Genomic DNA, 56,017 nt, shown 5'->3' on the forward strand with positions numbered 1-56,017 from the left:
ACCTCAGGATGAGGACGAGGGAGGGATCGGCGTCGCAATCATTCCCGCAGGGCGGGGAGCGCGGATGCAAGCCGGGGCGAGCCCGCACTAAACCCGTTCGATCCCCGTTGGGTCGAGCTTGGCGAGGGCGTCCCTCACCCGTTCGCCGCCGATGACGAGGTCAGGGGCGATCTCGGCCAGGGGCACCAGCACGAAGGCCCTCTCCCGGACATAGCGGTGCGGCAGGACGAGACGTTCGTCGTCCACGGCGGCGCCTTCGTAGGCCAGAACGTCGATGTCGATGATCCGGGGGCCCCAGCGCTCCTCTCGCACCCGGCCGAGCCCGTGCTCGATGGCTTGGCAGGCATCGAGCAGGGCGTGCGGGGTGAGGTCGGTCTCGATGCCGACCGCGCCGTTGAGGAACCACGGCTGATCGGTCTTGCCCCAGGGCGGCGTGCGGTAATCCGACGACCGGGCGACGACCCGGATGCCGGGCACGGCGGCGAGCGCCCCCACCGCCCGGTCGAGGGTGGCGGCCATGTCGCCGATGTTGCTGCCGATTCCGAGCCACGCCTTCACTGGGCGGCCTCCCGCCTGCGGGTAATCGTGACGCCCACGCGCTCAAGGATTGCCGGAACCGGCGCACTCGGCTTATCGACTCGCACGGTGATCGCCGCGATGGCGGGGAAGCCCGCGAGGATCTCCTGGGCGATGGTCTCGGCCAGGGCTTCGATCAGTTTGAAACGCCGCTCCGTGGCGATGGCCACCGCGATGGCGGTGAGGTCGGCGTAGCTGACTGTGAGCGCCACGTCGTCCGCCCGGCCGGCGGCGGCGAGGGCGAGTTCGGCATCGAGCCCGAGGTAGAAGCGCTGGCCGAGGGTTTCCTCCTCGGGCAGCACCCCGTGTCGTCCGTAGACGGCGATGCCCTCGACGCGGATATGGTCGCTCACGTCCGCGTCTCCGGGCGCATCACCGCATCGACGACGCGCATGGCGTCTACATGGGCCGCCACGTCATGCACGCGCACGATGTCGGCCCCGAGGGTGCCCGCCAGGGCATGGGCGGCGAGCGACCCGTAGAGGCGGTCGGCGGGCTTGGTTTCCCGGTCGTGCAGCCGCCCGAGGAGCGATTTTCGCGAGACACCGACGAGGAGCGGGAAGCCCAGCGCGCGGATCCGGGGCAGGCACCGCAGGGCCTCCAGGTGTTGCTCCCAGCTCTTGCCGAAGCCCACGCCGGGATCGAGCACGATGTCCGCATCCGGGATGCCGGCCCGGCGGGCGATGGCTAGGGACCGATCGAAGAAGGAGAGCATGTCGGCGACGATGTCGATGCCGGGATCGATCGTCTCGCGGTTGTGCATGACGATGACCGGCGCCCCATGCGCCGCCGCCGCCGGCGCGATGTCCGGGTCCCTCTGCAGACCCCAGACGTCGTTGACGATCCGCGCCCCGGCCTTCAGCGCCGCCTCGGCCGTCGAGGCCTTGTAGGTGTCGATGGAGATCGGCACCGTCAGCCGCCCGGCCAGCGCCCGGATCACCGGGAGCACCCTGGCCTGCTCCTCCGCGGCCGGAACGGGGGTATGGCCCGGCCTCGTCGATTCCCCGCCGATGTCGAGGATCGCCGCGCCTTCGGCCGCCAGCCGCTCGGCCTGGGCGAGGGCCTCGGCTTCGCCGACGAAGAGCCCGCCGTCAGAGAAGGAGTCCGGGGTGACGTTCAGGATGCCCATGACGAGCGTCCGCTTTCCAAGGTCTGGAAGCAGTGTGGACAGGGCAGGGGAGGGGGATATCTCGGTCACGGGACCGGTGTGAGGGAAACCGGGATGGGGCGCAACGGGGAGGCGCCACGCGGACGAGACTTCAGAGCCTCACTCGTCCTTGCGAGCCTCGGCGAAGCAATCCAGGACAACGGGACGCCACGGGACGTCGGCGGATCCCTGGATGGCGTCGCTCCGCTCGCAAGGAAGGACAGTGCTTTGCATTACCCGCGATAGCAGCGGATCTCCGCCTCGGCCTGGGCCCGGCGCAGGTCGGCGACCTTGTCGTCGAAGATCTTGGTCGACTTGAACTCGTTTGCCCGCTGCCCGATGCCCTGACGCATCGACAGGATCGTGCTCGCCTGCACGTACTTGTCGTAGGGCAGGATCGCCGCGAGCTGATCGACGGAGCAGGAGCACTTCTCCAGGCTCTCGCGGGTCTGCCCGTTGGCGGCCATGCAGCCGAACACGTAATCGACCCGCGCATCGGTCGGGTAATCGTTCTCGTCGGCGGCCCAGCCGGGGGCGGCGGCGAGCCCGACAACGAGGGCAAGGGCGGCCATGCCGCCGAGGTTAGCCAGCCTTCTGCTCATAGCCGAGCTTCTCCTCCAACAACTCGCCGCCGTCCTTGGTCTTGGACACGGCTTCCATGGAAACGATCTCACCCGGCACCGCGGGAGAGGTCACGAACGTGTAGGTCAGGGTGTCCAGGCCGCGCATCCGCTCGCCCATCGCATCGCCCTCGAAGGGCTTCATCTCGATGCGCCAGCCATCGACCTCCTTGCCGTCGAACGGTACCTTGACCGGCGTGACGGTGGCCTTCTCCCGAAGGCCCTTGCGGATCGCGAGCTTCAGGTAGCGCGGGTTCGCCTCCAGAACCTTCGAGAGCGCCATGACATGGTTCTCGAGGAACAGGGGAACGACCGGGTTGCCGGTCATGTCCTCGAAGGGACCCGCCGGACGGCGGTTCAGGCCGGAGAACATCTCCACCTGCATGTCCCTGGCATCGGCCTGCTTGCCCGGCTCGACCTTGATGGTGATCTGGTCCTGGAGGGGCGCGCCGAAGGGCCCCTTCGCGATGCCGGAGCGGCGGATGTAATCGTAGGTGATCGTGCTGCCGGGTGCCGCATTCTTCATCTGCGGCTGCTCGAACAGCAGGTCGCCCGCGGCCGGGGTGGACGCCGGGGCTTTGGCGGCCGGGGCGTTGGCTTGCGTCGGCGCGGGGGATTCCGTGGCCGTGGCCAAGGCCGGTACGGACAGGGTGAGGGCGAAGGCAGCCGCGACGGGGGTCAGTCTCACGAAGGGGCACCTTCTTTCAGCGGCGAGCGGATGTTGCTGCCGATCGTGCGGTAGACATAGTCGGGGGGCGTTTCAGCCGCCTCCTCGACGGCGAGGGCACGCACCTTGGCGTGCAGCGGAGACAGGGAGCAGGCCGGGTCCGTCGCTGCGGCGTCGCCCGCCAGCGCGAGCGCCTGGCAGCGGCATCCGCCCCAATCCTTCTCCCGGCGGTCGCAGGACCGGCAGGGCTCCTGCATCCAGTCCGTCCCGCGATAGGCGGTGAAGGCGGGGGAGTCGCGCCAGATCTCCCCGAGTGAGTGGTCCGTGACATGCCAGAACTCGAGGCCGGGGATCGTCTCCGCCGCGTGGCAGGGCAGGACCTTACCCTGGGGGGTGACGTTCATCAGCTTGCGGCCCCAGCCGCCGGCACAGGCTTTCGGGTACTTGGCGTAGTAATCCGGCACCACGAGATCGATGACGAGCTGACCCTTCAGCCGCTCGCGGGCGGCCTCCACGATGCGGATCGACTCGTCCACCTGGGCCTTGTTGGGCATCAGCGCCGCGCGATTGACGTAGGCCCAACCGTAATACTGCGTATGCGCCACCTCGAGGCGCTTGGCCCCGAGCGTCACCGCCAAGTCGATGAAGCCCGCCACCTCGTGGATGTTGCCCCGGTGGATGACCGAGTTGAGGGTCAGCGGCAGGCCGAGTTCCACCACCTTCTGCGCGAAGACCATCTTCTGCGGCTGCGCGTTCTTCAGGCCGCCGATCTTCTCGGCATTCTGCGCATCGACGCCCTGGACGGAGAGCTGCACGTGGTCGAGCCCGGCGTCGTACAGCGCCTGGAGCTTGTCGAGGGCGCCGCCGACGCCGGAGGTGATGAGGTTCGAGTACAGGCCAAGGTCGGCGCAGGTCTTGGTGATCTCGACGATGTCGTTGCGGGCGGTCGGCTCGCCGCCCGACAGGTGGACATGCAACACGCCGAGGCCGGCCGCCTCCGTCAGCACCCGCTGCCATGTGGCCGTGTCGAGTTCCCCCGAGCGACGGTCCAGTTCCAGCGGGTTCGAGCAATAGGGGCAGCGCAGGGGACAGCGGTGGGTCAGCTCCGCCAGGAGCCCCACCGGTGCCGGCGCTTCGGGACGGATCGGCGCCTGTGCGTTCATCGCTCCAAGACCCGCTTCTCCGCCAAACCGTCGAGCATCACGCAGATGTCGGCCTCAATCGCCCGCGGGTCGGCCGCGTAGACCTTGCCAAGTTCGTCGGCGATCTGGGACACGGTCCGCGAGCCGTCCACCTGCTTGAGGACGGCGACGGCGTTGTCGTCGAGGTCGAAGGTCCGCTCCGGGGCGAGCAGGACATGCTTTGACCGCGTCTCGTCGTAGCGCAGGCGCACGCCGCGGGGCAGGCGAGGGGTGTCGCCCGGGGCGGTCTTGCGCGGCCCGGTGGCCGGCGCCGGTCCGTCGGCGACAAGACCCTCGCCCGGCTTCCATGCATCCGGCGGGATCATCCCCGGGGCGACATAGGCGAAGTACAGGGCGTCGAGCTGCACCCACAGGACGTTGCACTTGAAGGTCAGCGCGGCCATCGCTTGGCGCTGCAGCTCCGGCGTCGTGGCGTGCTTCTTGACGTAGTCGAGGGCGAAATCCGCATCGCGGGGCGCCTGGGTGAGGCGCTTGTCGAAGTAGGCGAGCGTCTCCTTGGTGATGAAGTCGTAGTTCTTCAGCATCCCGGCGACGCGCTCGGAGATGATGGTCGGCGAGAACATCTCAGTCAGCGACGAGGCGATGGCTTCGAGCAGGGACTTCTCGGCGACGAAATGCACGTAGGCCTCCACGGCGAACTTCGTCGCCGACAGGATGCCGTCGGTGGAGAGCACGTAGTCGCGCCGGAAGCCGACACCCTCGGCGAGCTTCAGCCAGCGCTCGATGCCGCCGTCGCCGGGGCCGTCGCCGTCATGGTCCACGATGCGCTGCCGCCAGATCCGGCGCAGCTCGGCATCGTGCATCCGGGCGAGGACGGCGGAATCCTTCACCGGGATCATCGCCTGGTAATAGTAGCGGTTGAGCGCCCAGGCCCGGACCTGATCCTTCGACAGCTTGCCGTCGTGCAGCAGCCGGTGGAACGGATGCAGGATGTGGTAGCGCCGGGCGCCGATGTCGCGCAGGGCGGCTTCCAGTTCGTCCGGGCTCAGGAGGCGGTCGCTCCCGGTGGCATCCGGGGTCGGGAAGATGGCGTTCATGGCGTTTCCGGCGTCCGTTCTCGGCTGTTGCCCATGGGGATTCTTGTGTCCCGGCCCCTTTCGGGTTCCGGCGAGCCTTGCCCTTCATGTAGGGGCGCAGGCGGCAGACTCAAACCGGTGCGGCCCCGATGCCGCCGTCACCGTCATCCGCAGCGATGACGGCGGTCCTTCACAGGGTCAGGCTGAGCCCGTCATGGGCGACTGTCCAGCCCGCGGCCTCCACGCCGGCCCGCTCCGCCGAACCCTCCACGAGGACCGGGTTGGTGTTGTTGATGTGGACGAAGACCCGGCGGCCGATGGCGATCCCCGACAGGGCCTCGATCGAGCCGTTCGCGCCGCGCATGGGCACATGTCCCATCCGCCAGCCGGTCTTGGTGCCGACGCCGGCCCGGATCATGTCGTCGTCGTGCAGCACGGTGCCGTCGAAGAGCAGGGCGTCCGCCCCGTCGAGGCGCCGCCGGACCTCGTCGTTCACGAGGGCGCAGCCGGGGACATAGGCAAGACGCTTTCCCCCCGCCTCGATCATCGCGCCCACCGTGGTCTCGGTGGCGGCGCCGATCTCGACCTCCGCCCCTTCGAGCCAGAGGGGCACCTTGCCCGGCACGGCGAAGAGGGTGACCCTCAGGCCGGGCAGGGGTTCGAAGGGCGTTTCCAAAGCCACGTTCTGCCGGGCGACGACGCCCTCGGCCATCACGTCGAACACCCGGTTGGCGTTGACGGAGTCGAGGATGCCCGGCGTCGCGTAGAGGGTGTAGGGCTGGCCCTCACGCAGCGTCAGCAGCCCGGCCACGTGATCGACGTCGCCGTTGGTGAGCAGAACGGCGCGGATCGGGGAATGACGCAATCCCTCCTGGGGATGCATCACCGGGTTGTCGAACAATTGCTGGCGGATATCGGGCGAGGCGTTGATCAGCAGCCACTCGGCGCCGTCGGCGGACACCGCGATGCTCGACTGCGTCCGGGGGTGAACGCGAGACGGTTCGCTCCGGGCGAGGGAGCAAATCGGGCAGCGGCAATTCCATTGAGGAAGCCCGCCGCCCGCAGCGGAGCCGAGAACCACGACGCGCATGCTCTGCGTCCCCCGCGATCCCCGGCCCGCGTAAACTCAGTTGAACGTGTCGATTTCGGCGGACTCGTAGCTCGTCACTTCCATGCCGACGCAGATCTCGGACACGACGGGGGCAGCCCAGGCCATGGTGTTTCTCCTTAGTATTTCGTTCACCGAGCGTCCTCAGATCGATCCTAAGAGGACCCTAAGACACTGATGGCGCTCTCGTTTCTGGCGCGGGACCGATATTGTCCATTTGCGCCCCGCATTCAAGCGGCAAATTGCCGGATCCTCCCAAATTTTTCGTGAGAGGCCGGCGGAAGAGATTGATCCGACGAAATAATTCTGCGTGGCGTCGCACCCCTCCCCCCCACGAAGGTCGAAGACGGCGTTCCAGACCGTGCTCGGCTGCCAACCCCGTCCGTGCGAGCGCAGCGAAGCAATCCAGGGACGCGCCACGAACTGGCAATGTCCCGCTACCTTGGATTGCTTCGCTGCGCTCGCAAGGACGGAAAGGGTTTTTGGACTTCTTCGGACGTCCACAACGGTTTCTTCCGATGTCAGGACACGCGGCGGCGGCGTGGAAGCACCGCGCGTCACTGGCGGAAATCCGGTCCCTTCGGTTCCAGCATGAAGCCCTTGCCGCGGACCGTCGTGAGCACCGGCCCGCCATAGCGCACGAAGTCGGCCATCTTCGAACGGAGATAGCCGATATAGACATCGACCACGTTGAGGGAGAGACCGCCCTGGCTGGCCCAGAGCCGGTCGAAGATCTCGGCGCGGGAAACCGGCTTGCCGAGACTGTCCATGAGCATGGCGAGCAATTCCGCCTCCCGCGGGGTCAGGCGGGCGCTGGCCTCCCCGCAACTCACCTGCCGGGTGTCGAGGTCGAAATGCAGCCGCCCCGCGACGAGGCGGGAGCGTGGCGCCTCGGCCTGCTCCCGGCGCATCAAGTGGGTCCGCAGCCGTGCGACCAGTTCGTCGAACTCGAACGGCTTGACGATGTAGTCGTCCGCGCCGATCGCGAGGCCCTCGGCCCGGTCGCGGATCTCGTCCCGGGCCGACAGGAACAGGATCGGGCCGGAGAAGCCGCCTTCCCGCAGGGACCGGCAGACTTCGTGACCCGAACCGTCGGGCAGGCCGACATCGAGGAGCACGGCACCGGGGGCGGGATCCCGGGCGGCCTTGAGGGCGTCGCCGACGCTGTCGGCGGTGCCGACTTCGAACCCTTCCGCTTCGAGGCCCCGGGCGAGCAGGCCCCGGATGTCGATGTCATCCTCGACGATCAGGATCCGCGTCATGCGGCCGGCTCCCTCAGCTTCCCGGCGGCAGCGATGGCGCCAGACCCGTGTGATTCTCTAACGTGGTCGATGGCGGGGATATCCAAGCAGACGCGGGCACCCCGTCCGGCCTCAGCTTGCCCAAGTTGGATCGCGCCCCCGTGCTGCTCGACGATCCAGCGGGCCAGGGCGAGGCCGATCCCGAAGCCGGTCTCGTCCGGGGCCGGTGCCCCCGCCGCCCGGGTCCCGCGCCGGAACCGCTCGGTCAACTCGGCCTCCGACGCCCCGAAACCGGGGCCGTCGTCGCTCACCATGATGCGGGCGGCCGGCCCCTCGATCCGCACGACGGCGACCTCCACCCGGGTCAGCCCGGTGGCATGGCGCAGGGCGTTGTCGATGAGGCTCTCGACGGTCTGGCGCAGCCATTCCCGGTCGGCCACGCTTTCCACATCTTCCGCGCCGGGGACGAGGTCGAGGGCCACACGGCGGCGGGCGGCTTCGGACGCCATGGTGTCCACCGCCTCGGCCAGGACGGCGGCGATGCTCAGCGGCCGGCGGTCGAGCTCGATCTCCCCCGTTTCGGAGCGGGCGACCCGGAGCAGGTCCTCGACGCGACGCTTCAGGCGCTGGGCGCGCTTGCGGATGGTGGTGAAGGCGGGGACCGGGTCGGCCGTCCGGGCGGCGGAGCGCAGGGCGATGTCGCACTCGCCGAGGATGACGGTGAGGGGCGTGCGCAATTCGTGGCTGACATCCGCGAAGAAACGGCGGCGGGAGACGTCGACGGCTTCCAACCGGGCATTGGCGGCGCGCAGGTCGGCGGTGCGGGCGGCGACGGTGGATTCGAGGGCGGCCCGGTCGGCGGCGACGTGCTCCTCCCGCCGGGCGAGGCGGGCGGCCATCCGGTTCACGTTGGCCATGAGGAGGCCGAGTTCGTCCCGGGACTGGACCGGCAGTCTTGTGTCGAGGGCGCCCCGGCCGATGGCGCTGGCCGCCAGCCGCACCTCGTCGATCCGTGCCAGGATCGGCCGGGTGAGGAGCCGGTAGAGGATCACGAGCAGCGCCAGCGCCGCCGCGACGGCGACCACCGCCGCCACCCGCAGGCGGCTCGACAATTCGCGCGCCTCCTCCGAGCCGCGGGTCATGCTCCGCCGTTCCGCCTCGATCAGGAAGGAGAGGGGCTGGCCCGTCATCGCCCCGAAGCCGTTGAGGGCGCCCTTGATCGAATCCTGTCGCTTCTCCGGATCCATCTGCCGGCTGATCAGGGCGACCTGCCGGTCGAGGATCACCCGTGCGCCCCGCAGCTGCGACATCGGACGGGAGCGCATGGCGTACTGCATCCGGTCCGTCGGGTCGGTGCTCGGGGGGAAGCTGCGCGCCATCGCCTCGTCCACGGCCCTCAAGGCCGTGTCGACGTTGGCGCGGGCGATGGCCATCGCCTCGGGCTGACCGTCGGGGTTGCCGACGGTCTCCACGGCGGCGAGGCCGAACTGGGTCAGCCGGCCGGACAGCTCCGCCAGGAGTTCGAGGCGGCTCTGCGCCCCCAGGGTGCGGTCCACCGTCCGTTCCGCCACGCCGATCGCCGCCAGCACGCCGGCCGCCGCCAGGAGCACGACGATGGCGCCTCCGGCGAACAGGATCGCGAAGCGGGCTTTCAGGGAGCGCATGCCGCGCGGCCCCCCACCACGGCCGTCATTGCTTCGCTGCGCTCACAATGACGGTCCAGGCACATCACCGGCTTCACGGCTTCTGCGGCGGCGCCTTCGCGGCGCAGCGCCATTTCTCCACGTGCCATTCGGGGTTCTCGTCCTGCCACTGGGCCAGGACGCTCTGGGAATTGCGCAGGCAGATGAAGGCGTTGGCGGCGCCGCCGCCCACCGGGATCTGCTCGTCGCGGCAGGTGGCGGGCTGGGCGATGAGGCAGGCGGACAACAAGAGCAGCAACGCAGGACCTCCCGAATGCCAGCCATCATGTCGGGCCGGCTTGAGACCAGCATAATCCGGTCCAGCGTCCCGTGGACAGGCCCGGCGCCCGCGCCCCGGAGGCGCAGGCGCATGCGGTCAGGCGGAGACCCAGATCTCGCCCTTGGCCAGCGTCGCAAGGTCACCGGAGTAGCGCCGCAGGGGCTTGGCGAGGAGATCCGCATGGGCCTCGCTCAGGGAACGCAGCTGCTTGGCGAGGAGGCGCATGAACACGAGGTCGTGGCTTCCCGTCTCCACGAAAGTGGGCGAGAGCGCCCCGTGCTTGCCCGTGACGAGGGTACCCCGGCGCATGCCGAAGCCCGGCAGGTCGCCGACCTCAAGGGCGGCGATGGTGCCCGCGATCATCCGTGATCCGGCATGGGCGCCGGCCCGGCCGACGAGGATCAGGCCCCGGCGCATCCGGTCGCCGCAATGGTCGCCGGCATTGCCGTGGACGATCAGCGTAGCCCCGTCGAGCCCGGCCTTGGCCGCATAGACCGCCCCGCCGGCGAAATCGCCCGCATCGCCCTCGATGGTGATCGTACCGCCGGTGGCCCCGGATCCCGCGTAGGGCCCGGCATTCCCGGTGACGGTGACCGTCCCGGCCGCCATGCCGGCGCCGCAGCGCTGGCCGACATCGCCGACGACGCGGATCGCCCCGTCGGAGAGCGATGCGCCCACATGGTCGAGGCGCTCGTGCCCGCCCTCGATGGTGAGGGTGTCGGAGCCGTCGAGGGAGACGGCGAAGCAATCGCCCAGCCGCACGCCCCGGCGGCTGGTGCCGACCTCGAGCCGTTCCGCCTCGCCCTGGGACAGGCCCTTCAAGGAGAGCGGGCTGATGGAGAGGAAGTCGAGGCGCTCGGGGGGCGCCTCCCGCAAGGTGAGGGTGCTCAAGGCTCAGCCCTCCTGGCCGTTGGCGGGCGCGAGCAGGTCGCGCAGATGGTAATGGTGGCGGCCGAGGTTGCCGCCGTAATTGCCCGCCGTGACGGCGATCAGCCCGTGCCGCTCGCCGATCTCGGTGGCCGCGTGGAGCCCCGCCCGCATCGATTCGGCCACGGCCTGCGATGTCAGGGCGTCGATCACGATTTCCAGCACCACGCCGCATTCGGGCGGAAGGGCCGAGCCGGCCCGGCCCTTGAGGGTCGGGCAGTAGGCGTCGTTGGTGGAGGCCATCATGCCCTTGGTCCGCCCGCCGACCTTCGAGCCGGAACGGACGATGCCGCCGGGGAAGGGCAGGATCGCGCCGGGCACGGCAGCGGCCGCCTCCACCGCGATCTCGGCGACCTTCAGTGTTTCAGCATGGGTGCGTCCGAGGAACAGCAGGTTGCCGCCCCCCACCGCGCCCTCGACGGCCCGGACAGAATCCTCGCAGAGGAATTCGCCGTCCATCACCGGGATGCGCCAGTAACGGCGCTCCTTGCCGGTGGCGTCGGGCACGCGCTTGGCGATGGCGAACCCGTCGCCGAAATAGCGGATCGCCCCGCCGAGCTTGATCTTTTTCGGCCCTTCGACGCCCGCGTAGCAGGCGGTGCCGGGGCAGGTGAGGATGCACTGACCGACCCGCTTGATCAGCTGCTCCTTGAGGCCGTTCGGCTCGAAGCCGAACAGCAGGATGCGCGCGCCTGGCCGCCCGTCCGGCGTCTCGTCGGGGGACAGAATGGCGTCGATCCCGGCCTCGGCGCCGCAGCCGATCACGGAGGTGGCGAAGCCTGTCATGGTCGTGGCGGCGATCATCGCCCACTTGGCCGTGTCGTTGGTGACGACGATGGCGGTGCCGGCCACGTCGAACGCCTCGGCGAAGGTGTCGACGACGCGGATGCCGTTGAGGGTGAGGTCACTGGACATCAGACTTCGGTTCCCCGTGGGGCAGTGTCGCCTCTCCGCTTACTCACTGTCATTGCGAGCGCCAGCGAAGCAATCCAGGGATGCGCTAAGGTTTCAGAACGTTCCGCTGCCCTGGATTGCTTCGCTGCGCTCGCAATGACGGGGAGGGGATAAGCCGTAAGCATCATGCCCGGCATGGCACGGCCTCGAAGGTCGGGCGGTCGAACGCTTCGTCCGGCACGGTGAAGCTGTCGAGCCCCGTGCCGAACCGATCGGTGAGGTAGGCGTCGGCGTGCTTCTCCATCGCCTTGTCCGACTCGACGGTGAGGGACAGGGTGCGACCGGCGCGCCATTCCACCACCTCGCCGTCCTCGACGATCGGCACCCCGTCCTTCAATACGAGCTTGGCGGCGGTGAACATCGCCGTGCGGTTCGGGTCGTCGCGATAGACCGCCACGTCCGCCCGTGCCCCGGCGCGCAGGTGCCCCCGGTCGGTCAGGCCCAAAAGCTTCGCCGGACCGGAGCGCGTCAGCTGCGCGATCTCGGACAGGCTGTATTCCCGCTCGATCCCCGGCAGGCCGCTTCGCTCACCGACGATGCCCGGCAGGGTGGCGATCTCGCGCTCGCGCTCGCCCCGGTCCATGAGCAGATGGATGATGCGCGGATACTGGGTGAACGGGCCACCGTTCGGGTGGTCCGTGGTGAGGATCGTCCGCTCCGGGTCGGGCGACAGGAGCATGATCTCCAGGCCGATGGCCCATTGCAGGGACGAGGTCGGCCCCTTCGGCCGGTAGAGGAACGGCACCACGCCGCCGCCCTCGGCATCGCCCGCGTTCAGCACCCACTTCTTTGGGTTGGCGCCCTTGCGGCCGGCGAACTGGCGCAGGATGTCGAGGGAGACCGTCACAGTCTGGCCGAACACCACCTGCCCGATGTCGAGGGTGGCCTGCGGATTGTCGGCGATGGCGCGGGTGATCCGCTCGGCGGCCGAGCGGAATCCCTTGCCGTCTTCGGCCTCGCCATAGGCATAGAACTGGGCGTGGGCGAAGTGGATGCGCCGACCCTCCGCCGCGTCCAGGGTGGCGACGAAGGAATCGTCGGCGCCCGGCAGGCCGAGGTTGTTGCAATGGACGTGCAGCGGATGCGGCACGCCGATCTCCTCCACCGCATTGAGGAGCGAGCCCATGATCTTCCGCGTCGAGAGCCCGTAGCAGGGGATCTCGTCGTCCAGGGAGAGCTTCAGGGCGCCGTCCTTGAAGGCCGAGGCGCCGCCCGCATTGATGCATTTCACCCCGAGCCCGCGGGAGGTCGCGACGTTGAGGGCGACGAGGTCCCGCACCGCTGCCTTGCCCGCGCCGTCGCGGAGCAGTTGCAGCAGCTGGTCGTCGTTGCCCATCACCGTCAGGGCGCCCCGGTCGAGGAGCGGGATGTCGGCGAGCTCGAGCTGTGTCGCCAGCGCATGGGTCGGCGGCATCGCCGGCTCGACGGCGGTGGTGTAACCCATCCGCGCATAGGTCGAGCCGATCCACGCGGCGGCCCCGCCGGCATGGGCGAAGGGGTGCCCCTCGGGCGCCGCCTCGCTCACGTAGAGCTCCGGCAGGAGCAGCCGGGAGGTGATCACGTTCCCACCCGCGATGTGCGAGTGCACCTCGACGCCGCCGGCCATCACGACGCAGCCGGCCGCGTCGATGATTCTGTCGGGCTCGCGCCCCGGCGCATCCACCACCCGGCCGTCCTCGATCCAGACGTCGCCGACGGCGTCGCGGGACGCGGTCGGATCGACGACGCGCCCGCCCCGGATCACGCTCAGCATACGGTCCCACTCCTCGCCGCGAGGCTCTTCGTCAGCCGCTCCAGCACGGAAGCCGCCGTAGGCAGGTCCGCCGGGGCGGATCCCCCCGAACGGGGCGGCCAGTACGTCAGGGCGCCCCGGGTCTCGTTCCACAACACGCCGCCGACATCCCGTCCGGGGACGCCGACCGCGATCACCACCTGCGCCGCATCGGCGCTCGCCTCGCCGACCAGGGCGATGGAGGGCACCTTCGTCAGCCAATCGGGCCGGGGGGCGGGGACGGAGGCGAGCCACAGGGCGGCGTCGGCCTCGCCGGCCGCCACCTGCCTCGCCGCGTCGAAGCGCCAGGGGTCGTGTTCCGGCACCCGCCGGCCGAGGCCGACCCGGGGGGCCTGCCCCGTGGTCCAGGCCGAGACCGGGACGACGGCCCGGTCCTGGTTCACGGTCTGGCCCGGGACCGCCAGGGAGAAGACGCGGGTCGTGTCGTTCAGGTCGACGACGAGGCCCTGGATCGTCTCGACGCCCATCTCGCCGATCTCGGCGGGGTCGTAGAGGACGGCCGCGTAGAGGGAGGACGTCAGCCTCTTTGACAGTTCGGCGAAGGGTGAGTCGTCGGCCAGATGGCCGCGGACATGGGCCCGCAGCTGCGCGAGCGCGGACAGCACGCCACCCTCGGCCGGGACGGCAAAGGACGCGCGGTTCGTGGGGGCACCCAGCGCCAGGAGGGAGCGCTCGGCGCCCGCGGCCCGGCCCCGCGACGGCGCGGAGCCGACGACGCGCCCCATGAGTTCGGATGTCCAGGGATTGGCCCCGACGACGAGCACGGCATCGGCCCGGCCCACCACTTCCGCGGGGGTCGAGGTCATCGCGCCGACCCGGCTCAGGGCGCCGAGTTCGGCATAGGTCCCGGCCGCGCCGTCCGTATCCAGGGAGCCGCCGACGCGCCCCGCCAGATCGAAGGCCGCTCGGATGGCGGAGACTTCCGCGTTGAGGCCGGCGATGACCGGCATCCGCGCCGCGCCCAACAGGTCGGCCGCCGCACCGATGGCGGCGTCGATGTCGGTGGCCGCGCCTTTGACCCAGGCTGGCATTGCTCCCCTCGCTCGATCGTTCTTGTCGGCATGACGGGCCCGGGGGCCTGCCAGTCGCGATATCTGTCGGGCGGGCGACGGCCGTAAGACCGGTTGAGCGGGACTTCACAGGAAGCCCGCCGGCTCGGAATGGCCTGCCCGCCCGGGGAAACCCGAACGAACGGCAAACTCGGCACGCCGTCGCCGGGCTAGGTTTGCCTCCATCGGACGCATCCGGCAAGGGCCCTCACTCCGGCAAGGGCCCTCACACAGGGAACGCACCGCCACGCGCAACCGACCCGCCCGGCACCGGCGTCAGGCGTCCGGACCCGGTTGCCCCGACGGGGCTCCCGTGTGAGAAGCGCCCGAGATCCGACGCAGTGACCGGGAGGAAGGGGATCGCCGTGGCCGACGCCCCCGAATCCAGCACGGACAGCGTGCGCATCGAAGCGCCCGCGCGCTTGCATTTCGGCTTCCTCGACCTGCATGGCGGTCTCGGACGCCGGTTCGGCAGCGTCGGGCTCGCCATCGATTCGCCCGCCCTCTTGCTCACGGCCCGTCCCGCCCCGACGCTTCATGTGGAAGGGCCGGAGGCCGAGCGCGTCCGGCGCTATGCCGCCGCGGCCGCGGGCCATCTCGAGGTCGGGACGGGCGTCGCCATCCGGGTGGAGAGGGCGATTCCCGCCCATGCCGGGTTCGGGTCCGGCACGCAGCTGGCCCTGGCCGTGGCCGTCGCCCTAGCGCGGCTCGCCGGGCGGCCCTTCTCGCCCGAGGCTTTCTCCAACGCCCTCGACCGGGGGAACCGCTCCGGCGTCGGCCTGCGCGCCTTCACCGAGGGTGGGCTGATCGTCGATGGCGGGCGCGGGGCCGACGCCTCGCCCCCGCCGGTCGTGGCCCGGCTGCCCTTCCCGGAGGCGTGGCGGCTGGTCCTCATCCTCGACACCTCCATGGCCGGGGTCCACGGCACCCGCGAAGTCGAGGCGTTCCGCGACCTGCCGCGCTTCCCCGAGGCCCAGGCCGCCGAGATCTGCCGAATCGTCCTGATGCAAGTGCTGCCGGCCTGCGTCACGGGCGATGCGGATTCCTTCGGGGCGGGGATCACCCGGATGCAGGATCTCGTGGGCGATCATTTCGCCCCGCATCAGGGTGGGCGCTATGCCAGCGCGGCGGTGGCCGCGGTGCTGGCCGAGGCCGCGCGCCGGGGCGTCGCCGGCTACGGCCAGAGTTCGTGGGGGCCCACGGGCTTCATCCTGGCGCGGTCCGAGGACGAGGCCCGCACCCTCGTGGCCACGCTGAGCAGGGGGGAAAATTTATCCTTCCTGATTACCCGTGGGCGCAATACGGGTGCAACGGTCGCCGGGGGGATCTGCGCCTGACGCGGGTTCGGCTTGACCGAATGGCTCCCGGGGGACTTGTTTGAGGCACGGCCCCGGCGGGGTCGCCGAAAGGGAGAGGTCGAAGAAATGGCCCGCTCGATCCTTCATATGCTCACGCCGCTCCGGCACATGAGCCCGTTCGACGTGAATATGGCCGTCGATGCCGGCTTCGAGACCCTCATCACCTATACCGAGGTGAGCCTCTCGGACGTGGTGTCGCTGACCCAGGATTCGATCTTCTCCCGCTCGCCGCAGGACGGCACCCGCACCGGCATCTTCATCGGCGGCAAGAACGCCGAGGACGCCCTCGACATGGTCGACCGGGCGAAGAAGGCCTTCGTCCCGCCCTTCGTGAACCATGTCTTCGCCGATCCGGCGGGCTCGTTCACCACCGGGGCGGCGATGGTGGCGCAGATCTCCCGGGCGCTGAGGGTGAAGTTCGGCACCGACCTCAAGGGCAAGCGCATCGTGATCTTCGGCGGCGCGGGCGTCGTGGCCTACGTGGCGGCGGTGATCGGCGCCCTGGAAGGCGCCAAGACAGTCCTGGTGGGGCATGACGGCGAGGAGCGGGTCTCCAAGATCGCCTTCACCATGAAATGGCGCTTCGGCGTGGAGGTCGGCGCCGTGGACGGCACGACCCCCGCCGACCGCCGCGAGGCGATCCGCGACGCCGACGTGATCCTCTCCGCCGGCCCGGCCGGCATTCCGATCCTCTCGGCCGAGGATCTGTCCCATGCGGGCAAGCTCCTCGTCGCCTCCGACGTGAATGCCGTTCCCCCCGCCGGCATCGCGGGGATCGACGTCAACGCCGTCGATGTGGAATTGCCGGGGGGCAGGGGCTTCGGCATCGGCGCCCTCGCCGTGGGCAACGTCAAGTATCAGACCCAGCGGCGTCTCTTCCAGCGCATGCTCGAATCCGACACGCCCCTCTGCCTCGACTTCCGCGACGCCTATCCCCTCGCGGTCGAGATCGCCGGCTGATTTCTGACCGCATGGACGCAGCCGTCCTGATCGCGGCGCAGTCCGGGCGTGCCCTCGCGCAGGCGGCACGGCGGGCCGGCCTGCGCCCCTACGTGGCGGACCTGTTCGGCGACGACGATACCTGTGCCCTCGCCGAGTCCTGCCGGGTGATGCCGGGCCGTTTCGGCCGGGGCATGGTCGCCGGCTCGGTCCTAGAAAGCCTGGACGCCCTGGCGGCGGAGGCCGGCGGGACCCTTGGCGTCATCCTCGGCAGCGGGTTCGAGGACGATCCGGGCCTGATCACGGAGATCGGCCGGCGGTACCGCCTGATCGGGACATCCGGCGAGGCGGTCGGCGTCCTGAAGGATCCCTTCGCCTTGGCCGATCTCTGCGGCCGGCTCGGGCTACCGCATCCCGCCGTATCCGCCGGACCGGTGGCGGACCCGTCCCGCTGGCTGATGAAGGCCGTGGGCGGCTCCGGCGGTGGCCATATCCGCCAAGCGACCGCAGATGTGCCGGAGCCCGGCCATTACCTTCAAGCCCGGGTCGGCGGACTTCCCTACGCGGTCAACGTGCTGGCCGGGGCGGGCACCGTCCGCGTCCTGGCGGTGACGGCGCAAGGGTGCGCCCCGTCCCCGGGTCAGCCCTTCCGCTACGGCAGCGCCGTAGCCTTCGCACCGGGAGAGGAGCATCCCCTGCCGCCCGCCCTCGTCGCCGCCGTGTCGGAGGCGGCCGAACGGATCGCCCGGGCGACCGGGCTCGTCGGCCTCGCCAGCGTGGATTTCCTCTCGGACGGGTCTCGCTGGTGGCTCACGGAGGTCAATCCGCGCCCCGGCGCCACCCTGGACCTGCTGGACAGGCGCTCCGTGCCCCTGCTCGCGGCCCACATGGAGGCATGCCTTGGCGGGGGCGCGGCCATGTCGATCGGAGCGTCGCCGGTGGATGCGGCGGCCGGCGCGATCTGTTACGCCCGCACCGACCATGCGCCGGTCCCGGCCGTCGCATGGCCCGATCATGTGCGCGACCGGCCCGCCGCCGGCAGCACCGTGCGGCGTGATGCGCCGCTCTGCACCGTCTTCGCCACGGGCGCCGACGGAGAATCGGCCCGTGCCGCCCTCGCTTCGCGAATGGAGCGGCTGCGGATCGCCCTGAACGAGAACACCAAGGACGAGGAAGCCCCAGTATGAGCGACAGCCCCAGCCACCCGAGCATCAACGCGCTGAGCGCCCCCTTGGTCGAGCGCCTCGTCGCCGATGCGGGAGCCCTGCGGCTGGCCGTCTCGCAGGCCCCCGGCGGCGCGCGGATGATCGATGCCGGGTCGGCGGCCCGCGGCTCCATCGAGGCGGGCCGGCGCATCGCCGAGATCTGCCTCGGCGGCCTCGGCACCGTGACCATCGCACCCACCGGCCCGGTGGCCTCGTGGCCCTACACGGTCACCGTCCACACGGCGGATCCGGTCCTAGCCTGCCTCGGCAGCCAGTATGCCGGCTGGAGCCTCGCCGACGAGACCGGCGGTTCGGGCTTCTTCGCCCTCGGCTCCGGCCCCGGCCGTGCGGTGGCCGCCGTCGAAGACCTCTACGGCGAGCTCGGCTACCGCGACACGGCCACCAAGACGGTCCTCGTCCTCGAATCGGCCGGCGGCCCGCCGGAGAGCGTCGTCGCCAAGGTCGCCGAGGCGGCGGGCGTCGCCCCCGAGGACCTGACCTTCATCTTCGCCCCGACCCAGAGCCTCGCGGGCGCCACCCAGGTCGTCTCCCGCGTTCTGGAAGTCGCCCTGCACAAGGCGCACACGGTCGGATTCGACCTGCACGCGATCATCGATGGGATCGGGTCGGCGCCCCTGTCGCCGCCGCATCCGGACTTCATCAAGGCTATGGGCCGCACCAACGATGCCATCATCTACGGCGGCCGGGTGCAGCTCTTCGTGGATGCGGACGAGGCCGACGCCCGCCAGCTCGCCGAGCAACTGCCCTCCACCGGCTCGGCCGACCACGGATCGCCCTTCGCCGAGATCTTTTCCCGGGTGAACGGCGACTTCTACAAGATCGACGGCGCCCTGTTCTCGCCGGCGGAGGCGATCGTCACCTCGGTGCGCACCGGCGCGACCTTCCGGGGCGGCCGCCTGGAGCCGTCCCTGGTCGATGCGTCCTTCGCCTGACGCGGCCACCCCTCCCCCGCAGCGGGGGAGGGATCTCTCCCGAGCTGACATCCATGCGCATCGCCCTCGCGGCCGATAATGGCAACTGGCACAAGGCAAGGCTCCTGGCGGCCCTCCGGGCGCAGGGAGTCGAGCCGGTGCTGTTCTCCCTGGCCGACGTGACCATCGAGACCGGGGCCGGCGAGCCCCTCCGGGTGCCGGGCTTCGACGGCGCCCTGCCGGACGGGGTGCTGCTGCGGACCATCGCGGGGGGCACCTTCGAGGCGACGACCATGCGTCTCGGCGTGCTGCACGCCCTGGTCGCCGCGGGCTGCGTCGTCTGGAACTCGCCCGTGGCCATCGAGCGCTCGGTGGACAAGGCGGCGACCTCGCTCCTCGTCGCCCGCGCCGGCCTGCCGACGCCGGAGACCTGGGTCGTCTCCACCCGGGAGGCCGCCGCCGCCGTCGCCACCCGTGAGGCGAGGCCCGGAAATCCCCTGGTCCTCAAGCCCCTGTTCGGTTCCCAGGGGGAAGGCCTCGCCCTGATCGAGCGGCCCGAGGACCTTCCGGAGGAGGAAGCGGTCTCGCGGGTGTTCTACCTGCAGCGCTACGTCCCCCGCCGGGACGGCCTGTGGCGGGATTTTCGCGTGTTCGTCTGCGACGGCCGGGCTGTCGCCGGGATGATCCGCGAGGGCGATGGCTGGATCACCAACGTCCACCGCGGGGGTAGGCCCCTGCCCTGGGCGATGCCCCCGGCGGCCGCCGAACTCGCCGAGGCCGCGGCGGCCGCGGTGGGCGTCGCCTATTCCGGCGTCGACCTCGTCGAGGACGGGGTGGGCGGCTACGCGGTGCTGGAGGTGAACTCCATGCCGGCATGGTCCGGCCTCCAGACCGTCTGCGAGGTGGATATCGCGGCGAGCGTGGTGCGCGGCTTCCTGACGGCGGTGCGGGCGCAGACGCGCCCGCGCCTCGTCGTCGCCTGAACGGCCCCCGCCGCATCACAATTCTTAGACCGCCTCATCCTGAGGTGCCCGCGCCAGCGGGCCTCGAAGGAGGGCTCCAGGGATCGCGGAGCCTTCCGGAGCCCTCCTGCGAGGCTGCTCCGCAGCACTTCAGCATGAGGGGGTTGGGCGGGAGAGGTCTGTCGTCTTCCGTGAAGGATCCCAACGAAAGGCGCCCCGACCAATGCTCCATCCCGAACGGATCGCCGGCCTCTACCGGGATGCCTGCCACGCCGAACTCGACGCGTTGAAGGTCGGCAACGTCCACGCCTACGCCGCCGGGCACCGGATGGAGGTGGCCGACTTCGCCCGGAGCGCCGAGGTCTCCGCCGGGCCGCTCGCGGAGGCTGGTTCGGGGGTCGGAGCGCGGGTGCTCGGAGGCGTCGCCGCCACCCGGGAGGCGGTGGGGCAGAACACCAACCTCGGCATCCTGCTCCTCTGCGCGCCCCTCGCCCTGGCAGCGGAGGAGGGCATCACCCTGGCGGCTGCGTTAGGGCGGCTGGGGCCGGAGGATGCGAGGGACGTCTTCGCCGCGATCCGCCTCGCCTCGCCCGGCGGCCTCGGCCAAGCCACCCGCTACGACGTCACCGCGGAGGAGGCCGAGCCGCCCCCGCTCTCCGCGGCCATGGCCGAGGCCGCCCCCCGGGACCGTATCGCCCGGGCCTACGTCACCGCCTTCGAGGACGTGCGCGAGGTCGGTCTTCCGGCGCTGGAGGCCGCCCGGGCGGTGGGGCTCGACGCGCCCTGGTCCGCGAGCGCAGTGCATCTGGCCTACCTCGCCGCCTTCCCGGACAGCCATGTCCTGCGCAAGCACGGGGAGGTCACGGCCCGCGCGGTCCGGGACCGGGCCGCGGCGCTGAGGGCGGAGATCGATATGGCGAGCCGGCCCGTGGCGGCCCTGCTCGCATTCGACACGGAGTTGAAGGAGCAGGGTATCAATCCCGGCACCAGCGCTGATTTCACCGTGGCAACCCTTTTCTGGAGGGCCTTGGTCGAGGCTGGCGCATCGCTGGGTTGATCGGACCGCGGGCGTGGGCTTCCGCCTGCCGTATCACGCGCAATCCTTTCGTCGGCACAGAGATATTCCTCAAAATCAGGGCGTTGCGCGCCTTGTGACAGAAAGGGCCCCGCTGTAGGGTCCCGCCGCTGTCCGGCCCAACCGGCCCGGTTCGCCCAGTGAGGGATGGCCGGGCGCCGACAACAAGGATGGCTTTCCGGCAGCGGCTTCGTCCGGCGCCGCAGCCTCTTTACGGATTCAGGGAGAGACACCGAATGGCGAAGATCAACAAGGTTATGGTCGGCGAGGCTCTCGTCGGCGATGGCAACGAGGTCGCCCATATCGACCTGATCATCGGACCGCGCGGCTCGCCCGCCGAGACCGCGTTCTGCAACGGCCTGACCAACAACAAGCACGGCTTCACCAGCCTGCTCGCGGTGATCGCGCCGAACCTGCCGTGCAAGCCGAACACGCTGATGTTCAACAAGGTCACGATCAACGATGCCCGCCAGGCGGTGCAGATGTTCGGACCGGCCCAGCACGGCGTGGCGAAGGCGGTGCAGGATTGCGTCGCCGAAGGCATCATCCCGGCGGACGAGGCCGACGACCTGTACGTGCTGGTCGGCGTGTTCATCCACTGGGAAGCGGCCGACGACGCCAAGATCCAGCAGTACAACTACGAGGCCACGAAGCTGTCGATCCAGCGCGCGGTCAGCGGCGAGCCGAAGGCTGCGACCGTCACCGAGCAGCGCAACTCGGCCAAGCACCCCTTCGCCGCCAACGCTTAGATCGGGGACGGCCCTGGGCAGAGCGCACCTCCGCCCGCACCGCGGGGTCTGATCCAGCGGCTGGCTTCGATCTTCCTCGGCCGTTAGGGCGTGACGCGGAAAGCCGGGCTCCGGTGATCCGCCGAACGAGGGCGAGGATTAAGGACATGCGGCCGTCCCCTTGGACGGCGGCGTGTTCCGGGCGGTGCTCCGCCCGGGGCGTTTCACGGTTGGGCCGAAGGCCCCGACGGAACACGATGGAACGGGGCGGCGCGAGCCGTCCCGTTTTTTCGTGGCGCGATCCTTCGTTGCCGGACGGGCAGCAAGACCCCATCTGAGGGCCGCGGCACCGGGAGCCAAGCTCTCCACCGGCCGTTTCGCTCTCGATCCCCCCGTCACCGCGCGGCGCCTCGTGCGCCGCTCACAACCCCGGTCCGTCCCATGCCGAAGCCTCTCATCGTCGACATCCCGCACGATCTCGGCCAGGCCGAGGCGAAGCGCCGGCTCGAGGAGGGGACGGAACAGGCCCGGGCGCTCCTGTCCAAGAGCGGCATCGCCGTCGATCAACTCGGCTGGACCGGGGACCGCCTCGATTTCGGCGTGTCCGCCATGGCGCAGAAGATCGCCGGGACGATCGACGTCGGCGCGGAGAGCGTGCGGCTCGAGGTAAAGCTGCCGTTCCTGCTCGCCCTGTTCGCGGAGAAGATCCAGAAGGTCGCGAGCAAGGAAGGCAACCTCCTCCTGACCAAGAAGTAGGCGGAACCTCCCGGCTCCCGGTCCGTTCGCCTTGCCACGACGGCCCCGGGAAGGGGCTGCAAGCGAGGAAAACCGCCAGATGTCGAATCCCGGTTCCGTTCCGGAAGTGCCCCAGCCGGCCCCGAGCCCTGCGCCGGACACGCCCTACGATCCGCCGCAGATCCCCACCCCCGGACCCTCGCCGGAGATCCCCGGGAACACCCCCGCCGAAGCGCCCGGCATCCAGCCGCCGGAGATCCCGGTGAACGATCCCGGCGGCCCGGAGATCAGCCCGCCCGGACCGGCCAACCCCACGGCGTGAGTGTTCCCGGCGGCGTTGCATCCACTCATTGCTGTCGCCCCCTCGACGTCATTGCGAACGATCTGAAGCAATCCAGGGCAACGGGCCATTCCCGGATGTTGCGCCCCCTGCATTGCTTCGATGCGCTCGCAATGACGGAGGTCGCTCACGGAGTCTGTGGCCTTCGCAGCGTTTGAAGACACGGCGCGTCGCTGCCATAAGCGCCCCATGGCCGCCCCCCCGCTTCTCACCCTTCAGGATGCCGCGCTGACTTTCGGCGGCACGCCGCTGATCACCCGCGCCGATCTCACCATCGCCCCCGGCGACCGGACTTGCCTCGTGGGCCGCAATGGCTCGGGCAAGTCGACCCTGATGAAGATCGCCGCCGGCCTCGTGGAGCCCGACAAGGGGCGGCTGTTCGTCCAGCCCGGCACGACCATCCGCTACCTCGCGCAGGAGCCGGACTTCTCCGGTTTCACCACGACCCTCGACTTCGTGGAAGCGGGCCTCGCCCCGGGCGATCCGGCCCATCGTGCCCGCTACCTGCTCGAAAGCCTCGGCATGACCGGCGAGGAGGATCCGTCCCGGCTCTCGGGAGGCGAGGGCCGCCGGGTGGCCCTCGCCCGGGCCCTGGCGCCCGAGCCCGACGTGCTGCTCCTCGATGAGCCGACGAACCACCTCGATCTGCCGGCGATCGAGTGGTTAGAAGCTGAACTCAAGGGCATCCGGGCCGCCCTGGTCCTCATCAGCCACGACCGGCGCTTCCTCTCGGCCCTGTCCCGGTCCACCGTCTGGCTGGACCGGGGCGAGACCCGCCGGATCGAGCAGGGGTTCTCCGGATTCGAGGCGTGGCGCGACGCCTTCCTCGAAGAGGAGGAGCGCAACCAGCACAAGCTCGACCGCAAGATCGCCGACGAAGAGCATTGGCTGCGCTACGGCGTCACCGCCCGGCGGAAGCGCAACGTTCGCCGCCTCGGCAACCTCCACGCCCTCCGCAAGGACCGTCGGGAGCACCGCCGCCCGGTCGGGTCGGTGAGCATGCAGGCGAGCGACGTCGAGGCGTCCGGTGCCCTGGTCGTCGAGGCGCGGGGCGTCTCGAAATCCTACGGCGAGCGGCGGATCGTGGAGACCCTCACGCTCCGGGTGATGCGCGGCGACCGGCTCGGCATCGTCGGCGCCAACGGAGCGGGCAAGTCGACCCTCATCAAGCTCCTGACGGGCGAGATCGCCCCCGATTCGGGGGAGATCGTCCTCGGCACGAATCTCAAGCCGGTGATCCTCGACCAGGGCCGGGCCGCCTTGGAGCCGGGCATGACCGTCACCGACGTCCTCACCGGGGGCCGGGGCGACAGCGTCACCGTCAACGGCCGCAGCCGGCATGTCATCGGCTACCTGAAGGACTTCCTGTTCGCTCCGGAACAGGCCCGCACGCCGGTGTCGGTGCTGTCCGGCGGCGAGCGCAACCGGCTGCTGATCGCCAAGGCCCTGGCGCAGCCCTCGAACCTCCTCGTCCTCGATGAGCCGACCAACGACCTCGACCTCGAGACCCTCGACCTGCTCCAGGAGATGCTGGACGATTACGAGGGCACCCTGCTCCTCGTGAGCCACGACCGCGACTTCCTCGACCGGGTGGTCGGCAGCGTGCTGGTCTCGGAAGGGGAGGGGCGCTGGGTGGAGTATGCCGGCGGCTATACGGACATGCTCACCCAGCGGGGCAAGGGCGTTGAGGCTCGCGGCGCGGCCGGCCGGAAGGCCGAGCCCAGACCCGAGCGGGCGGAACCCCGGGACAAGGCGCCACCCCCGGCCGGCAAGCCGAAGCTCGGCTTCAAGGACCAGCACGAGTTGAAGACTCTGCCGGCCCGCATTGAGAAGCTCGAAGCGGCGATCGTCCAGCTCAAGGGCATCCTCGACGACCCCGATCTGTATGCCCGCGACCCGGCGCGCTTCGAGAAGGCGAGCGCCACCCTCGCCCAGGCGGAGACGGAACTCGCCGCCGCCGAAGACCGCTGGCTCGAGCTGGAGGTGCTGCGGGACGGGTAGGGCCCACTAACCCCGTCATTGCGAGCGCAGCGAAGCAATCCAGGGATCCGCGCGGTCTTGAGGCGTCCCGCATCCCTGGATTGCTTCGCTGCGCTCGCAATGACGGTGAGGATTTTTCGGACACCGTTCCTACCGTGATCCCCGCCCTAGTCTTCGATGGCCTCGTTGCCCTCGTGCTGCCGGAAACAGCCTATGGTATAGGGGCGCCTCCTACCCGTCGGACCCGATCCGTGCCGCAGTTCGAGACGTCCGCCCGTGCCCTGCGCCGCGCCGGCTGGCTCGCCGGCTTGCTCCCCCTTGCCGGGATCTGGGTCGCCCTCGCGTCTTGGACCGCTCCTGGTATCGCCGACCGGATCGCCAAGGAAGGCGAAGGCGTCGCCGCCACCACCACCGCTGCCGCGAATGGCGAGCCCTGGCTGCGGGTCACGGCACAGGGCCGGGACCTCGTGGCCCAGGGCGAGGCGCCCGACGAGACCGGCCGGGCCGTCGTCCTCGCCCGACTCTCCGCCCTCGACGGTCCGCGCCGGATCGTGTCCGAGGTCGGCCTCGTGGAGACGGCGGCGCCATTCCGTTGGGCGGCGACCTGGGCCGGCGGGGCGGGCGTCACCGTCGAAGGCAGCCGCCCGGTCGAGATCGGCCGGCGTGCCCTGGAGGTGGAGGTGACGGGGGCCATCGGAACGGGGACGCCCCTGCGGGACGGCACCCGCGCGGCCCGCGGCGCCCCGCCGGATTTTCCGTCCGCCGCCGCATTCCTCGCTGCCCGCCTCCCGAGCCTCGCGCCGGGGGGCCGGGCGGTGATCACCGACACGGTCCTCAGCATCTCGGGCGAAGCGGTGGACCTCGCCGCCTACGATGCCCTGCGCACCGCCCTCGCGCGGCCGCCGGAGGGGTACAGCCTCGGCCGGGTCGAGATCCTGCCGCCGCGAATTGGCGATTACCGCTTCGTCCTCGCCCGGGTCGGGGCGGGGATGACGCTCACGGGCTATGTCCCATCGGAGGCCGCCCGGCAGGCGGCCCTGTCCCTGGCCCGGATGCTGACCGATGGCGGCCCCGTGGAAGACCGGCTCCAGGCCGCCCGCGGCCTGCCGGAGACGGTCGATCCCCTGGCCCTGACCGCATTCATGGGCAAGCTCGCCGGGCTGATTCAGACCGGCGAGGTGGCTTATGCGGGCGGCGCCGTCTCGGTCCATGGCGATGCCATCGATCCCCAGGCGATCCCCGAAGCGCAGGCCCTCCTGCGGGACGAGCGCCCCCCCGGTGTCGGCGCGGGAACGGTGAGCCTCGCCGCCAAGCCGCTCTCGCCCTATCGGGTCAGCCTGCGCCGGAGCCCCGAATCGGTGACGGTGAGCGGCCATCTGCCCGATGAGGAAGCCCGGCGGCGTCTCCTCGCCATCCTGCGTCAGCGCCTCTACCGCGAGCCGGTGATCGACCGCACGCGCCTCGCCGAGGGCGCCCCGCCCGGCCTCGGCACCGCTTTGGAGGCAGGCGCTGGGCTGCTCTCCACCCTTGCCACGGGCGAGGCGACCGTAAAGGACCGTACCCTCACCGTCACGGGCGAGAGCCTCTATCCGGAGGCCGCCGCCCGCGCGCCCGAACGATTCTCTGCCCTTCCGGCCGGCTGGACGGGGGCAGCTGCCGTCGCCCCCCGGGAGCCGGAGGCACGGCGAGACGCGGAATCCTGCCGGGAAGGTGTCGCCGCCGCCACCGCGACGGCGGATCTGCGCTTCCCCGTGGGCAGCACGAGCCTGAACCCGGCCTTCTACCCCGCCCTCGATGCCCTGGCCTCGGTGGCCCGGGCCTGCCCCGACCTTCGTGTGGCGGTGTCGGGGCCCGCCGACCCGCCGGGGGCCAAGCCCGCCCCGCCGCCGGAGGAGGCCGCCAAACCGGTCAAATCGTCCGAGAAGAAGCCCGCCGAGAAGAAGCCGCCCGCCAAAATTGCCAAGGCGGAGGACAAGAAGCCCCCTGAGGGCACCGAGGCCAAGCCGGCGGAAGACGAGGCGTCCGGCCTCGCCCGCCAGCGGGCGCAGGCCCTGGTGGAATACCTGCTCCAGGCCGGGATGAAGCCCGGCCAGGTGGCGGCGGGACCGGACAGGGGGGCGGGGCCGGCGACGGTCGCGCTGGCCCCGTGATCGCCGCCGGATCGATCCCCACGGAGGCTCGACGCCCGTGACGCTCCTCCTCGCTGCGTTCTGGCCCGGCCTCGCCGGGGCGGTGGCGCTCGGCTGCCTCGTGGGCTTCCTGGCGGGCTGGCCCCGAGACCGGGTGGTGCCCTTCGGTCTCGCGGGCCTTGCCCTCCTGGTCATGGCCCTCGCTGCAGCGCAGGTTGTACCGGGCCTTCCGGGCCTCTGGCTCGAAGGGGCCGCGTTGATGCTGCCCCCGTACCTGTCTGGCTGTGCCCTCGGCGCCCTGGGGAACCGAACGGCCGGCGCGGAACGTTGAACGGGCGCAAGGCGGGGAGGCACGGATGGGCATGCTCGAATCGGTGATCGGCGGCGTCCTGGGGCAGGTCTTCGGCGGCCGACAGGGGGGGATGTCGCCCCTGGTGAAGGCCCTCCTGATGCTGCTCCTCGCCAAGGGCGCCAGCGGCGGCTTCGGCGATATCTTCGGCCGCGGGCGCCAGGGCGAGCCCGGCCCGGAGGCCGACCGCTCCGGCACCGGGCCTTCGGGAGAGCGACCGCATCAACCGACGCCCCGGGGCGATTCCGGCGATATCGGCGGGTTCGATCAGTATGGCGGTCGCCGCGACACCGGCCCCGTCGGCCAAGGTCCGTCGTCGGATGCGGAGCCCCCGGTGGACGCTTCTCTGCCGGGCGGCGGGTTCGACGACCTGTCCGGCATGCTCGGCGGCGGTGGTCCGTCGCAGACGGCAGGTCGCTCCCAGATCGAGGAGGTGGCGGGCCTCGGGCCGCTGGTGGACCGCTTCCGGAATGCGGGACTCGGGGATGTGATCGGTTCCTGGATCGGCCACGGCACGAACCACGCCATCGGCCCGGATCAACTCGCCCGCGCCCTCGGCGACGACACCGTGGACGCCCTGGAGCGCGAGACCGGCATGGAGCGAGGCGCGCTCCTATCGGAGCTGTCCCAGACGCTCCCGGAGGTGGTGCACCGGCTCACGCCGCAGGGACGCCTCTGAGGGCTGAGAGCCCAGCGTAGGTCGGGATCGAAACCCGTCCGATCCCATTCCCTTGCCTCATCCTGAGGTGCTGCGAAGCAGCCTCGAAGGAGGGCTCCAGAACGCGCTGCGCTCCCTGGAGCCCTCCTTCGCGGCCCGCTGAAGCGGGCGCCTCGGGATCAGGTTGTGGGAGGATTACGGTCGCAAAACTTTTCGCCAAACGCGGCCCGCCCTCTCAGACTCGCCGCATCACCAGCGAAGCGTTCGTTCCGCCGAAGCCGAACGAGTTCGACAGGGCCACATCCACGCGCTTGCGCTTGGCCTCGTGCGGGACGAGGTCGATGCGGGTCTCGACGCTCGGGTTGTCGAGGTTCAACGTCGGCGGGATCACGCCGTCGCGGATGGTGAGGATCGAGAAGATCGCCTCCACCGCACCGGCCGCGCCGAGGAGGTGGCCCACCGCGCTCTTGGTGGAGGACATCGTGGCCTTCGCCGCGCCCTCGCCGAGGAGACGCTCCACCGCCTTCAGCTCCAGCTCGTCGCCCATGGGCGTCGATGTGCCGTGGGCGTTGATGTAGTCGATCTCGGACGGGGAGATGCCCGCACGCTTCACCGCGGCGGTCATGCAGCGGAAGGCGCCGTCGCCGTCCGGCGAGGGTGAGGTGATGTGGTAGGCATCGCCGGAGAGGCCGTAGCCGACGACCTCAGCGTAGATCTTCGCGCCCCGGGCCTTGGCGTGCTCGTATTCCTCCAGCACCACCACGCCCGCGCCCTCGCCCATGACGAAGCCGTCGCGGTCCTTGTCGTAGGGGCGGGAGGCCTTCTCCGGGGCGTCGTTGAAGCCGGTGGAGAGCGCCCGGCAGGCCGAGAACCCGGCGATGGAGAGGCGGTTCACGGGTGATTCGGCGCCGCCGGCCACCATCACGTCGGCGTCGCCCAGCGCGATCAGCCGGCTCGCGTCGCCGATGGCATGCGCGCCCGTCGAGCAGGCGGTGACCACGGCGTGGTTCGGGCCCTTCAGCCCGTGCTTGATCGACACCTGCCCCGCGGCCAGGTTGATGATCCGGCCGGGAATGAAGAACGGCGAGATCCGCCGGGGGCCCTTCTCGTGGAGGGTCACGGAGGCGTCGTAGATGCCGCCGATGCCGCCGATGCCGGAGCCGATCAGCACGCCCGTGGCGATGCGGTCCTCTTCGTCGGTCGGGTGCCAGCCCGCATCCGCCAGCGCCTCGTCGGCCGCCGCCATGGCGTAGACGATGAACGGATCGACCTTGCGCTGCTCCTTCGGGTCCATCGCCGCGTCGGGGTTGAACGTCCCCTCGCTGCCGTCGCCGAAGGGGATCTGGCAGGCGATGCGGCAGGGCAGATCGGCGGCTTCGAACCCGCGAATCATCCCGGCGCCGCTATCTCCCGCGATCAGGCGGCTCCAGGTGTGCTCCACTCCGCTGCCGAGCGGCGTGACCATCCCCAGACCCGTGACCACAACCCGCCGCATAGAACCCGTCCTGCAATCCTCTAAAACGAATAACGGCGCGGGGGCGAAATCGCCTCAGCCGCGCCGCGTGAAACTCGAATCGACCCCTCAGGCGGCCGAGTTCTTCTCCAGGAACTTCACCGCGTCCCCGACCGTCTGGATGGTCTCGGCGGCGTCGTCCGGGATTTCGACGTTGAACTCCTCCTCGAAGGCCATCACCAGCTCGACGGTGTCGAGGCTGTCGGCACCGAGGTCGTCGATGAAGTTGGCGCTCTCGACCACCTTCTCGGGCTCAACGCCCAGGTGCTCGACAACGATCTTCTTCACGCGCTCAGCGATATCGCTCATCGGTCTTGCGTCCTCGTCCTTGCTGGTCTCTGTTCGCGTTTTCTTGTCATGCCGTGGCTCGCCTCGCCTGAGGGCCCTGGAGAGCCGGTGTCCGATCGCGCGTGTTTCGAGGTAAACCGGGTCAGCCCCGATGCAGGGGCCTTGGACTGAAAACCCGCTGAACCGTCAACCCCCTGTACGGCTGATCGGGTGGTAGCACAGGGTTTTCGCCCTGGCGAGAGGCCGTTCACAAAGCGTTCAGAGGTGTGGTTTTTCAGTGCCTTGACTTGTTTTGGCTTCAGATCATCGCCATCCCGCCGTTCACGTGCAGCGTCTGGCCGGTGACGTAGCCCGCCTCCTGCGAGGCGAGGTACAGGCAGGCCGCGGCGACTTCCGCGCCTTCGCCGAGGCGCCCGGCCGGCACCCGGGTGAGGATGCCCTCCCGCTGCTTCTCATTGAGGGCGTCGGTCATCGGCGAGGCGATGAAGCCGGGCGCGATGCAATTCACGGTGATCCCGCGGGAGGCGACCTCGCCGGCCAGCGCCTTGGTGAGGCCCACGAGGCCGGCCTTGGCGGCGGCGTAGTTCCCCTGGCCGGGATTGCCGGTGGTGCCCACCACCGAGCCGATGCCGATGATCCGGCCGTAACGGCGGCGCATCATACCTTTCACCGCCGCCCGCGACAGGCGGAAGGCGGCGGTGAGGTTCACGGCGATCACCGAATCCCACTCCTCGTCCTTCATCCGCATGAAGAGGTTGTCCCGCGTGATGCCGGCATTGTTCACGAGGATGTCGAGGGGGCCGATCTTCTCCTCGGCGGAGGGGACCAGGGCCTCGACCGAGGCGGTGTCGGCGAGGTTCGCCGGCACGATGGCGGTGCGCTCCCCGAGTTCGGCGGCGAGGGCTTCGAGCGCATCGGCCCGGGTCCCCGAAAGGGCGACGGTGGCCCCGGCGGCGTGAAGGCTGCGGGCGATGGCCCCGCCGAGGCCGCCTGTGGCGCCGGTGACGAGGGCCTTGCGGCCGGTCAGGTCGAACATGGGTCGGGTTCCGTTTGCGGTCAGGGCGCGAAGGCGGCGATGTCGGCCGGGGTGCCGACCGAGACCGCCTGCGCGCCGGGGGCGATGCGCTTGACGAGGCCGGCCAGCACCTTGCCGGCCCCCAGTTCGGCGAAGTGCGAGACACCGGAGGCGGCCATGGCGGCAACGCTCTCCCGCCAGCGGACGGTGCCGGTGACCTGCTCCACCAGGGCAAGGCGGATCTCGTCGGGGCCGCCCACCGGGGCGGCGGTGACGTTGGCGTAGAGGGGCACCTTCGGCGCCTGCAGGTCCACCGCCGTCAGGGCCTGGGCCATCCGCGCTGCGGCCGGGGCCATCAGGCGGCAGTGGAAGGGCGCGGAGACGTTGAGCATCACCGCCCGCTTGATCCCCTTGGAGGAGGCGAGGGCGACGGCGCGCTCCACTGCGCCGCGGGCACCCGAGAGCACCACCTGTCCGCCGCCGTTGTCGTTGGCCACGTCGCAGATCTCGCCCTCCGCGGCCTCCTCGGCCAGGGCGTGGGCGGCGTCGATATCGGTGCCGATCAGCGCGGCCATCGCCCCGGCGCCGGGGGGGATGGCGGCCTGCATGGCCTGGCCGCGGATACGCAGGAGGCGCGCGGCGTCGGCGATGGTCAGGCTGCCCGCGGCGGCGAGTGCCGTGTATTCGCCCAGCGAATGGCCGGCGACGCAGGCGACGTCCCGGCCGAGATCGAGGCCGCGCTCCGCCTCCAGGACCCGCAGGGCGGCGAGGCTCGCGGCCATCAGGGCGGGCTGGGCGTTGGCGGTCAGAGTCAGCTCGTCCGCCGGCCCCTCGGCCATGAGGTGCGAGAGCTTCTGGCCGAGGGCGTCGTCGACCTCATCGAGCACGGCCCGCGCCTGCGGGAAGTTCGCCGCCAGATCCTTGGCCATGCCCACGGCCTGGCTGCCCTGGCCCGGAAAGATGAGTGCGCGCATCGCTGTCGCGGCGTCCGGCGCCGCTCCCTTCCGGGGTTTCCCCGTCCGGTCCGGAAGCCGGCGCGGTGGAAAACCCCTCGAAAATGAAGGCGGCGCAGTCGCATCCGTTGCGGCGCGTTGTCAACAACGCGCCGCACAATCGCGCCCCGCGCGGGGGCGGCTGCCTTCCCGCGGCGGCCGTGGCACATATCGGCGATGATCGTCCGTCCCCGCCCCACGCTGTTCACCGTCATGTTCGCCCTGCGGGGCTCGATCCTTCCGCGGGTGGCGCCCACGGTGATCGGCATCACGGCCTTCTCGGTCGTGGTCGTGGCCGCCGAGCAGGCGTGGCCCTGGGCCTTCCCGGTGACCGCCGGGGTCGGCCCCTTCACCCTCATCGGGCTCGCCCTGTCGATCTTCCTGAGCTTCCGCAACAACGCCTGCTACGACCGGTGGTGGGAGGCGCGGAAGGTCTGGGGTTCGCTGATCGTGGAGGCCCGGGGCCTCGCCCGCACGATCCCGGCCCTGCTGCCGGGGGAGGGGGATGAGGCCCTTCGCCGGGCCAGCCTCCTGCGGGTCGCCGCCTTCACGAGCGCCCTCCATGCCAGCCTCCGGGGCCAGGAAGGGGCGAAGGCCGCCGCCGCGTGGCTCACCGAGGCCGAGGCGGCCGGCTTGCGCGACCGGTCGAGCCCCGCGGACGCGATCCTCGGCCTCCTGCTGGCCGACCTCGCCGCCGCGATGCGCCGGGGGGCGCTGACCGACATCCTGTTCGGCCTCCTCGAACGGAAGGTCACGGACCTGTGCGCCATCCAGACCGCCTGCGAGCGGATCCGCCACACGCCCGTGCCCTTCGCCTACACGCTCCTCGTGTACCGCACGGCCTGGTTGTACTGCCTGTTCCTGCCCGTCGGCCTGTCGGGCTCCCTGGGCTGGGCGACGCCGGCGGCCGTGGCGCTGGTGTCCTACACCTTCTTCGGCCTCGACCTCCTGGGTGACGAGCTCGAGGAGCCCTTCGGCACGGCCCCCAACGATCTGCCGATCGACGCGATGCTGCGCGAGGTCGAGCGGACGGTACTGGGCGCGTTGGGGGATCCGCTGCCTCCCGCGATCGCCCCGGACCGCTACTGGCTCCGCTGACGCATCGGCGGCGGAGCACAGCACGCCGCAGCTCCCCCGGCTTGCCAAGGGCGGCGGGATCGTGCTGCACCGGTCGGAAAAATTCCCAGGGAGGCCGGGCCATGTCGATGTTCGCGCAGTTGCAGCGCCGTGCGCAGGAGGGCCGGCCCGTCCGGGTCGGGCTGATCGGGGCCGGGAAGTTCGGCTCGATGTACCTGTCCCAGGCCCCGCGGACCGCCGGCATTCACCTCGTGGCCGTAGCCGACCTGTCGCCCCCGCGGGCGAAGGACTCCCTCCGCCGGGTCGGCTGGGCGGACGAGCGCTTCGCCGCCGCATCCCTGGAGAGGGCGGCCCGCGAGGGCACCACCTGCGTCACGGACGATGCGGACGGCATGATCGCCAGCCCCTTTATCGACATCGTGATCGACGCCACCGGAAGTCCGGCCGCCGGGATCCATCACGTCCTGAAGGCCTGCGAGCACCGCAAGCATGTGGTGATGGTCAACGTGGAGGCCGATGTTCTCGCCGGGCCCTACCTCGCCCGCCGGGCCGCCGAGGCAGGCATCATCTACAGCATGGCCTCGGGCGACCAGCCGGCCCTCATCGCCGAACTCGTCGATTGGGCGAGGACCATCGGCTTGGAGGTCGTCTGCGCCGGCAAGGGCACGAAGTACCTCCCCGTCTACCACGCCTCGACCCCCGAGACGGTCTGGGGTCATTACGGCTTCACCGATGAGCAGGTGGCCGGCGGCGATTTCAACCCGCAGATGTTCAACTCCTTCCTCGACGGCACCAAGTCGGCCCTCGAGATGGCCGCGGTGGCCAATGCCTGCGGCCTCACGCCCCCGCGGGATGGGCTCGCCTTCCCGGCCTGTGGCGTCGATGACCTGCCGAGCCTGCTCCGCCCCGTGGCCGAGGGTGGGATCCTGGCGGAGAAGGGCACGGTGGAGGTGGTCTCATCCCTGGAACGGGATGGCCGCCCGGTCTTCCGCGACCTGCGCTGGGGCGTCTACGCGGTGTTCGAGGCGCCGAGCCGCTACGTGCAGGATTGCTTCGCCCAGTACGGCCTCAAGACCGACAGCACCGGTCGCTACGCGGCCACCTACAAGCCTTACCACCTGATCGGGCTCGAACTGGGGATCTCGGTCGCCTCCATCGCCATCCGCGGCGAGTCGACGGGCGCCACCACCGACTGGCGGGGCGACGTGGCTGCCACCGCCAAGCGTCCCCTGCGGGCGGGCGAGCGGCTCGACGGCGAGGGCGGGTTCACCGTCTACGGCAAACTGATGCCGGCGGCCGACGCCCTGGTGCAGGATGCCGTGCCCATCGGCCTCGCCCATGATCTGGTGCTGAAGAACGATGTGCCGGCCGGGCGCCCGGTTCGATGGGCGGACGTGACCTTCGACGCCACCCGCGAGGCGATCCGCGTCCGCCGGGAGATGGAGGCCCTGTTCCGGGCCGAGATGGGCGCCGCGGGCTCGCACTGACCTGCGAGCCCGCCCGGCCCTCGGCCGGGCGGGAGAATGGAGCCGGTTACTGATGCCAGCGGTAGATATCGAAGACGCTTGTCTTTTGCTGGAACCACCGGCGTCCCGTCTCGGGGTCATGGCCGTTGTTCCGGAACGACTTGGCGATCCGCCGGACCAGCCGGTTCGCCAGGGAGATACTGTCGATATCGTAGGCGACTAATTCAGGGGGTCGGGCTTTTCCGCTCTTCCGCTCTCGAATGAAGATCGAATGGGGCATGGCCACTTCCGAAGGCAAGCTAAGGATGCCTGACAACGGTCGCTCAACACCAATGTTCAATTATGCGGTGGCGTAGGTTAATGGTTAAAAATTGTATTGTTTGCTTCCGGAATAAAAGCTTGCAAAATGATCTCGCCGTTTGACGAGCGCCTGCGAAAAATCTTCGAGTGGGGATCCCGCGGGTCCGGCCAAGCGCCGAACGGCCAAGCACTGGCCGTCAGTCTGCAGGAATGTGACGAGAGCTTTGCGGCGTTCGGACCCGCCGGTCATCGGGTCCCGATCCTTCGAGGATGAATGGTCGGAGTGGCGGGATTCGAACCCACGACCCCTAGTCCCCCAGACTAGTGCGCTAACCGGGCTGCGCTACACTCCGACGCCCCGAAGGGTCCGCGGCTCTTAGCTTCTCCGGACCGGACAACGCAAGCCCCGAAACGCATGCGGGTGCAGATCGCACGCAATCCAGGGATGGGTCGGCGCTGGCCGACGGGCACGGCGCCGGGTAGGCAGGGCGCCCGTCCGCCCCGACCAGCGGCTTCCGCTCATCGCCCGAGACAGATCGATCCTGGAGACAACCCAACCTTGAAGACCACGCCGCCCGTGACGATCCAGCGCCCCATCGCCTTCGACCTGACCCGCCTCGTCACCCGCCTGCGGCATACGAGCCCGTCCGGGATCGACCGGGTCGATCTGGCCTACGCCCATGCGGTCCTGGACGGGCCGGGGGAGGGGGTCGGCGTCGTCTCCACGGCCTTCGGGCCCCGGGTGCTGGACAAGGACGAGGCCCGGGCCGTCGTGGCAGCGGTGGAGGCCGGTTGGGTGGAGGACCGCCCGGCCCGGGACGACCCGGCCTACCGGCGGCTGGCGGAACGTCTCGGCGCCCGGGTGCCCGTCGAGGCTCAGGCTCCGACGTCCCGGCGCGGATCGTCGGACCGGGATCGCCGGCTCATCCAGGCCAGGACGCTCGCCAGGATTTTGGCCCGGTCCCGGCCCGTCTCGGCGCTGCCGCGGGACAGCCTCTACCTGCATACTTCGCACCTGCGCCTCGACCGCCCCGGGCGGTTCGACTGGCTCTATGATCGTCAAGACGTCCGTGCCGCCTTCTTCGTCCACGACGTCATCCCGATCACCCATCCCGAATATGGCCGCGCCGGCGAGGCGGCCCGGCACGAGACGCGGATGCGCACCATCGGGCGGCACGCGGCGGCGATCCTCGTCAACTCGGAGGATACGGGCCGGCGGACGCTGCAGCTTCTCGATGCCTGGGGGTACCCGAAGCCACCGGTGGCGGTGGGCCATCTCGGCGTCGAGCCGGCCTTCGGGCGGGACGGGGAGCGGCTCGTCCTGCCGGGGCCCACGTTCGTCGCCTGCGGCACCATCGAATCGCGCAAGAATCATCTCCTGCTGTTCCAGCTTTGGCGAGTCTTGGCCGAACGGCACGGGGCGCGCACGCCCCGACTCGTTGTTGTCGGGCGGCGGGGATGGGAGGCCGAGAGCGCCATCGACATGCTGGAGCGGTGCCCGGGCGTGCGTGATCACGTGATCGAGGCATCGGGCCTGTCCACCCACGGCCTCGCGGCGCTGATGCGGTCCTGCACGGCCCTGCTGATGCCCTCCTTCACCGAAGGCTACGGTATCCCGGTCGTGGAGGCCGCAGCCTCCGGCCTGCCGGTCGTGGCATCCGACATCCCCGCCCACCGGGAGATTGCAGAGGGATTCGCCCTGTTCCGCGATCCCCTCGATGGGCCAGGATGGCTCGCCGCAATTGAATCGCTGGCGGAGGCCGACTCACCCAGGCGTGCCGAGATGGCGGACCGCCTCGCAGGCTACCATCCGCCGGCTTGGGCCGGGCACTTCGCGGCCGTCACGCCCGTCCTCGCCGCCCTCTAAGGAGACCGCGAGTTGCGTCGGCCGCCCCTGACGAATATGGAAAAGCGTCAGCGGCATGATCGAACGGGACGGGGAGCGACGTCGGATGAAGGTGGTCGACCTCGATCGCGAGACGGTCAAGCAGGGTCTCGCGGATGGGTCGATCCTGGTGATCGACGTGCGAGAAGCTTACGAATACGAGGCGGGCCACATTCCCGGCTCGGTCTCCCATCCTTTGTCGGAATTCGATCCGGCGGCCCTGGCCGAGTTGGTCCGGGCGGATGGCCGCCGCCCCGTCCTGTCCTGTGCGGCGGGCGTGCGCTCGGCCAATGCCCTGGTCGCCGCGCAACGGGCCGGCCTCGAATTCTCCGAGCATTACCGGGGCGGCTTCAAGGATTGGTACGCGTCAGGTGAGGATATCGCCTGAATATTCCCGCGACGTGTCTGGTTCGAATGCCGTCATGTGTGCTCGCGCACAAGCAGTTTGGCCGATGCGGTAGTAGCGCGCCACAGCCAAGGGACCCCAAAAGAACGATGCGCAGCCGGCTCGTACGCACCCTCCCGCTCCTCGTCGGCTTCGCCGCGGCAGCGACTTCCGCCCTCGCACAGGCGCCCGGCGGGCCGCCGCCGAAGGTCACCGTCGCGAAACCCGTCGTCCGTGAGATCGTCGAGAAGGATCAGTACACCGGCCGGTTCGATCCGGTCGAATACGTCGAGGTCCGGGCCCGGGTGACGGGCTACCTCGAGAAGATCAACTTCATGGACGGGCAGACGGTGAAGAAGGGCGATCTGCTCTTCGTGATCGACCGGCGCCCCTACAAGGCAGCCCTGGAGCAGGCCCAGGCCGCCCTGCAATCGGCCAAGGCGCGGCAGAACTTCTCCGTCACCGACCTCGAGCGCGCGCAGACGCTGTCCAAGAGCGGCAACATCTCCGAGCAGGTCACCGACCAGCGCCGGCAGGCCTCTCAGACGGCCCAGGCCGACGTGGACAGCGCCCAGGCCGCCCTCGACAACGCCCAGCTCAACTACAACTTCACCGAGGTGAAGTCGCCGATCGACGGGCGGATCAGCCAGCGCAACGTCACCGAGGGCAACATCGTCATCACGGACCAGACGCTGCTGACGACCATCGTCTCCCTCGATCCGATCTATTTCAGCTTTACGGTCGATGAGAGGTCGTTCCTGAAGTACCAGGGCTCGCTCGGTATCGGCATGGGCCAGACCCAGCGAGGCAAGGGCGTACCGATCCTCATCTCGCTCTCCGGCGAGGCCAAGCCGACCCGCAAGGGTACCCTCGACTTCGTGGACAACCGCGTCGACAACGCCACCGGCACGGTTCTCCTGCGCGCCACGGTCGAGAACGCGGACAAGTTCATCAAGCCCGGTCTCTTCGGCATCGTCTCCATGCCGGCGACGAAGCCCTACCAGGGTGTGCTGCTCCCCGACGAGGCGGTGGCCGCCAACCAGGACAAGCGGATCGTCTACCTCGTCGGGCCGGACAACACGATCCAGCAGCGCGACGTGAAGCTCGGCCCCAAGGTCGACGGCTACCGGGTGATCCAGGACGGGCTGAAGGGCGACGAGACCGTGGTGGTCAACGGGCTGGCCCGGGTTCGCCCCGGCGTGAAAGTGGCGCCGGACACGATCGAGCTTCCGCCCAGCAAGACCTGACACGGGGCGCCGACCCGGTCGGCGCCGCACGGACGATGCGGGGCGGAGGAACCGGGAGAGCCCGGCAGCCGCCTCAGAGGGCTCCCCGCCCGCGGATCCCGGTCCGGCGCCGGGGAGCGCGAGGCAGAGACTGACGAGGCGCAGCCGGGCCTTCTGGGCTGGCGCGACTCCATGAGGTTCGACCGATGCGTTTCGCCCACTTCTTCGTCGACAGGCCGATCTTCGCGTCCGTCACGTCGATCGTGTTCCTGATCCTCGGCTTCGTCGCCTACGAGACGCTGCCGGTCTCGCAATACCCGGAGATCGTGCCGCCGACGGTGACCGTCCGCGCCTCGTACCCGGGCGCCAACGCCGAGACCGTGGCCGCCACGATCGCGACGCCGATCGAGCAGGAGGTCAACGGCGTCGACAACATGCTCTACATGACGTCGTTGTCGACTAACGACGGCAACATGCTGCTGACCGTGACCTTCAAGGTCGGCACCAACCTCGATATCGCCAACGTGCTGGTGCAGAACCGCCTCTCGGTCGCCCAGCCCCGCCTGCCGCCGGACGTGCGCAACCTCGGCGTCACCGTGCGCAAGGCCTCGCCCGACCTGATGCTGGTCGTGCACCTGCTCTCGCCGAACAAGACCTACGACCAGAACTACCTCGCCAACTACATCTACCTGAACATCCGCGACGAGCTCCTGCGCCTGGACGGAGTGGGCGACATCACGGTGTTCGGCGGCAGCGAATACGCCGAGCGCATCTGGGTCGATCCGAACAAGCTCGCCGCCTACGGTCTCTCGGTCACCGACGTCACCACGGCGCTGCAGGAGCAGAACGTGCAGGTGGCGGCCGGCCAGCTCAACGGTCCGCCGGCGGCCAAGAGCGAGGCGTTCCAGCTCGTCGTCCAGTCGCAGGCGCGCTTCAAGTCGCCCGAGGAGTTCGCCGAGGTCATCATCAAGGCGCAGAACGGACGCCTCGTGCGGGTGAAGGACATTGCCCGCGTCGAGATGGGCCAGAAGGACTACACCACCAATTCCTACCTGAACGACACGCCCGCCGTGGGCATCGGCGCGTTCCAGCGTCCCGGCACCAACGCCCTCGACGCCGCCGCCTCCGTGCGGAAGGTGATGGAGACGGTGAAGAAGAACTTCCCGCCCGACGTCGAGTACCGCATCGCCTACAACCCCACGGACTTTATCGAGGAGTCGATCCAGGAGGTCTACAAGACCCTGTTCGAGGCGGTGGGCCTCGTGGTGATCGTGGTCATCGTCTTCCTCCAGAGCTGGCGGACGGCGCTGATTCCGGTCATCGCGATTCCCGTGTCGCTCATCGGCACCTTCGCCGCGATGGCGGCCTTCGGCTTCTCCCTCAACAACCTGACCCTATTTGGGCTGGTGCTCGCGATCGGCATCGTGGTCGACGACGCCATCGTCGTGGTGGAGAACGTCGAGCGCAACATGGCCGAGGGGCTTTCCCCCGGCGATGCCGCCCACAAGACCATGGACGAGGTGGGCGGCGCGGTCGTCGCCATCGCCCTGGTGCTGGCGGCGGTGTTCGTGCCCACCGCCTTCATTCCCGGCATCTCGGGCCAGTTCTACAAGCAGTTCGCGCTGACCATCGCCGCCTCGACGCTGATCTCGGCCTTCAACTCGCTGACCCTGTCGCCGGCGCTCTGCAAGCTGCTGTTGACGTCCCATCACGAGCGGAAGGCGCCGCGCTTCTTCCTGACCCGGTTCGTCAACTGGCTGGCCAACGGATTCAACCGCGCCTTCGACGCGACCTCCAACGCCTATGGCCGCACGATCCGGATGCTGACCGGGGGCGTGATCGGGATCAGGGTGATGCTGCTGGTCTATGCCGGCGTGATCGCGGGGACGCTGCACCTCGCGCAGACGACGCCCACGGGCTTCATCCCGGACCAGGACCAGGGCTACCTGATCGGCGTCGTCCAGCTGCCCTCGGGCTCGTCCCTCGACCGCACCACGGACGTGATCCTGAAGGCCGCGCAGCAGGCGCGGACGGTGGACGGCGTCGCCAACGCGGTGATCATCGCCGGCTTCGACGGCGCGACCTTCACCAACACCACCAATGCGGGCGTGATGTTCCTCACGCTGAAGAACGCCAAGGAGCGGGCCGCCGCGGGCCGGACCGCCGCCGTCATCACCGGCGACGTGCTGAAGGCGACGAGCAACATCCAGGAAGCCCGGGTCGTCGTGATTCCGCCGCCCCCGGTGCGCGGCCTCGGCAACGGCGGCGGCTTCAAGCTGCAGGTGGAGAGCCGGCAATCGTCGGATATCGGCGCGCTCACCGCGGCCGCGGGGGCCCTGATCGGCGCGGCCAACCAGAGTGCCGACGTCCAGCGGGTGTTCACCACCTTCGACAACTCGACGCCGCAGCTCTACCTCGACATCGACCGCACCATCGCGCGGATGCTGAACGTGCCGCTGGCCAACGTCTTCTCGTCGGTGCAGGCCGATCTCGGCGGCACCTATGTGAACGACTTCAACACCTTGGGCCGAATCTATCAGGTCCGCCTCCAGGGCGACGCGCAGTTCCGCACGTCGATCCAGGACATCTCGCAGATCAAGGTGCGCTCCTCGACGGGGGCTCTGGTGCCGATGGGCACCCTGGCCAGCGTACGCGACGTCACCGGTCCGCAGATCGTGCAGCGGTTCAACCTGTACTACTCGATCCCCGTGCAGGGTGTGGCCAAGCCAGGCGTGTCGACCGGTCAGGCCCTGAACACGATGGAGGAACTGGCCAAGAAGACGCTGCCGGACGGTTATTCCTATGACTGGACGGAGATCGCCTTCCAGCAGAAGGCGGCGAGCGGCACGGGTGCCTACGTGTTCGCCCTGGGCGTGCTTCTCGTGTTCCTCGTGCTGGCCGCGCAGTACGAATCGTGGGCGCTGCCGCTCTCGATCCTGCTCGTGGTGCCCACCGGCGTGCTTGCCGCCCTCGGCGGCGTGCAGTTCAGGGGGCAGGACAATAACATCCTGACCCAGATCGGTCTGATCGTGCTCATCGGCCTCGCGGCCAAGAACGCCATCCTGATCGTGGAATTCGCCCACGACATCGAGCAGCGTGAACATCGCGGGCCGGTCGAGGCGGCGGTGGAAGCCTGCCGCCTGCGCCTGCGGCCGATCCTGATGACCGCCTTCGCCTTCATCCTCGGCACCCTGCCGCTGGTGATCGCGACCGGTCCTGGGGCCGAGATGCGGCAGGCCCTCGGGACGGCGGTGTTCTTCGGGATGATCGGCGCGACGTTCTTTGGCCTGTTCCTCACGCCGGTCTTCTACGTGGTGATCCGCCACCTTTCGATCCGCCTCGGGCGGCTGCGTCGCAAGCCGCGGGCGGACCATGGCGGGGGTGGGGGGACCACGCCCGCCCACCCGTGATGCGGGTCGTCGGACGCCTCCTGCTCGGCGCCTTCGCCCTGCTCCTGGCGGTCCCCGCCGGGGGCGCGGCTCTCACGGTCGCGCTCCTCTTCGATCCGGGGGCGAATGCGTGGTTGGCCCGGGGGGCGCTGGCGGGCCTCGACGCCCTCGGCGATGTGGCCGCGGGCCTTCCCCCCGAAGGCCTTCTGCTCCTCGTCGCCGGGCTCGCCCGGGCGCTGTTCGTCCTCATCTTCGTCCCGCCCGCCCTGACGGCCGTCGTCGGCGAGGTCCTGGGGCGCCGGGGCCTCCTCTGGTACGGCGGCGGCTGCGGCCTGCTGACCGCGGCGCTGCCCTGGCTGGTGCGGGGGGCCGTCCGGCCGGGTGCGCCGGGCGCAGTCGCCGCCGAGGCGCGGCTGACCCTGATCCTGTTCGTGGTCGGCGGCTGCGCTGGCGTGGTCTACTGGCTCGTCGCCGGCCGAAGCGCCGGCCCGCCCTTGGATCCTGCGGGGGCCCCGCGCTAAAGGGGGCTTCCAAGGAACCATCCCGATGCTTGCCCTGCGCTCCCTCGCCTTCAACCTCTGCTTTTACATCGCCACGACGCTGCTCGCCGTCTTCGGCCTGCCCGCCCTGGTCTCGCGCCGGGCGGTCCTGCGCCTTGCCCGGACCTGGGGGCGGCTGACCCTGTGGCTGCTGCGGCACGTTGCCGGGACGGATGTGGAATTCCGCGGGCTGGAGAATATCCCCGCGGGGGCGGCCCTGGTGGCGGCGAAGCACCAGTCGGCCCTGGAGACGCTCGCCCTGTGCACGGTGTTTCCGGACTTCGCCTATGTCCTCAAGCGGGAACTGCTCATGATCCCGCTGATCGGCTGGTACCTGTCCCGGGGCGGCATGGTGGCCATCGACCGCTCGAAGGGCACGCGGGCGATGAGCCTGATGAACGCCGCCGCGGCCGAGGCCATCCAGGGCGGCGCGCAGCTCATCGTGTTCCCTGAGGGGACGCGCCGGGCGCCGGGGGCGCCGCCGGCCTACAAGCAGGGCCTGTCGCACCTCTACGCGGCGCTTAACGTCCCCTGCGTCCCGGTCGCGCTGAACACCGGCCTGTTCTGGTCTCGCAACAGCCTCGTCCGGCGGCCGGGTAAGGCGATCATCGACATCCTGCCGCCCATCGCCCCCGGCCTGCCACGGACCGAGTTTCAGGCGCTGGTCCAAGAGCGGATCGAGGCGGCCTCCAACGTCTTGGTCGGGGGCGCCCTCGCCGACCTCGCGGGGGCGGGCTACCACGTGTCCACCGCCGAGGCCCCGGCCGCCGCGCCGCGGTCCTGAGACAACCCCCGCCGCCGCCTGAGAGCATTCTCTAGGCGACTGGCCGACCGTCCTTGCTGAGCAGGAACACGCCCTGCGCGCCGAACAGGTTCCAGACCCACCACGGCAGGGCGACCCGCATGGCACGCCCGCGGGAATCCAAGGCCGCCGCGGTCTCGATCCGGGCGCCGAGGACGCGGCACAGGCCGACGAAGTCGCGGATCGTGCAATGGTGGATGTTGGCGGTCTCGTACCACGCGTCGGGCATGAGGTCGGTGACCGGCATCCGCCCTCGCAGCGCCAGTTCCGTGCGCACCCGCCAGTGGCCGAAATTGGGGAAGGAGATGATGACGTGCCGCCCGATGCGCAGGAGATGCTCCAACACCTCCCGCGGCTGGCGCGTTGCCTGAATGGTCTGGGACATGACCACCACGTCGAAGGCCCCGTCGGGGTAGTTGGCGAGGTCGGTGTCGGCGTCGCCCTGGATCACCGGCAGCCCCCGGGCGAGGCAGGCGTTGACGCCTTCCCGCGACAGCTCGATCCCTCTGCCGTCGATGCCCCGCCTGTCGCGCAGGAGGGCGAGGAGGGCCCCGTCGCCGCAACCGATATCGAGCACCCGCGCCCCGGCGGGCACAAGGTCGAGGAGGACGAGGTGATCGACCCGGGCGCCGGCCGGTTCCCGGGGCAGGGTCTCCGTCGTCTCCCAGGGACGGTGATGGGGCGCGCCGTCGCTCACAGGCCGCGGGCCCTGGCGGCGGCGTCGATGAAGCCGCGGGCGGCGGCGAACATCGCCGGCTCGTCGAGGAGGAAGGCGTCGTGCCCCTTGTCGGTCTCCACTTCCACGAAGGCGACCGGCGCGGCCGCCGCGTTCAGGGCGTGAACGATCACCCGCGAATCGGCCGTCGGGAACAGCCAGTCGGAGGTGAAGGAGATCACGCAGAAGCGGGTCTTCGTGCCGCGGAAGGCGTTGGCGAGGACGCCGCCATGGTCCTCGGCGAGGTCGAAATAGTCCATCGCCCGGGTGAGGTAGAGGTAGGCGTTGGCGTCGAACCGCTCCACGAAGCTAAGGCCCTGGTGGCGCAGGTAGCTCTCGATCTGGAAATCGGCGTTGAACGAGAATGTCGGCGCGGAGCCCCCCTGGAAGCGGCGGCCGAACTTCCGGTGGAGCGCAGGCTCCGACAGGTAGGTGATGTGCGCGCCCATCCGCGCCACGCCGAGCCCCTTGGCCGGGCGCGTGCCCTCCTCCAGGTACCGCCCGTCGGCCCAGGCGGGGTCGGCCATGATCGCCTGCCGGCCGACCTCGTGGAACGCGATGTTCTGCGCCGAGTGCCGGGCGCCGGTGGCGATGGGCATGGCGGCGAAGACCCGCTCAGGGTAGAGCGCGGCCCACTGCAGCACCTGCATCCCGCCCATGGAGCCACCGATGCAAAGGAACAGGCTGTCGATGCCCAGATGGTCGAGGAGCATCGCCTGCGCGCGCACCATGTCGCGGATGGTCACGAGGGGGAAGCCGAGCCCGTAGGGCCTGCCCGTGTCCGGATCGATGGAGGCCGGGCCGGTCGTGCCCATGCACGAGCCGACGACGTTCGAGCAGATGACGAAGTAGCGGTCGGTATCCACCGGCTTGCCGGGTCCGACGAGGGTCTCCCACCAGCCGGGCTTGCCGGTGAGGGGATGGGTATGGGCGAAATGCTGGTCGCCGGTCAGGGCGTGGCAGATCAGCACCGCGTTCGACCGGTCGGCGTTCAGGGTGCCGGCGGTCTGGTAGGCGATCTGGAAGGGCGCGAGGCGCACCCCCGCATCCGTCAGGAGCGGCGTGTCGGCGCCGAAGCGCGCGACAAGACTCTTCGGATCCAGGGATTGGGACGGCTCCGCGGGGCGCGGGGCAGTCCGTTCGGGGGCGTCCGGCCTTGGGGCCGTATCCAATCGGGTATCCATCGCGGGTCTTCGGCGGCGCACCGCATGGTCCGGTGGTGCCGCGGGACGCGGTCCACCATACGGCACCGGCCGGAGGTAATGGCCCGCTCCGGCAGCGTCAACGCGGATCGGTCGAGCCGGACCTCAACGGATCGCGGCGGCGCAGGCGACGAAGACCAGCCCCGCGCCCGCCGCGGTGATGCAGCCATTCGAAAACGAGCCGGTATCAGCCCGCCGCAGGCGCAATTCCGCGGCGACGGACACGAGAATTCCGATTACGAAGAGGGTGCTTGGAAGAAGATCGTCCAGCATTTTTCTCAAATCCCGGTCGGTCCGACGGCCGTTCGAGCCGTCCGACAAAGGGCTTTATGAAGGATCAACCGGCCGAAACATGGCTGGTGCCCCGCGACATTTCTTCCTCCAGAAGTACCCCACCGCGCATACCCTATACGGACTACCCGCCGGGCAAGTACCGGATCTGGCGAGTACCATGGCGGCCGAGTATCCCCCGGGGACACATCTCGGCCGGGCCGGGAATCGTCCGGATCGGGACCGGTGCCTGATGGGGACCAAAGGAACGGAACCGGTGGGCCGGCCTGTCCCGGCGGGATCACCGGACGCACCCTTGCGGAGCCCGCATAGCTTCACCGTCCGTCGAAATGCTGTACAGGGACCGCATCGTCGCATCCGTCACGCCGACCGGCCTGCTCCATGTCCTCCGCCCCGATGAACTCTGCCGCCCTCCGCCCGGAACCACGCCCCGGCGTGCTCGCCGTCGACACCTATGTCCCCGGCAAGAGCGGAAAGCCGGGCGGCGGCAAGGTCTACAAGCTGTCCTCCAACGAGACGCCCCTCGGGCCGAGCCCCGCCGCGGTGGCCGCCCTCCATGAGGCAACGGGCAAGCTCGAGACCTACCCGGACGGGCGTGCGACGGCGTTGCGCACCGCCATCGCCAAGCGGTTCGGGCTCGATCCGGAGCGGATCGTCTGCGGAGCCGGCTCGGACGAGCTCCTCTCGCTGCTCGCCTACGCCTATTGCGGGCCGGGTGCCGAGGGCATCTACTCGGAACACGGCTTCCTCGTGTACCGGATCGCGATCCTGGCCTCGGGTGGCACCCCCGTCGTCGCCCCCGAGCGCGATCTCACGACCGATGTGGACGCGATCCTGGCTCGGGTCACGGAACGCACGCGGATCGTCTACGTGACGAACCCCAACAACCCGACCGGCACCTACCTGCCGTTCGACGAGATCCGCCGGCTCCATGCCGCCCTGCCACCCCACGTCCTCCTCGTCATCGACGGGGCCTACGCCGAGTACGTGCGGGCGAACGACTATACGGCCGGGCTCGAACTCGCCCTCGAGGCCGAGAACGTCGTGATGACGCGGACCTTTTCGAAGATCTACGGCCTCGCCGCCGTGCGGATCGGCTGGATGCTGGCGCCCGCCCACGTGGCGGATGCGGTCAACCGGATCCGGGGGCCGTTCAACGTCTCGGGTCCGGCCATCGCGGCGGGCGCGGCGGCGATCGCCGACGAGGCGCACATGGCCGCCGCCGCCGCCCACAACGCCGAGTGGCTGCCCAAGCTCATCGACGGGGCGCGGGCGCTGGGCCTCGACGTCACGCCGAGCGTGGCGAACTTCGTGCTGATCCATTTCCCCGAGACGCCCGGCCGCACCGCCGGGGATGCCGACACGTTCCTGACCGAGCGTGGGCTCATCACCCGGCGGGTCACCGCCTACGGCCTGCCGAACGCCCTGCGGGTCACGGTGGCGGACGCCGAGGCCAACACCGCCTTCCTGGCAGCTCTGGGCGAGTTCGTGCGGGGCGCCCGTGGCTGAGGCGGGGACCCCGTCGCCGGCGATCGGCCGGCTCGCCATTGTCGGCCTCGGGCTGATCGGCTCCTCCATCGCCCGCGCCGCCCGCCGCTACGGGCTGGCCCGGGAGATCGTCGCCGTGGATACCGACGAGGCCGTGCGGGACCGGGTGCGCGAACTCGGCATCGCCGACCATGTGACCGGCGACCCGGCGGAGGGTGCCGCCGGCACCGACCTCGTCGTGCTCTGCGTACCCGTCGGCGCCATGGGGCCGGTCGCGCAGGCCATGGCTCGCCACCTGAAGCCGGGCGCCATCGTCTCCGATGTCGGCTCCGTCAAGGGATCCGTGGTGGCGGCGGTCCAGCCACACCTGCCCGAGGGTGTGTACCTCGTGCCCGGCCACCCCATCGCGGGAACGGAGTATTCCGGGCCGGATGCCGGCTTCTCGACGCTGTTCGCCGGGCGGTGGTGCATCCTGACCCCGCCCGAGGGGACGCCGGACGAAGCCGCCGAGCGGGTCCGCGGCCTGTGGGAGGGCATGGGCGCCCTCGTCGAGACGATGAGCCCCGAGCATCACGACCTCGTGCTCGCCATCACGAGCCATGTGCCCCACCTGATCGCCTACAACATCGTCGGCACAGCCGCCGATCTGGAGGCGGTGACGCAGTCCGAGGTCATCAAATTCTCGGCGAGCGGATTCCGCGATTTCACCCGCATCGCCGCCTCCGACCCGACCATGTGGCGGGACATCTTCCTCAACAACCGCGACGCGGTGCTGGAGATGCTCGGCCGCTTCAACGAGGACCTCGCCGCCCTGGCCCGGGCCGTGCGCTGGGGCGACGGCGATGCCCTGCACGCCATGTTCACCCGCACCCGGGCGATCCGGCGCAGCATCGTCGCCCTGGGACAGGATACGGCGGCTCCGGATTTCGGCCGGCCGCGGCCGGCTGAGGATGCGAACTAAGCCGCACCCGGCTTCAATAGAGCGGCGGCACCCGCACGTTGGGAATCGGGAAACCGCTGAACAGCACCTGCCCGTCCACCAGCTTGAGGGGCGGAAGCGGCTTGAGGGGCGGGCCGGAGGCGCCGGGGGTCTGGGCCTGATCCGCCGCCCGCGGCGCCCCGCGGCCGAGGCCGAGCAGGCCGCCGACGAGCTGGCCGACCAGGGCGCCTTCCTTCGAGCCGAACCGCTGCCCGACGACGTTGCCGATCAAGGCATCGACGCCCGCCGCCCGCAGGTCGATCTGCCCTGTGGGCCGATGGGCCTCGTCCAGGGCCACCTGTCCCCTTGCCTGGATGCGCTGATCCCCCTTGGCCAGGGAAAGGGCGGCGATCTGCAGGAGGCCGCCGGCCCGGCGCCATTTCTCCAGCTCCTTCGGCAGCGCCCCGGTGCCGAGCACCGTCGCCCGGTCGAGGGTAGCATCGAGGGAAGCATCGACGGGGGCATTGCCGCCGGTCAGGGTATCGAGGGCGGGGATGGCCGCCTCGGCGAGTTGAAGGTTCACGTCGACGGCCCCGTCGGACTCGAACCGGGCCGGTGACGGCCGGGCATGGATTTCCAGATGTCGGCCGGCGACGGAAATCGGCTGGGGCTCCGCACCCGCGACGGTCACCTTCGGACCGTCGACGACCAGGGAAGCCCGGGTGAAACCTTCCGCCGCGCCGTGGAAGCTGCCCTGCAGGGCGCTCCACGAGGCATCTCCGGTCAGGCCGCCCTGCTCGACATGGAACGGGCCCTGGCTCTCGAACAGGACGAGACGGGGCTGATAGATCTGCGCTACGGCCGTCGCGGGACCGAGGCGGAAGCTGCCGTCGGACCGGCTGAGCGTCACGGCGGCGCAGCGCAGTTCGAGGCGGAAGGGGAAACCGGTGAGGCTGCGGTCCTGGCAGGTCCAGGTGCGCCCGGCGGCGGCCTCCCGGGCCAGCCACGCGTCCATCTCGCCCTCGGCCCTTCCGCGGATCCAGAACCACGCGCCGGACCAGCCCAGCACGACGATGGCGAGGAGGACATAGGGAAGGAAGAGCCCGATCCGTCCGCGGCGTTTCACCTGACGGGAGGCCGCGTCCGCGGCCCCGCTCCGACCGTCCATCCCCTGCGTCATGCGCGCCGTCCCTCCGAGGGCCGTGTCATCCGGCCCGCGGCCCTATCCCGGCTTCCCGTCGCGGCGCAAGGGTTTTGGACGCGAGCACCTCGGGCACGCGCCCCGGGGCGGAAGGGCCGTGTCAGACCTGCCGCGGTTCGGCTGTATCCGGGCGGAGATCCTCCACGATGACGCCGCGCTCGCGCTCGTCCTCGGCGAGGCGGTGGATATGGACCTCGGTCGCACCGCTCCGGCGGGCCCTGTCGAGCCAGACCCGGCGCAGGTGATCCCGGGGGCTCTCCCCCGAACTCGCCACCGACACCATCTGCGCGATGCCCGAACCGTCGCGCCGGACGGCGATCGTGACGGCCTCGGTCATCTCCTCCGGATCGAACTCGCCGGCGGGATGGATGCCGACGACGTAGCGCCGGCCCGACCGTCCGCGCCAGGCCGACAGAGCCAGGGCGGGGGAGCCCCGCAGACCCTGTGCCGTTCTCAGGCGTTCCTCACGCACGTCCTGCCTCCGTAAGCGATCGTCCTTCAGGTCGCGGAGCGCGGCCGACCAGGACAGGGCTCGTTTGTTCGTCATTTGTTCTCATTTAGACCGCGTTTTCCACAGCCGTCAAGGACGCTGTGGCGTTGGTCGGAATGTGGGTTTCCCCGGAGTTTTCCACAAGGGTGGGAGGCGTCCGCGACGGGTCCCGCGGGGCCGCGATGAGGGCCGGCGGAACCTGTCCCGCGGGGCTATTTCGCGCCCCGGTGAAGGTCCCCTTCGATCAGCAGCGCGCTGCGGCTGTCGAGGCGGGTGCGGTAGACCTGCAGGTTCTCCATCACCCGCTGGACGTAGTTGCGCGTCTCCGTGAACGGGATGCGTTCCACCCAGTCGATCACGTCTATGCCGCCCTTGCGGGGATCGCCGTAGGCGTCGATCCACTTCTTCACGTTGCCGCCGCCCGCATTGTAGGAGGCGAAGGCCAGGACGTAGGAGCCGCGCCAGTCCTCCATCAACTCGCCGAGATGGGCTTGGCCGAGCTTGGCGCAGAAGGCCGGGTCGCTCGTCAGCCTGTCCGGGTCGAAGGACGTGGAGACGCGCTTGGCCGTGCGCTGGGCGGTGGCTGGCATCATCTGCATCAGCCCCCTGGCGCCCACGCCGGATCGCGCCCGGGCGTCGAACTGGCTCTCCTGCCGCGCGATGGCGTAGACCATCGCCCGCTCCACCTGGGGGACGGCCGTGAAGGACTCGTAGTCTGGAATGCCGATCGTCGGGAAGGCGTGGGCGTCCAGCGGCAGGCCCCGGTGCAGGGCAAGCTTGCCCACGGAGACCAGGGCGCGGGCGTCTTTCGTCTCGGTGGCGACGTCCCCGAGCGCCTGCATCTCCCGGGCGTCCGTGAGGGCCCGGGCGGATTCGATGTAGAGGGGCAGGGCGAGGTCCGGCAGGCCCGCCTGCTCCAGCAGGCGCAGGGCCCGGATGGAGAGCCTGTCGTCGAAGGCCTGCCGTTCCGCCCCTTCGAGGGCCGGGACGGCGCGGAGCGGCAGGCTCGTCTGGCCGAGCTTCGCCCGCGCCACCTGGCCGTAATAGGCGACGGGCAGGGCCGCCGCCTTCTCGTAGAAGCGCTTGGCCTCGTCGGCGCGCCCCATCGCCTCGGCGGCCCGGCCCTGCCAGTAGGCCCCCCGGGCGAGGGAGTTCGGCCCCTCGGCCAGGGCCGCCACCTGCGCGAAATGCCCGGCGGCCTTCTCCGGATCCGAGAGGAAGCGCAGGGCGATCCAGCCGGCATGGAACTCGGCCTCGATCCGCTTTTCCGGGCTGCGGGCGGAATGGCCGCTGACCACCGCGTAGGCGGTCTTGGCATCCCCCGCGTCGAGGAGCTTGCGGGCGACGATCCGGCGCTCGACCCACCATTCGTCGCCATCGACCAGCACGTCCGGGTTGGTCGGCGCCGCGGCGAGCACGGCGGCGGCCTCGACCGCCTTGTCCGCCCGGCGGAAATACTGGGCGCGCGAGAACAGATAGGACGCGTCGTTGCGCAGGGATGGCGGGACGGCGGCCAGCGCCGAGGCGGCGCCGGAGCTCTTGTCCTCCACCGCCCGGCGGGCGCGCACGAGGCTCGCGTAGGAGCCACCGGCATAGCCGGCCGCCCGCCCGGCGGTCTCCCAATCCTCCTTGAGGAGGGCCCGCTCCATCCGGTAGCGGTGGTCCTGGCGGGTGAGCACGCCGGGGAAGCCGTCCTGCACCTTCGCTTCCAGGCTGCGGCCGAAACTTTCCGTGCGCCACAGGTCCCGGACGAGGTCGTCGGCGTCGGCTTCCAGCCCGTCGGCGCGCAGGGCCAGGGCCAGGGCGAACTTGCCCGGTGCGCTCGCCGGCCGGGAACCGGCGAAGAAGGCCCGCACCGTGGCGGGCGCCTTGTGCTCGCTAAGCAGCGTCTCCTCCGCCCGGCGGCGGAGGAGGGAGCCGCCCGGCCAATCGGGGTTGCTGCGGGTGAAGGCCACGATGCGTTCGAAGCCGATCCCGGCGCCGGCGCGGATCGCCACCCATTGCAGGAGGGCCCGGGCCGCCGGGTCGGTGAAGCCCTCGGCCATCTTGTCCGCGTCGGACACCTTGCCCTTGCGATAGAGGTCGATCGCCCCCCGCAAGAGGGTCAGGTCGGTCTCGCCGGTGGCCTTGGGCCGGGCAAGGTCGGGCACCTCAGGCACCGGGGCGGCGGGCGCCACCGCGGCGTCCGGCATCGGAAAGGTGATAGCCGCGTCGGGATCGGCTGAGGCATAGGCCGAGGCGGCGGCGGGCTTGCGCTCGGCCTCGTCGCCCCGGGCGGCCTCAGCCTTGAGGCCATCGCCCCCGGCCTCGACACCGTCCTGTGCCTGAGCGAGTGCGGGCGGGGCGGTCTCCGGGCCGGCCGGTCCCGCCAGGGCGGCGCCGACCCCCGCCGCCAGGGCGATGACCGTGAGGTGCGGGCGCTTCCAGGCGATGGCTCGGATCACGACCTCACCTCTCCGCAACGGCAGCGTGAAGGACACAGCTTGGGCGGAGACTGATTAAGACCCCGTTAACCGTGTCACGGATCCGTTTGCGCGGGGCCGCACGAACCCCTATGTCTGCGCGCTCGCGCCGGCACGGCGCGGGTGAATGGCGGCGAGACGGCCGTACGACTCCCCTGGGACGCCTGAGATGACCGAGACGACCGCCCGCCTGCGGGGCTCGATGACCGCGCTGGTGACGCCTTTCCGTGATGGCGCCTTCGACGAGCAGGCCTTCCGAAAGTTCGTACGGTGGCAGGTCGAGCAGGGCAGCCACGGCCTCGTCCCGACGGGCACGACCGGAGAGAGCCCGACCCTCACCCATGCCGAGCACGACCGGGTGGTCGAAGCCTGCATCGACGAGGCCGGCGGCCGGGTGCCCGTCGTGGCGGGCGCCGGCTCCAACAGCACGGCCGAGGCCATCGAGCGGGCGCAGCATGCCGAGAAGGCCGGCGCCGACGCCGTGCTCGTGGTGACCCCGTATTACAACAAGCCGACGCAAGGCGGTCTCTACGCCCACTTCAAGGCGATCAACGACGCGGTCGGTATCCCGATCATCATCTACAACATCCCGCCCAGGTCCGTCATCGACATGAGCGTCGAGACGATGGCCCGGCTCTTCGAATTGAAGAACATCGTCGGCGTGAAGGACGCGACCGCGAAGATCGACCGCGTCAGCCAGCAGCGCCAGGCCATGGGCGAGAGCTTCATCCAGCTTTCAGGCGAAGATGCGACGGCCCTCGGCTACAATGCCCAGGGCGGCCACGGCTGCATCTCGGTGGTGGCCAACGTCGCCCCACGCCTCTGCGCCGACCTGCAGGAGGCTTCGCTCTCGGGGGACTACGCGAAGGCGCTCACGATCCAGGACCGGCTGTTCCCGCTCCAGGCCGGCCTGTTCGCCGAGGCCAATCCCGGCCCGGTGAAGTACGCCCTCTCGCGACTCGGCCACATGAGCGAGGAGCTGCGCCTGCCCCTCGTGACCGTGTCGGACGAGACCCGCCGGATCGTGGATGCCGCCCTGCGCCACGCCGGCCTCCTGGAAGGCTGAGCGAGAAGAAGAGAGATCCATCGCATGGCGCCGAAGACGGAGCCCGGGCGGCGCGTGGTGGCCGACAACCGGGCCGCGCGCTACCACTATTCCATCGAGGACACCCTCGAGGCCGGCATCTCCTTGACCGGCACCGAGGTGAAGTCCCTGCGCGGCGGCAAGGCCACGATCGGGGAGGCCTATGCCGGCCCTTCCGGCAACGACCTGATGCTGTTCAACGCCTACATCCCCGAATATCTCGAGGCGAACCGCTTCAACCACGACACCAAGCGACCGCGCCGCCTGCTGCTGCATCGCCGGCAGATCGACAAGCTGATCGGCGCCACCCAGCGCCAGGGCTACACGGTCGTCCCGCTGAAGATCTACTTCAACGAGCGTGGCCGCGCGAAGGTCGAACTCGGTCTGGGCAAGGGCAAGCAGGCCCACGACAAGCGCGAGGCCGTGAAGGAGCGCGACTGGAAGCGCGATCAGGCCCGGCTGCTGCGCGACAGGGGGTGAGGGGCGTCCCTCGCTCCGTCATCGCCTCACTGCGCTCGCAAAGATACAAGGCGCGCGATACGATCCCCCCACAACCGGGAGGGGAGGATTACCGTGGCGACGAACCTGCAGAGCCTGCCCACCGACCTGCCGGTGCCGGAGGATGACGGCGGCGCCGACCATCTCCGCGGCGCCCGCTTGCCCGATGTGGCCCTGCGCGCCACGGACGGCCGCACGGTCTCCCTGGCGAAGCTCCCGGGCCGCACGGTGGCCTATGCCTATCCGCGCACCGGCGAGCCCGACAAGCCGGCCCTCACCGCCGACTGGGATGCCATCCCCGGTGCCCGGGGCTGCACGCCGCAATCCTGCGACTTTCGCGATCATTTCCGGGAGTTGAAGGACCTCGGCGTCGATCACGTCTTCGGCCTGTCGACCCAGACGAGCGCGTACCAGCAGGAGGCGGCGACGCGCCTTCACCTGCCCTTCCCGCTGCTGTCGGATGCCCATCGCGCCCTGGCGATGGCGGCCCGCCTGCCGACCTTCGAGGCCGGCGGGCAGACCCTGCTGCGGCGCCTCATGCTGGTGATCGACGACGGCGTCGTGAGCCACCTCTTCTACCCGGTCTTCCCGCCGGACGAGAGCGCCCGGCAGGTGGTGGCGTGGCTCAAGGCCGCCCAGGGCGCCTGAGGGTCCTATTCCTCGTCCGGATCCGGCTGGCGGATGCCGTAGCGGTTCTCCAAATTCGGCCGTGTCTCGGCGCGATGGCGCGTCGGCGTCTCGCCGGCCGGGCGCGGCGGGCGCTCCCCCGGGTCCCGGCCGATGCGCGAGGCGAGGGTCGACAGGTCGACGAACTCGTCCGCCTGCCGGCGCAACTCGTCGGAGATCATCGCCGGCTGGGTCTGGATGGTGGAGATCACGGTGACGCGAACACCGCGCCGCTGCATCGCCTCGACGAGGGAGCGGAAATCCCCATCCCCCGAGAACAGCACCATGTGGTCGATCCGCGGGGCGAGTTCGAAGGCATCGATGGCCAGCTCGATGTCCATGTTGCCCTTGAACCGGCGGCGGCCGGCGGCATCGGTGAATTCCCGGACGGGCTTCGTCACCACGCGGTAGCCGTTATAGTCGAGCCAATCGACCAGCGGCCGAATCGAGGAGTATTCTTGGTCCTCAATCATCGCCGTATAGTAGAATGCGCGGATCAGCGTCTCACGCGACTGAAAATCTTTGAGAAGCTTCTTGTAGTCGATGTCGAAGCCGAGGGCTTTGGTGGTGGCATAAAGATTTGCGCCGTCAATGAAGACAGCGCACCGTTGATTCGATTGCATGAACGCTTTCCGAAAAAATTTGAGAGCTTTAAATCGTATGGTGCGGGGGAGCGACGTATCGTTATCGGATCATCGGGGAATGTCTGTCCCGATACGACTGAGAAACGACTTGTATGATGGTCAATAAGGAATGGTGAAATTCCAGCGATTGCGACGCCCGGATAATCGGGCCGTGCTGGAAGCCTTCGCAGGATCGCGGAGGGACGCAGCGAAGTCAAGGCGAAGGCGTTTGGCGTCGGCCTCGGACATTCCGTCGGCCCATCTCGCCATGACGGTGAAGGCGTAGGACGCGCGTCACGCCCCCCAAGCCCAACTGGACGTCATCCATTCACCCGCTGGACGCTGCTGACAGGGCGCTTGCTGCGCAGCTCAGCAATGATGGCGTTGAGGTGCTGGAGATCCCACACCGACAAGTCGAGGGTGATGTCGGTGAAGTCCTGTGTGCGGCGCTTCATGGAGATGTTGTCGATATTGCCGTCATGGTCGGCGATCACCTGGGCGATCTGCGCGAACACGCCGGGTTCGTTGATGGATTGCAGGGAGAGCCGGGCGGGGAAACGCTCGCTGCCCGAGGCTTCGGTATCCCAGCGCACGTCGAGCCATCGCTCGGGCTCGTTGTCGAAGGCGGCCAGCGCCGCGGACTGGATCGGGTAGACCGTCACGCCGACGCCCGGCGTGAGGATCCCCACGATCCGGTCGCCCGGCACGGCGCCGCCGTTCGGGGCAAAGGTGACGGGCAGGTCGCCCGCCAGGCCCCGGATCGGGATCGCATCCGGCGAGACCTCCCCCGACCCGTTGAAGGTCAGGCGCATGGTCTGGTCCGGCGAGCGGACGAGGCGTCCGGCCCCGTTGACCGGCGCCTGCCCGGCCGGACGGCGCTCGTCCCGGTGATCGGGATAGACCGCCCGGACCACGTCGCCGGAAAACATCTCGCCGCGGCCCACGGCGGCGAACACATCCTCCGTCGTCGCCCGGGCGAGGCGCGGGAGGGCGCCCCGGAGCTTGTCCTCGGAGAAGCTCTTGGCCGCCCGCTCGAAGGCCCGTTCCAGGATCTGGCGGCCGAGGCCGGCATATTGCCGGCGCACGGCGGCGCGGGTCGCCCGCCGGATCGCCGACCGCGCCTTGCCCGTCACCACCAGGGATTCCCAGGCGGCGGGGGGCGAGGCGCCGTCCGAGCGGCTGATCTCCACCTCGTCGCCGTTCGACAGTTCATGCAGCAGCGGGACCATGCGCCCGTTGATCTTGGCGCCCACGGCCGTATTGCCGACATCGGTATGGACGGCATAGGCGAAGTCGATGGGCGTCGCCCCCCGTGGCAGGGCGATCAGCCGGCCCTTGGGGGTGAAGCAGAACACTTGGTCCTGGAAGAGTTCGAGCTTTGTATGTTCGAGAAATTCTTCCGGGCTGTCGCCTTCGGCCAGCAATTCGATGGTGCGCCGCAGCCATTGGTAGGCGCCGCTCTCCGTGGCGAGCTTCGGGTGGATGCTGCCTTCGCTCTCCCGGCCGCTGACGTCCTTGTAGTGGGCATGGGCGGCAATGCCGTATTCGGCGATCTCGTCCATCGCCCGCGTGCGGATCTGCAGTTCGACCCGCTGGCTCTTCGGTCCGATCACCGTGGTGTGGATGGACCGGTAATCGTTCTGCTTCGGTGTCGAGATGTAGTCCTTGTAGCGCCCCGGCACCATCGGCCAGCTGGTATGGACGACGCCCAACGCCGCGTAGCATTCGTCGAGGGTGTTCACGATCACCCGGAAGCCGAAGATGTCGGAGAGCTGCTCGAAGGCCAGCGACTTGCGCTCCATCTTCGCCCAGATCGAATACGGCCGCTTCTGGCGCCCGGTCACCTCGGC

Annotated in this window: 55 protein-coding genes and 1 tRNA gene (1 of these 56 cut by a window edge); 26 read left to right on the forward strand and 30 right to left on the reverse strand. The window is 70.0% G+C overall.

The genetic code is table 11. The features are described 5' to 3' along the window. Positions 1 to 87 precede the first annotated feature (87 nt). The 16 genes from folK to MFF22_RS19870 form a co-directional block, all read right to left on the reverse strand. Positions 88 to 558 carry a 2-amino-4-hydroxy-6-hydroxymethyldihydropteridine diphosphokinase gene (gene folK, locus MFF22_RS19795; RefSeq protein ID WP_283206198.1) on the reverse strand — a complete coding sequence of 157 codons (471 nt, stop codon included), beginning with the start codon at positions 556 to 558 and terminating at the stop codon, positions 88 to 90. Beyond that, on the reverse strand, positions 555 to 929 hold the full coding sequence (folB, locus tag MFF22_RS19800) for a dihydroneopterin aldolase (protein ID WP_238251510.1): 375 nt from the start codon (positions 927 to 929) through the stop codon (positions 555 to 557). The genes folK and folB overlap by 4 nt, the downstream gene beginning before the upstream one ends. Then, entirely contained in the window at positions 926 to 1,705 is a 780-nt protein-coding gene (folP, locus tag MFF22_RS19805; protein ID WP_238251512.1) for a dihydropteroate synthase, read from the reverse strand. The genes folB and folP overlap by 4 nt, the downstream gene beginning before the upstream one ends. A gap of 251 nt (positions 1,706 to 1,956) precedes the next feature. Further along, on the reverse strand, positions 1,957 to 2,325 hold the full coding sequence (locus MFF22_RS19810; RefSeq protein ID WP_238251513.1) for a hypothetical protein: 369 nt from the start codon (positions 2,323 to 2,325) through the stop codon (positions 1,957 to 1,959). Next, entirely contained in the window at positions 2,306 to 3,031 is a 726-nt protein-coding gene (locus MFF22_RS19815) for a hypothetical protein (RefSeq protein WP_370877485.1), read from the reverse strand. The genes MFF22_RS19810 and MFF22_RS19815 overlap by 20 nt, the downstream gene beginning before the upstream one ends. Beyond that, entirely contained in the window at positions 3,028 to 4,173 is a 1,146-nt protein-coding gene (pqqE, locus tag MFF22_RS19820; protein WP_238251515.1) for a pyrroloquinoline quinone biosynthesis protein PqqE, read from the reverse strand. Before pqqE ends, MFF22_RS19815 begins: the two co-directional genes overlap by 4 nt. Beyond that, positions 4,170 to 5,249, reverse strand: coding sequence for a pyrroloquinoline-quinone synthase PqqC (pqqC, locus tag MFF22_RS19825; protein WP_238251516.1), 1,080 nt, complete (start codon positions 5,247 to 5,249; stop codon positions 4,170 to 4,172). The genes pqqE and pqqC overlap by 4 nt, the downstream gene beginning before the upstream one ends. Positions 5,250 to 5,418: 169 nt before the next feature. Continuing rightward, a complete protein-coding gene (pqqB, locus tag MFF22_RS19830; protein WP_238251518.1) occupies positions 5,419 to 6,318 on the reverse strand; it encodes a pyrroloquinoline quinone biosynthesis protein PqqB in 900 nt (299 codons plus the stop codon). A gap of 36 nt (positions 6,319 to 6,354) precedes the next feature. Then, the gene (pqqA, locus tag MFF22_RS19835) at positions 6,355 to 6,444 is read right to left on the reverse strand and encodes a pyrroloquinoline quinone precursor peptide PqqA (RefSeq protein ID WP_238204934.1); all 90 of its coding nucleotides are present in this window, start codon (positions 6,442 to 6,444) and stop codon (positions 6,355 to 6,357) included. A gap of 449 nt (positions 6,445 to 6,893) precedes the next feature. Next, on the reverse strand, positions 6,894 to 7,598 hold the full coding sequence (locus MFF22_RS19840; RefSeq protein WP_238251521.1) for a response regulator transcription factor: 705 nt from the start codon (positions 7,596 to 7,598) through the stop codon (positions 6,894 to 6,896). Beyond that, positions 7,595 to 9,241 carry a sensor histidine kinase gene (locus MFF22_RS19845; RefSeq protein ID WP_238251523.1) on the reverse strand — a complete coding sequence of 549 codons (1,647 nt, stop codon included), beginning with the start codon at positions 9,239 to 9,241 and terminating at the stop codon, positions 7,595 to 7,597. The genes MFF22_RS19840 and MFF22_RS19845 overlap by 4 nt, the downstream gene beginning before the upstream one ends. 73 nt (positions 9,242 to 9,314) lie before the next feature. After that, complete coding sequence (locus tag MFF22_RS19850; protein WP_238251525.1) at positions 9,315 to 9,518, reverse strand: hypothetical protein; 204 nt, start codon at positions 9,516 to 9,518, stop codon at positions 9,315 to 9,317. A gap of 117 nt (positions 9,519 to 9,635) precedes the next feature. Further along, complete coding sequence (locus MFF22_RS19855) at positions 9,636 to 10,430, reverse strand: formylmethanofuran dehydrogenase subunit C (RefSeq protein WP_238251534.1); 795 nt, start codon at positions 10,428 to 10,430, stop codon at positions 9,636 to 9,638. A gap of 3 nt (positions 10,431 to 10,433) precedes the next feature. After that, on the reverse strand, positions 10,434 to 11,381 hold the full coding sequence (gene fhcD, locus MFF22_RS19860; RefSeq protein WP_238251542.1) for a formylmethanofuran--tetrahydromethanopterin N-formyltransferase: 948 nt from the start codon (positions 11,379 to 11,381) through the stop codon (positions 10,434 to 10,436). 163 nt (positions 11,382 to 11,544) lie between these two features. Then, positions 11,545 to 13,173, reverse strand: a complete 1,629-nt coding sequence (locus MFF22_RS19865; RefSeq protein ID WP_238251550.1) for a formylmethanofuran dehydrogenase subunit A — start codon at positions 13,171 to 13,173, stop codon at positions 11,545 to 11,547. Further along, entirely contained in the window at positions 13,167 to 14,243 is a 1,077-nt protein-coding gene (locus MFF22_RS19870) for a molybdopterin-binding domain-containing protein (RefSeq protein WP_238251551.1), read from the reverse strand. The genes MFF22_RS19865 and MFF22_RS19870 overlap by 7 nt, the downstream gene beginning before the upstream one ends. A gap of 359 nt (positions 14,244 to 14,602) precedes the next feature. On the opposite strand from MFF22_RS19870, the gene MFF22_RS19875 reads away from it, so the two are divergent. From MFF22_RS19875 to MFF22_RS19935, 13 genes are all read left to right on the forward strand, one after another. Beyond that, positions 14,603 to 15,598 carry a beta-ribofuranosylaminobenzene 5'-phosphate synthase family protein gene (locus tag MFF22_RS19875; protein WP_238251553.1) on the forward strand — a complete coding sequence of 332 codons (996 nt, stop codon included), beginning with the start codon at positions 14,603 to 14,605 and terminating at the stop codon, positions 15,596 to 15,598. Between the two features lie 87 nt (positions 15,599 to 15,685). Next, entirely contained in the window at positions 15,686 to 16,579 is an 894-nt protein-coding gene (locus MFF22_RS19880) for an NADP-dependent methylenetetrahydromethanopterin/methylenetetrahydrofolate dehydrogenase (protein WP_238251555.1), read from the forward strand. 11 nt (positions 16,580 to 16,590) lie between these two features. Then, complete coding sequence (locus tag MFF22_RS19885; protein ID WP_238251557.1) at positions 16,591 to 17,745, forward strand: ATP-grasp domain-containing protein; 1,155 nt, start codon at positions 16,591 to 16,593, stop codon at positions 17,743 to 17,745. Continuing rightward, complete coding sequence (gene mch, locus MFF22_RS19890) at positions 17,742 to 18,716, forward strand: methenyltetrahydromethanopterin cyclohydrolase (protein ID WP_238251560.1); 975 nt, start codon at positions 17,742 to 17,744, stop codon at positions 18,714 to 18,716. Before MFF22_RS19885 ends, mch begins: the two co-directional genes overlap by 4 nt. A 53-nt stretch (positions 18,717 to 18,769) precedes the next feature. Continuing rightward, on the forward strand, positions 18,770 to 19,678 hold the full coding sequence (locus tag MFF22_RS19895) for an ATP-grasp domain-containing protein (RefSeq protein WP_238251570.1): 909 nt from the start codon (positions 18,770 to 18,772) through the stop codon (positions 19,676 to 19,678). Between the two features lie 202 nt (positions 19,679 to 19,880). Further along, complete coding sequence (locus tag MFF22_RS19900) at positions 19,881 to 20,714, forward strand: triphosphoribosyl-dephospho-CoA synthase (RefSeq protein ID WP_238251571.1); 834 nt, start codon at positions 19,881 to 19,883, stop codon at positions 20,712 to 20,714. A gap of 254 nt (positions 20,715 to 20,968) precedes the next feature. Beyond that, a complete protein-coding gene (gene fae, locus MFF22_RS19905) occupies positions 20,969 to 21,481 on the forward strand; it encodes a formaldehyde-activating enzyme (RefSeq protein WP_238251573.1) in 513 nt (170 codons plus the stop codon). A 420-nt stretch (positions 21,482 to 21,901) separates the two neighbouring features. Beyond that, positions 21,902 to 22,216 carry a polyhydroxyalkanoic acid system family protein gene (locus MFF22_RS19910; RefSeq protein WP_238251575.1) on the forward strand — a complete coding sequence of 105 codons (315 nt, stop codon included), beginning with the start codon at positions 21,902 to 21,904 and terminating at the stop codon, positions 22,214 to 22,216. 79 nt (positions 22,217 to 22,295) lie between these two features. Next, on the forward strand, positions 22,296 to 22,517 hold the full coding sequence (locus MFF22_RS19915) for a hypothetical protein (protein ID WP_238251577.1): 222 nt from the start codon (positions 22,296 to 22,298) through the stop codon (positions 22,515 to 22,517). 207 nt (positions 22,518 to 22,724) lie between these two features. Continuing rightward, positions 22,725 to 24,536, forward strand: a complete 1,812-nt coding sequence (locus MFF22_RS19920) for an ATP-binding cassette domain-containing protein (RefSeq protein WP_238251587.1) — start codon at positions 22,725 to 22,727, stop codon at positions 24,534 to 24,536. Between the two features lie 230 nt (positions 24,537 to 24,766). Further along, positions 24,767 to 26,665, forward strand: a complete 1,899-nt coding sequence (locus tag MFF22_RS19925; protein ID WP_238251589.1) for a hypothetical protein — start codon at positions 24,767 to 24,769, stop codon at positions 26,663 to 26,665. A 37-nt stretch (positions 26,666 to 26,702) separates the two neighbouring features. Next, the gene (locus tag MFF22_RS19930; RefSeq protein WP_238251591.1) at positions 26,703 to 26,975 is read left to right on the forward strand and encodes a hypothetical protein; all 273 of its coding nucleotides are present in this window, start codon (positions 26,703 to 26,705) and stop codon (positions 26,973 to 26,975) included. A 25-nt stretch (positions 26,976 to 27,000) separates the two neighbouring features. After that, complete coding sequence (locus MFF22_RS19935; protein WP_238251593.1) at positions 27,001 to 27,672, forward strand: YidB family protein; 672 nt, start codon at positions 27,001 to 27,003, stop codon at positions 27,670 to 27,672. A gap of 214 nt (positions 27,673 to 27,886) precedes the next feature. Here MFF22_RS19935 and fabF read toward each other — a convergent pair whose 3' ends face one another. The 4 genes from fabF to fabD all read right to left on the reverse strand — a co-directional run bounded on the left by fabF (position 27,887) and on the right by fabD (position 31,441). Then, positions 27,887 to 29,146, reverse strand: a complete 1,260-nt coding sequence (gene fabF / locus MFF22_RS19940; protein WP_238251602.1) for a beta-ketoacyl-ACP synthase II — start codon at positions 29,144 to 29,146, stop codon at positions 27,887 to 27,889. An 87-nt stretch (positions 29,147 to 29,233) separates the two neighbouring features. Continuing rightward, on the reverse strand, positions 29,234 to 29,473 hold the full coding sequence (locus MFF22_RS19945) for an acyl carrier protein (protein WP_007559070.1): 240 nt from the start codon (positions 29,471 to 29,473) through the stop codon (positions 29,234 to 29,236). Positions 29,474 to 29,750: 277 nt separating this feature from the next. Next, positions 29,751 to 30,488 carry a 3-oxoacyl-[acyl-carrier-protein] reductase gene (fabG, locus tag MFF22_RS19950; RefSeq protein WP_238251604.1) on the reverse strand — a complete coding sequence of 246 codons (738 nt, stop codon included), beginning with the start codon at positions 30,486 to 30,488 and terminating at the stop codon, positions 29,751 to 29,753. A 20-nt stretch (positions 30,489 to 30,508) separates the two neighbouring features. Further along, positions 30,509 to 31,441 (reverse strand): ACP S-malonyltransferase, encoded by a 933-nt coding sequence (gene fabD, locus MFF22_RS19955; RefSeq protein WP_238251605.1) that lies wholly within the window; start codon positions 31,439 to 31,441, stop codon positions 30,509 to 30,511. Positions 31,442 to 31,636: 195 nt separating this feature from the next. Here fabD and MFF22_RS19960 point away from each other — a divergent pair, with 195 nt between their 5' ends. Further along, the gene (locus tag MFF22_RS19960) at positions 31,637 to 32,557 is read left to right on the forward strand and encodes a bestrophin family protein (RefSeq protein ID WP_238251608.1); all 921 of its coding nucleotides are present in this window, start codon (positions 31,637 to 31,639) and stop codon (positions 32,555 to 32,557) included. Positions 32,558 to 32,658: 101 nt separating this feature from the next. Continuing rightward, positions 32,659 to 34,023: an NAD(P)H-dependent oxidoreductase gene (locus tag MFF22_RS19965; protein WP_238251617.1), complete on the forward strand. Its 1,365-nt coding sequence runs from the start codon at positions 32,659 to 32,661 to the stop codon at positions 34,021 to 34,023. Positions 34,024 to 34,069: 46 nt separating this feature from the next. Here the strand turns inward: MFF22_RS19965 and MFF22_RS19970 are convergent, their stop codons facing one another. Beyond that, positions 34,070 to 34,282 carry a hypothetical protein gene (locus tag MFF22_RS19970; protein WP_238251619.1) on the reverse strand — a complete coding sequence of 71 codons (213 nt, stop codon included), beginning with the start codon at positions 34,280 to 34,282 and terminating at the stop codon, positions 34,070 to 34,072. A gap of 295 nt (positions 34,283 to 34,577) precedes the next feature. Beyond that, positions 34,578 to 34,655 (reverse strand) — tRNA-Pro (locus tag MFF22_RS19975). A gap of 206 nt (positions 34,656 to 34,861) precedes the next feature. Between MFF22_RS19975 and MFF22_RS19980 the strand changes: the two genes are divergently transcribed. The 6 genes from MFF22_RS19980 (at position 34,862) to MFF22_RS20005 (ending at position 42,510) form a co-directional block, all read left to right on the forward strand. Continuing rightward, the gene (locus MFF22_RS19980) at positions 34,862 to 36,169 is read left to right on the forward strand and encodes a glycosyltransferase family 4 protein (protein ID WP_238251621.1); all 1,308 of its coding nucleotides are present in this window, start codon (positions 34,862 to 34,864) and stop codon (positions 36,167 to 36,169) included. Between the two features lie 85 nt (positions 36,170 to 36,254). Next, on the forward strand, positions 36,255 to 36,575 hold the full coding sequence (locus tag MFF22_RS19985) for a rhodanese-like domain-containing protein (RefSeq protein ID WP_238251623.1): 321 nt from the start codon (positions 36,255 to 36,257) through the stop codon (positions 36,573 to 36,575). 107 nt (positions 36,576 to 36,682) lie between these two features. Continuing rightward, on the forward strand, positions 36,683 to 37,819 hold the full coding sequence (locus MFF22_RS19990; protein WP_238251632.1) for an efflux RND transporter periplasmic adaptor subunit: 1,137 nt from the start codon (positions 36,683 to 36,685) through the stop codon (positions 37,817 to 37,819). A 185-nt stretch (positions 37,820 to 38,004) separates the two neighbouring features. Then, positions 38,005 to 41,208 carry an efflux RND transporter permease subunit gene (locus MFF22_RS19995; RefSeq protein ID WP_238251634.1) on the forward strand — a complete coding sequence of 1,068 codons (3,204 nt, stop codon included), beginning with the start codon at positions 38,005 to 38,007 and terminating at the stop codon, positions 41,206 to 41,208. After that, on the forward strand, positions 41,208 to 41,708 hold the full coding sequence (locus MFF22_RS20000) for a hypothetical protein (RefSeq protein WP_238251727.1): 501 nt from the start codon (positions 41,208 to 41,210) through the stop codon (positions 41,706 to 41,708). The genes MFF22_RS19995 and MFF22_RS20000 overlap by 1 nt, the downstream gene beginning before the upstream one ends. 25 nt (positions 41,709 to 41,733) lie before the next feature. Continuing rightward, positions 41,734 to 42,510 (forward strand): lysophospholipid acyltransferase family protein, encoded by a 777-nt coding sequence (locus MFF22_RS20005; protein WP_238251637.1) that lies wholly within the window; start codon positions 41,734 to 41,736, stop codon positions 42,508 to 42,510. A 31-nt stretch (positions 42,511 to 42,541) separates the two neighbouring features. Here MFF22_RS20005 and metW read toward each other — a convergent pair whose 3' ends face one another. From metW to MFF22_RS20020, 3 genes are all read right to left on the reverse strand, one after another. Then, positions 42,542 to 43,225 (reverse strand): methionine biosynthesis protein MetW, encoded by a 684-nt coding sequence (gene metW / locus MFF22_RS20010; RefSeq protein ID WP_370877484.1) that lies wholly within the window; start codon positions 43,223 to 43,225, stop codon positions 42,542 to 42,544. Then, positions 43,222 to 44,427 carry a homoserine O-acetyltransferase MetX gene (gene metX / locus MFF22_RS20015; RefSeq protein ID WP_238251639.1) on the reverse strand — a complete coding sequence of 402 codons (1,206 nt, stop codon included), beginning with the start codon at positions 44,425 to 44,427 and terminating at the stop codon, positions 43,222 to 43,224. Before metX ends, metW begins: the two co-directional genes overlap by 4 nt. Positions 44,428 to 44,550: 123 nt before the next feature. Beyond that, a complete protein-coding gene (locus MFF22_RS20020) occupies positions 44,551 to 44,718 on the reverse strand; it encodes a hypothetical protein (protein ID WP_238251641.1) in 168 nt (55 codons plus the stop codon). 414 nt (positions 44,719 to 45,132) lie between these two features. Between MFF22_RS20020 and MFF22_RS20025 the strand changes: the two genes are divergently transcribed. Together MFF22_RS20025 and MFF22_RS20030 are read left to right on the forward strand one after the other, a co-directional pair. Then, entirely contained in the window at positions 45,133 to 46,245 is a 1,113-nt protein-coding gene (locus MFF22_RS20025; protein WP_238251731.1) for a pyridoxal phosphate-dependent aminotransferase, read from the forward strand. Further along, positions 46,238 to 47,185, forward strand: a complete 948-nt coding sequence (locus MFF22_RS20030; protein WP_238251643.1) for a prephenate/arogenate dehydrogenase family protein — start codon at positions 46,238 to 46,240, stop codon at positions 47,183 to 47,185. Before MFF22_RS20025 ends, MFF22_RS20030 begins: the two co-directional genes overlap by 8 nt. A 13-nt stretch (positions 47,186 to 47,198) precedes the next feature. Here the strand turns inward: MFF22_RS20030 and MFF22_RS20035 are convergent, their stop codons facing one another. The 3 genes from MFF22_RS20035 to MFF22_RS20045 form a co-directional block, all read right to left on the reverse strand. After that, entirely contained in the window at positions 47,199 to 48,323 is a 1,125-nt protein-coding gene (locus MFF22_RS20035) for a DUF2125 domain-containing protein (protein WP_238251646.1), read from the reverse strand. A 121-nt stretch (positions 48,324 to 48,444) separates the two neighbouring features. Further along, the gene (locus MFF22_RS20040) at positions 48,445 to 48,891 is read right to left on the reverse strand and encodes a hypothetical protein (RefSeq protein ID WP_238251648.1); all 447 of its coding nucleotides are present in this window, start codon (positions 48,889 to 48,891) and stop codon (positions 48,445 to 48,447) included. A 155-nt stretch (positions 48,892 to 49,046) separates the two neighbouring features. Next, the gene (locus tag MFF22_RS20045) at positions 49,047 to 51,278 is read right to left on the reverse strand and encodes a lytic transglycosylase domain-containing protein (RefSeq protein ID WP_238251650.1); all 2,232 of its coding nucleotides are present in this window, start codon (positions 51,276 to 51,278) and stop codon (positions 49,047 to 49,049) included. 187 nt (positions 51,279 to 51,465) lie between these two features. Between MFF22_RS20045 and dapA the strand changes: the two genes are divergently transcribed. The 3 genes from dapA (at position 51,466) to MFF22_RS20060 (ending at position 53,526) form a co-directional block, all read left to right on the forward strand. Next, positions 51,466 to 52,362 (forward strand): 4-hydroxy-tetrahydrodipicolinate synthase, encoded by an 897-nt coding sequence (gene dapA, locus MFF22_RS20050; protein WP_238251652.1) that lies wholly within the window; start codon positions 51,466 to 51,468, stop codon positions 52,360 to 52,362. 24 nt (positions 52,363 to 52,386) lie between these two features. Next, positions 52,387 to 52,860 (forward strand): SsrA-binding protein SmpB, encoded by a 474-nt coding sequence (smpB, locus tag MFF22_RS20055; protein WP_238251660.1) that lies wholly within the window; start codon positions 52,387 to 52,389, stop codon positions 52,858 to 52,860. 93 nt (positions 52,861 to 52,953) lie between these two features. Further along, on the forward strand, positions 52,954 to 53,526 hold the full coding sequence (locus MFF22_RS20060; RefSeq protein WP_238251662.1) for a peroxiredoxin: 573 nt from the start codon (positions 52,954 to 52,956) through the stop codon (positions 53,524 to 53,526). A gap of 5 nt (positions 53,527 to 53,531) precedes the next feature. On the opposite strand, the gene MFF22_RS20065 is transcribed toward MFF22_RS20060, so the two are convergent. Both MFF22_RS20065 and MFF22_RS20070 read right to left on the reverse strand, forming a co-directional pair. Next, positions 53,532 to 54,167 (reverse strand): LabA-like NYN domain-containing protein, encoded by a 636-nt coding sequence (locus tag MFF22_RS20065; RefSeq protein WP_238251664.1) that lies wholly within the window; start codon positions 54,165 to 54,167, stop codon positions 53,532 to 53,534. A gap of 320 nt (positions 54,168 to 54,487) precedes the next feature. Continuing rightward, positions 54,488 to 56,017 carry the 3' portion of a RelA/SpoT family protein gene (locus tag MFF22_RS20070; RefSeq protein WP_238251734.1) on the reverse strand. 690 nt of this gene lie beyond the right edge of the window, so only the last 1,530 of its 2,220 coding nucleotides appear in the window; its start codon lies beyond the right edge, outside the window; the stop codon is at positions 54,488 to 54,490.

The organism is Methylobacterium persicinum, from assembly GCF_022179525.1.
Lineage (GTDB): Bacteria > Pseudomonadota > Alphaproteobacteria > Rhizobiales > Beijerinckiaceae > Methylobacterium > Methylobacterium persicinum.

Coding starts and splice junctions, on each gene's coding strand:
- pqqB (WP_238251518.1), bottom strand. CDS start 6,318: ATGCGCGTCGTGGTTCTCGGCTCCGCTGCGGGCGGCGGGCTTCCTCAA.
- MFF22_RS19840 (WP_238251521.1), bottom strand. CDS start 7,598: ATGACGCGGATCCTGATCGTCGAGGATGACATCGACATCCGGGGCCTG.
- MFF22_RS19965 (WP_238251617.1), top strand. CDS start 32,659: ATGTCGATGTTCGCGCAGTTGCAGCGCCGTGCGCAGGAGGGCCGGCCC.
- MFF22_RS19995 (WP_238251634.1), top strand. CDS start 38,005: ATGCGTTTCGCCCACTTCTTCGTCGACAGGCCGATCTTCGCGTCCGTC.
- MFF22_RS20000 (WP_238251727.1), top strand. CDS start 41,208: ATGCGGGTCGTCGGACGCCTCCTGCTCGGCGCCTTCGCCCTGCTCCTG.
- MFF22_RS20005 (WP_238251637.1), top strand. CDS start 41,734: ATGCTTGCCCTGCGCTCCCTCGCCTTCAACCTCTGCTTTTACATCGCC.
- metX (WP_238251639.1), bottom strand. CDS start 44,427: ATGGATACCCGATTGGATACGGCCCCAAGGCCGGACGCCCCCGAACGG.
- MFF22_RS19895 (WP_238251570.1), top strand. CDS start 18,770: ATGCGCATCGCCCTCGCGGCCGATAATGGCAACTGGCACAAGGCAAGG.
- MFF22_RS19985 (WP_238251623.1), top strand. CDS start 36,255: ATGAAGGTGGTCGACCTCGATCGCGAGACGGTCAAGCAGGGTCTCGCG.
- MFF22_RS19970 (WP_238251619.1), bottom strand. CDS start 34,282: ATGCCCCATTCGATCTTCATTCGAGAGCGGAAGAGCGGAAAAGCCCGA.
- MFF22_RS20020 (WP_238251641.1), bottom strand. CDS start 44,718: ATGCTGGACGATCTTCTTCCAAGCACCCTCTTCGTAATCGGAATTCTC.
- MFF22_RS19900 (WP_238251571.1), top strand. CDS start 19,881: ATGCTCCATCCCGAACGGATCGCCGGCCTCTACCGGGATGCCTGCCAC.
- MFF22_RS19865 (WP_238251550.1), bottom strand. CDS start 13,173: ATGCTGAGCGTGATCCGGGGCGGGCGCGTCGTCGATCCGACCGCGTCC.
- MFF22_RS19845 (WP_238251523.1), bottom strand. CDS start 9,241: ATGCGCTCCCTGAAAGCCCGCTTCGCGATCCTGTTCGCCGGAGGCGCC.
- fhcD (WP_238251542.1), bottom strand. CDS start 11,381: ATGTCCAGTGACCTCACCCTCAACGGCATCCGCGTCGTCGACACCTTC.
- fae (WP_238251573.1), top strand. CDS start 20,969: ATGGCGAAGATCAACAAGGTTATGGTCGGCGAGGCTCTCGTCGGCGAT.
- MFF22_RS19915 (WP_238251577.1), top strand. CDS start 22,296: ATGTCGAATCCCGGTTCCGTTCCGGAAGTGCCCCAGCCGGCCCCGAGC.
- pqqA (WP_238204934.1), bottom strand. CDS start 6,444: ATGGCCTGGGCTGCCCCCGTCGTGTCCGAGATCTGCGTCGGCATGGAA.
- fabF (WP_238251602.1), bottom strand. CDS start 29,146: ATGCGGCGGGTTGTGGTCACGGGTCTGGGGATGGTCACGCCGCTCGGC.
- MFF22_RS19990 (WP_238251632.1), top strand. CDS start 36,683: ATGCGCAGCCGGCTCGTACGCACCCTCCCGCTCCTCGTCGGCTTCGCC.
- pqqE (WP_238251515.1), bottom strand. CDS start 4,173: ATGAACGCACAGGCGCCGATCCGTCCCGAAGCGCCGGCACCGGTGGGG.
- folP (WP_238251512.1), bottom strand. CDS start 1,705: ATGGGCATCCTGAACGTCACCCCGGACTCCTTCTCTGACGGCGGGCTC.
- MFF22_RS19945 (WP_007559070.1), bottom strand. CDS start 29,473: ATGAGCGATATCGCTGAGCGCGTGAAGAAGATCGTTGTCGAGCACCTG.
- MFF22_RS19885 (WP_238251557.1), top strand. CDS start 16,591: ATGGACGCAGCCGTCCTGATCGCGGCGCAGTCCGGGCGTGCCCTCGCG.
- MFF22_RS19960 (WP_238251608.1), top strand. CDS start 31,637: ATGATCGTCCGTCCCCGCCCCACGCTGTTCACCGTCATGTTCGCCCTG.
- MFF22_RS19880 (WP_238251555.1), top strand. CDS start 15,686: ATGGCCCGCTCGATCCTTCATATGCTCACGCCGCTCCGGCACATGAGC.
- pqqC (WP_238251516.1), bottom strand. CDS start 5,249: ATGAACGCCATCTTCCCGACCCCGGATGCCACCGGGAGCGACCGCCTC.
- MFF22_RS20040 (WP_238251648.1), bottom strand. CDS start 48,891: ATGACGAACAAACGAGCCCTGTCCTGGTCGGCCGCGCTCCGCGACCTG.
- MFF22_RS19910 (WP_238251575.1), top strand. CDS start 21,902: ATGCCGAAGCCTCTCATCGTCGACATCCCGCACGATCTCGGCCAGGCC.
- MFF22_RS19810 (WP_238251513.1), bottom strand. CDS start 2,325: ATGAGCAGAAGGCTGGCTAACCTCGGCGGCATGGCCGCCCTTGCCCTC.
- dapA (WP_238251652.1), top strand. CDS start 51,466: ATGACCGAGACGACCGCCCGCCTGCGGGGCTCGATGACCGCGCTGGTG.
- fabG (WP_238251604.1), bottom strand. CDS start 30,488: ATGTTCGACCTGACCGGCCGCAAGGCCCTCGTCACCGGCGCCACAGGC.
- mch (WP_238251560.1), top strand. CDS start 17,742: ATGAGCGACAGCCCCAGCCACCCGAGCATCAACGCGCTGAGCGCCCCC.
- MFF22_RS20035 (WP_238251646.1), bottom strand. CDS start 48,323: ATGACGCAGGGGATGGACGGTCGGAGCGGGGCCGCGGACGCGGCCTCC.
- fabD (WP_238251605.1), bottom strand. CDS start 31,441: ATGCGCGCACTCATCTTTCCGGGCCAGGGCAGCCAGGCCGTGGGCATG.
- MFF22_RS19935 (WP_238251593.1), top strand. CDS start 27,001: ATGGGCATGCTCGAATCGGTGATCGGCGGCGTCCTGGGGCAGGTCTTC.
- MFF22_RS20025 (WP_238251731.1), top strand. CDS start 45,133: ATGAACTCTGCCGCCCTCCGCCCGGAACCACGCCCCGGCGTGCTCGCC.
- MFF22_RS20065 (WP_238251664.1), bottom strand. CDS start 54,167: ATGCAATCGAATCAACGGTGCGCTGTCTTCATTGACGGCGCAAATCTT.
- smpB (WP_238251660.1), top strand. CDS start 52,387: ATGGCGCCGAAGACGGAGCCCGGGCGGCGCGTGGTGGCCGACAACCGG.
- MFF22_RS19870 (WP_238251551.1), bottom strand. CDS start 14,243: ATGCCAGCCTGGGTCAAAGGCGCGGCCACCGACATCGACGCCGCCATC.
- MFF22_RS19920 (WP_238251587.1), top strand. CDS start 22,725: ATGGCCGCCCCCCCGCTTCTCACCCTTCAGGATGCCGCGCTGACTTTC.